Genomic DNA, 41,825 nt, shown 5'->3' on the forward strand with positions numbered 1-41,825 from the left:
AAGCTCGACGGGGTGACGGGCACGCGCTACATGTATCACGACCCGTGCCACACGCCGATCAAGACGATCGACCCGGTGAAGCTCGTCAACGAGCTGATGGGTTCGGAGAAGGACGGCTACAGGATCGAGAAGAACGATCGCTGCTGCGGTGAGTCGGGCACGCTGGCGGTCACGCGGCCGGACGTGTCGACGCAGGTGCGCTTCCGCAAGGAAGAGGAGATCCGCAAGGGGGCCGCGAAGCTGCGCGCGATTCCGGTGGTGGCGGGCGAAGCGCCGGCGCCGGCCGCGGCGGGCGCGAGCGGTCCGGACGTGAAGATCCTGACGAGCTGCCCGTCGTGCCTGCAGGGCCTGTCGCGTTACAACGAGGACGCGAACATCGAAGCCGACTACATCGTGGTCGAAATCGCACGCCAGGTGCTCGGCGAGAACTGGATGGCCGATTATGTCGCACGGGCCAACCATGGCGGGATCGAGCGCGTGATGCTGTGAGAAAAAAAAGCCGGTGCCGACCCTGCCGGCGCAAGCGTTTCCCTGTATCGAGACTAGGCGTGTGCGGCCAGCGTCGCGACGACGTGATCCTGAAGCTCGCGCTCCCGCGCATGGATGAAGAAATGATCGCCGTCGAACCGATGAAGCGAAAACGGTCCGTCGCTGTAGCGGCGCCATTCGCGCAACGCATCCATATCGACATGCGGATCGTGCAGGCCGCCAAATACGGTCAGCCCGCACCGCAACGCGAAAGGCGTATCGGTGCAATACCCTTCGGCGAGCGCCAGATCGGCTCGCAGCGCGCGCAGGAAGTGCCGAAGCCAGTCCGGTTCCGACAGCAACGCATCCGGTGTGCCGCCCATCGTCTTCAGCCAATTGATGAGGTCCGGTTCCGGCAACCGATGAATCGATAACGGACGAGGGGCGACATGCGGCGCACGGTGCGCGGCACAGAACGCGTGAATGGGCCGAGGAAGCCGGCGTCGATCGAGCTCCTTCAACCATTCGATGCCGACGACGCTGCCGAAGCTGTAGCCGAAGGTGCCGAACGGCTTGTCGAGAAGCCCGCTCGCGGCGGTGGCCAATGCATCCGTCATCGCATCCAGCGACGTGGGCGGCGCTTCCGAGAAGCGCGTCTGGCGTCCCGGCAGTTCGACTGCGACGACTTCGATCCAGCTGGGCAGATCGAGCGCCCAGCGTCGATAGAGCAGCGAGCCGGCACCGGCGTACGGGAAGCAGAACAGCCGGTGCGTGGCGGCGGGTTGCGGGCGATGCAGGATGAACCAGGGCGTTATCTTGACTGGCATGCCGATTGAGAGCGGAAGTCGTGACGCGTCGCGGCCGCGATCCGATCCGGGGCGGCGCGCCGATGACGTGCAGCGTAATCGCAAGGGCCGGCGACGTATGCCGTTCGAGGGTACAGGTTGACGATCCCTCCCGGTCGTGATTGCGCGCGAATGTGGAGCGCGACACGCGATCGCGGCATTCGGTCCGCGCCCGGATGCTGCCCCAACGAACAGGTTTTTCCCGGCAGGCAAGTTGGTATTCTGCGCTGCGCGATCGTCCTGCACCGTGCTGTCGCGGCCTGCCAACTTCGTACATCGAGACCATGAACGCCGTAATACTCGAAGCCGTTGAAAAGTCGTATCTGATGGGTTCCGTCAACGTGACCGCGCTGCACAACGTCACGCTTGACATCCGCGACGGAAAACTGACCGTCATTGCCGGTGCGTCCGGCAGCGGGAAGTCGACGTTGCTGAATCTCGTCGGATGCGTGGACCGGCCCGATCGCGGCCGCATCGTCGTGGCGGGTGAAGAAGTCGGTCGTCTGTCGGATGACGCGCTGTCCGATTTCCGTGCTCGCCGGCTCGGTTTCGTGTTCCAGAACTTCAACCTGCTGCCGGTGCTCACGGCGCACGAAAACGTCGAATATCCGCTGCTTCTCGCCGGCACGCGATTGACGGAGTCCGAGCGTGCGGCGAGGGTGCGGGACATGCTCGATGCGGTCGGCCTGGCGGACAAGATGCATCATCGTCCGGGACAGATGTCGGGCGGTCAGCGGCAACGCGTCGCGATCGCGCGCGCCCTCGTCGCGTCGCCGACCCTCGTGCTGGCGGACGAGCCGACCGCCAATCTGGACAGCAAGACGGGCCAGCAGATCATCGCGCTGATGCGGCGATTGCAACGGGAGCGGCGCGTGTCGTTCGTGATCTCGTCGCACGATCCGCAGGTCATCGCGGCGGGCGACGACGTCGTCCATATTGCCGACGGGACCGTGTCCGACGTGACACGCACGGACGACCAGGAGGCGTTCGCATGAAGACCTTTTCGCTCGCGCTGCGCAACCTGCTGCGCAACCGCCGCCGCTCGATCACGACCCTGCTTGCGATGATCGTCGGCGCGCACGCGGTGCTGCTGTTCGGCGGCTATACGCGCAACATCACGTATGGTCTGCAAACCGATTACGTGAAGTACGGCGGCCACCTGCAGATCGAACGCAAGGGGTTCTACGAGTTCGGCAGCGGCAATCCTTCCGAGTACGGGATCGACAACTACGAGGCGATCATCGATGCGGTGAAGGCCGACCCGGTTCTGGCGACGATGGTGCTCGTCGCGACGCCCACGCTGCAATTGCAGGGCATCGCGGGCAACTTCGACGCGGGATTGTCGCGTACCGCGCTCGCGCTCGGCGTGCGCGTCGACGACCAGAACCGGATGCGCGCGTGGAACGACTATCAGTTCCCCGTGACGATCCCGCCGATGGCGCTGACCGGCACGACGGGCGACGCAGCCGTGATCGGCACCGGCCTCGCGCGTGTGCTCGAACTGTGCGGGCCGCTCAAGGTACCCGACTGCAATCCTCCCAGGAAGTCGGCGGACACCACGACGGCTTCGCCGCTTCCGGGCGATATCGCGGCGCTTGCCGAGGGTACGCGCGCGGCGCCGGCCGGCGAGACGGGCGGCCGGCGGATCGAACTGCTCGCGGCGACCGCGCGCGGTGCGCCGAACGTGGCGGAACTGCAGGTCGTGAAGGCGGAACGGCAGGGCATCAAGGAATACGACGACATGTACGTCGGCCTGCATCTCGCGCAAGCGCAGCGACTGGTCTACGGCACCGAGCAGCCGAAGGCCACCGCGATCGTCGTGCAGTTGCGCCATACGTCCGATTTGCCTGCCGCGAAGGCCCGGATCGAGACGCTGCTCAAAACGAAATTCGCCGGTACGGACACGGAAGTCGTCGATTACACGGTGCTGAACCCGTTCTACGGTCAAGCGCTTGCGATGTTCGCGACGCTGTTCGGTTTCGTCGCGCTCCTGATCGCCGCGATCGTGCTGTTCACCGTCGGCAACACGATGAGCACGGCGGTGTTCGAGCGCACGGTGGAAATCGGCACGCTGCGCGCGATGGGATTGCGCCGTGCGGGCGTGCGTCGCCTGTTCCTGTGCGAAGGGTTGCTGCTCGGCGTGATCGGCGCGGTGCTCGGCGTCGCCAGCGCGGCATTGCTCGCCGGCGTCATCAACGTCAGCGGCCTGACGTGGACGCCGCCGGGCCGCTCGCCGGTGCCGCTGATCATTCGCGTGTGGGGCGAGAACGACCTGATCGTCGGTACCGCGATCGGCCTGCTCGTGGTGGCGATGCTTTCCGCGTTGCTGCCCGCGCGCCGCGCGTCGCGAATGGAGATCGTCGATGCGCTCCGTTATGCGTGATCGCACGATCGGCGCGGGCGTCAATGAAATCTCGATGAAATCGATTCGTCGGCGGATTGTCATGTTAGCCTTCGCCGGGAGTTGCGTCGTCGTGCTCGGGGCATGCGGCGCACCGGCCGAGCAGCCGGTTCCCGCGGGTCTGAATCTGTCGTTGACGCAAGCGACCGCGTCGGGCGCGTACGTCGTGACGCTCGAACCGCCGACGACACCGCCGCCGCTGAACCGGATCCATGCGTGGACCGTTACCGTGAAGCGTGCATCGGGCGAGCCCGTGCACGGTGCGCGCATCGATGTCAGCGGCGGGATGCCTCAGCACGGGCACGGTCTGCCGACGCGCCCTCGCGTGGTCGACGGCGACGCAAGCGGGACGTATCGGCTGCAAGGGATGAAGTTCAGCATGCCCGGCTGGTGGACGATCACGCTGAAGGTCCGCGGCGCGCAGCGCGACGACGACGTGACGTTCAACGTCGTGTTGCCGCCGGTGGCGGCGTCATGACGGTCGACACGGGCGCCATGCCCGATTACTGGATGAGTTCCATTCACGGAGAGGCTTCAATGCGAAAAGTCATGCTGTACTGGATGATGGCGCTGCTCGCGCCGTTTGCATCGGGTATCGCGAACATGGCCCATGCGGGGCCGGCGAGCGAAGCGTCGGCGCCGGCCGCGGCCGCGCCCGCGGCGGCCCGCGCAGACCGGCTGCCCGCCTATCAGCCGCGCTTCGGGCGCACGCGCCCGATCGTCGCCGTCGTCGGCGAAAACTACTATACCGAGCTGACCGATTACGTCGTGCCCTATGGCATCGTCGCCGAATCGGGCGCGGCGGATCTCGTCGCGCTTGCGACGAAGCCGGGCCCCATCCGGATGTTCCCGGCCCCGATGAACGTCATCCCGGACGAAACCACCGCCCAGTTCGACGAGCGCGTGCCGCAAGGGGCGGACTATGTGATCGTGCCGGCCGTGCATCGCGACAGCGATCCGGCGCTGCTTGCGTGGGTGGCCGAGCAGGCGAAGAAGGGCGCGACGATCATCGGCGTGTGCGACGGCGTGTGGGTCGTCGCGCGCGCGGGGCTGCTGGAAGGCCGCCGCGCAACGGGGCACTGGTACTCGATGAACGATCTCCGCAAGAAGTTTGCCGATACGCGCTGGGTCGACGGCAAGCGTTACGTTGCCGATGGCAAGGTCGTCACGACGACCGGCGTCACCGCGACGATTCCGGTATCGCTGGCGCTCGTCGAGGCGCTCGCCGGGCGCGAACGCGCGCTGCAGGTCGCCGAGCGACTCGGCCGCCCTGCATGGTCGTCCGAGATCGCGAGCGACCGCTTCAACCTCGGGTTGCCGGCGATGGCGACGATCGCAACCAACTACGTGTCGTTCTGGTCGCATGAGGATTTCGGTATCCCGATCGCGCCGGGTGTCGACGAAATCGCGCTCGTGCTCGAGGCCGACGCCTATTCGACGACGTTCCGCTCGACCGCCTACACGGTGGCCGCGAGCCGCGAACCGGTGCGCACCCGGCGCGGGCTGACGATCGTTCCCGATCGCGTAGCCGGCGTCGACGCGCCGACGCGGATGCTGTCCGCGCCGATCACGCGCTACCCGTTGCATGCGCTCGACGCATCGCTGAATGCGATCTCGTCCGAGTTCGGCAAGCGCACGGCCGCGTGGGTCGCACTGCAGATGCAATATCCGGGCTACTGAGCTGCGCGTCGCAGCGTCGCCTGGTTCCTCCCCAAGCCTGTCGGTTCTCCGCCCGTTTTCGGGTGGGGGCCGAACTCGTCCCTGTCATTCCGTATTTGCCCCGGAGATTCCGATGCAGACGCATTCGATGGCGCGCCTGGGCGCCGCCGCGATCCTCGCACTCGCCTGCTGTGCCGCACACGCCGCGCCCGATCCGCAGCGCATCCTCGCCGCGAGCGATGCCGTTCGCAACCCGAGCGAGCCGTTCACGCTGAATGTCACGCTGACCCAGTACACCGACGGCAAGCAAACGGATTCGAACGCACTGACCGCCTACTCGCGGATCAACCCGACGAGCGGTCAGTTTCGCAGCCTGATTCGATTCGCCGCGCCGGCGCGCGACGCGAACAAGCTGATGCTCAAGAGCGGCAACGATCTGTGGTTTTTCGATCCGGCGAGCAAGGCGACGATCCGCATTTCGCCGCAGCAACGCTTGCTCGGGCAGGCGTCGAACGGCGATGTGGTCACGGTCAATTTCGCACAGGGATATCGTGCGCAGGTCGAGGCGGAGGAGGACGTGCAGGACGGCGAGCGCCAGACGCGCCGTGCGTACCGGTTGAAGCTCGTCCAGAGCGTATCCGACATGACGTATCACTCGATCGAAATGTGGATCGATACGACGGACTCGCGCCCCGTGAAGGCCCGTTTCTTCAGCGAAAGCGGCAAGCTCCTCAAGACGGCGTTCTATCGACGCTTTCAACAGCAGCTCGGCGCGTTGCGGCCCACCGAGATCGTGATCATCGACGGGCTCAATCCGAATCTCGTGACCGTGATGCGATATGCGGACTATGTGGCGAAGGAGATCCCGGATGCCTGGTTCCAGTCCGATTTCATGGCGCGTTTCCAGCCTGAATGATGACGCGAATCGGCATCGCCTGTATCGCGTTGGCCGGCATGGCGAGCGTATGCCATGCGAACGATGCGGAAGAGGCCGGACTGGCGCTTGCCGACGCGACGCCGGTGCAGAAGGTCGACGACGGCAAGTACCAGTTCAGTCTCGAGCCGGGCTTGCGTTTCGCCACCTTGCGGCCAGGCGGCACGCGGACGGCCACGCGCCTGTCGCTCGACCTGACGGCGCGTCATGCATTCTCGAATGGCTGGGGCATCAGTTTCGCCGATCGACTCGACCTGAACGGTCCGTGGCGCTTCGACGGCGACTCGGGCGCGATCAACACGCTGAAGGAGCTGTATGTGGACGGTCGCGTGGGCAGCGGTAGCACGCTGCTGCAGGCCGGTCGCGTCAATGTGCGGCTCGGTGTCGCCACCGGCTACAACCCCACCGACTTTTTCCGCGACAACGCAGTCCGTTCCGTGACCTCGGTGGATCCCGCGAGCCTGCGCGAGAACCGGCTCGGCACGGTGATGCTGCGCGGTCAGCAATTGTGGGCCGACGGTTCCGTCAGCGCGCTCGTCGCGCCGCGGATAGCGGATCGGCCAAACGACGCGTCGTTCTCGCCGGACTTCGGCGCAACGAACCAGCGCACGCGCTGGATGCTGCAGTTCAGCCAGCGCGTCATCTCGGATCTGTCGCCGCAGATCGTGATCTACGACGACGGGAAGCCCGGCAGTTCGCCGCAATTCGGCGTCAACCTGGTCCATCTCGTCAACAACGCGTGCGTCGGATACGTCGAGTGGTCGGGCGGGCGAGGGCCGTCGACGCTGGCACGCGCGCTCGGCCAGCCGTACAGCGATGTCGCGTTCCGCTGGAAACTCGCGACCGGCGCGACCTGCACGACGTCGCGCAATCTCTCCGTCACGCTGGAGTACGACCGGGACGGCGCCGCGCTCGATCGCGCGGGTTGGCAGGCGCTGCGCAATGGCCCGCCGGCCGGCTACGCCGCGTATCGAACGCTGGCGGCCGCCCAGCAGGACCCCACGACGCGCGACGGGCTCTTCGCGATGGTCAGGTGGCAGGACGCATGGATCCAGCGTCTGGATCTCTCCGGTTTCGTCAGGTTGAACCTCGCCGATCGCAGCCGGCTCACGTGGCTCGAGGCGCGTTATCGCTTCCCCAGAACCGATGTCGCGTTGCAATGGCAGATCAATGCGGGCGCGTCGTCGACCGAATACGGCGCGCTGCCGCAGTCGAATCTCTTTCAGTTGCTCGTCAAGCACTATTTGTGACGCGGCAGCGCCACCTGCTTCAAGGAGAAGAAGCGCATGAAACACTATGTGACGTCGGGCAACGATTTGCCGCAGTGGCCGTCGCCGATCAGCCATGCCGTGGTCGCGAACGACACCTGCTATCTCAGCGGCCAGCTTTCGCTGAACGCCGAAGGCCACTACGTGCCCGGGACGCCGGCCGAAGAAGCGCGGCGCGCGTTCGCGAACCTGTTCCGTGCGCTCGAAGCGGCGGGATTCAGCCCACGGGATCTCGTGTTCGTCGACATCGCGTTCTCCGACATCGGCGCACTCGAGGAGGTGAATGGCGTTTATGCCGACCTGTTTCCGGCGGATCGCCGGCCTGCGCGAACCGTCTATCAGGCGGCTGCGTTGCCGTTCGGCGGCCAGGTCAAGGTGATGGGCGTCGCCGTTCGCGACGCGTCGCGCTGACGAACGGCGGCGCGCGCGCTCAGCGCTCGACGATGGGGCCGGAAAACGCGCCGAGCAGCGCGACGAGTTGCCGTTGCTCGTCTTCCGACAACGCGATCCGTTTCAGTTCGCTGTGGCCGATCGTGGCCGCGGGCGCATCGGCGTAGTGGCGCATCACGGCGTCGAGCGACGCGAATTGGCCCGCGTGCATGTATGGCGGCCGCAGTGCGACGTTGCGCAGGCTCGGCGTCTTGAATGCGCCGAGCATGTGCGGATCGTCGGTCGAGATGAATTGCAGCTCCTCGCACTGCTCGGGCTTCGCATCGCTGAACGGCCCCAGGCAGTTGAATTCGTCGTGCAGTACCTTGTCGATCGCCGCCGCGCGACCGGCATCGGCAGCCGTCCCGTTACGCGACGGTACGCCGATGTTGTGAAACTGACGGTCGCTCAGCATGGGCCCGGTGTGACAGGTCATGCATTGGCCTTTGCTCACGAACAGGCGGAGGCCTGCTTTTTCGGTCGGGGTCAGCGCGGCGAGCTTGGCCGGGTCGCCGGTCAGGACGCCGTCGACGTAAGTATCGAAGCGCGAAGGCCCGTACTGCAGCGTCGCTTCATACGCCGCGATCGCCTTGCCGAGATTCGCGAACACGCGCGACACGTCGGTGCGGGTGCGTTCATCGAGCCGTTGCCATACCGCTTTCTCCGTGTCCGTGCCGAGCGGGCCGCCGTCGCGCGGCAGCGCGCTCAGGTCGGGCAGCGGTCCGAACAGCGGCTCGTAAGCGCTGCGGTAGTGCTCGGCAAGCACATGGGCGGCGCGCAGCCGGGTGCCGCCGTGTTCGTTGTGATCCTCGATCGGCCCGATCGCCTGCGACCACAAGCTATCCTTGCGGCCGTCCCAGAACAGCCACGGCGCATCGGTCGTGCCGATGACGGGCATCGTGCGACGCACGCCGATGCCCAGGCCGATCGCCAGCGGTCGCCTGTCTTCGAACTGGCGGTCGGGGGTGTGGCAGCTTGCACAGGCGATCGCGCCGTTTCGGCTGAACCGCGGATCGGAGAACAGACGCTTGCCGAGCTGCGCCGCTTGTGCGGACGCGGCCACGCGATTCGACGGGTCGACTTTGACGACGACGTTCGCGGGCAGGCGCATCGATTCGAGTTGCGCACGTTCGTCGGCGCGCCAGTGGTCCGGCGCGTCGGCGGTTTCGGCCACTGCATCGGCCGCGGGATCCGGCCATGCGATCCACACGACCATGGCGCCGATCACCGCGGCAGTCGCAAGCCGATGGTGGGTACGGGACCGCCGCCGCGCGCGACGGCCGGCATCACGCGATCGCATCGATCGTGCGCGATGCCGGCAGCAGTGCGCGCGTATTGCCCGACATCAACCACTTGCGTTGCACCGGCGCGACTGCCGCGAGCGGGCCGTCGGCGGCGAGGAACTGTTCCATGACCTTGCGATGGCCGCCCGAGTTGCGAAACACCGGCCAGTCGGTGCCGAACAGAATCTTGTGATTGATGTTCATGCGGAACAGCTCCGCGAGCGCGACCGACCATCCCTGAGGATGCTGCGAGCCGAGAAATGCGCTGACGTCGAGATACACGTTGGGCCGATACGCGCACTGTCGCGCGCAGGCGTCGACGTGATGGACGGCGCCGTGCGCGAGGATGAAGTTCACATCGGGAAAATCGAACGCCGCGCGATCGAGCAGATCCGGGTGCGAGTACGCAAACTCGAGCGCCGGGCTGGTCGGCCCCACGTGCAGAAGGACCGGCAACCGGTGGGCGCGACAGATTTCATACAGCGGGTACAGGCGCTTGTCGCTCGGACTGTAACCGCACGGCGGATAGAGTTTCAATCCGGAGAAGCCGTACTCGACCACGCCTTTCTCGAACAACGCGACACCGTCCGCGCCCCAACGCGGATCCATGCCGCCGAATACGTGAAAGCGTTCGCCGTGACGCTGCAGAATCGCATGATGCTCGGCATACATCTCGGCGATCGTGAGCTCGCTCTTCATCACGTACGTGAAATCGGGCAGCAACAGCACGGCCTGCTCGATGCCGGCCGACGTCATGTCGGCCACCAGGGCATCGCCGAAGTGGTCCTGGCTTTGCGCGAGATAGGTATCGAGCAGTTCCGCGCGCGATTTCCGTACGCCATTGGCGACGAGCCGGACATGAACGTTGGCGCAGAATCCCTCGAGGAACGCAATGGGGATGAAGCGCGTCGACGCGATGTGGCAGTGCGAGTCGATGATCGGCCCGTCGTAGATGGCGTGGCTCATACCGATGCTTGGGCGGGGGCGGGGGCGATGCGGTCGGCGTCGCGACTCACGAGCATGCCGAGCGCACGTTCCTTGAGGTCCGCGACGCGCTGCATCATGAAGTGACCGGCGTGCATCTTCCCGTTCGCCCGCGCGTAGTCCGGCAACGTGCCCCACGTCTGAAAACCGTAGTGCTCCCATACCCGGTGAGCGGGCGTGCCGTCTCGCACGTCGAGCGTCAACAGTTCGACATTGTCCCGATCGCATTGCAGCGCAATCTCGACGAACGCGGCGGGCAGCACGCCACCGCCGCGACACGCGTCATGGATCATCCCTTTCGCGAGATCGGTGATATGGCGATTGTTGGGGTTCAGGTTGCGGCGCAACGTGCACAGGCCGATCAGCTGCCCGGTGTTCGCGAAGATCGTCAGCAGGCGAACCTTCTCCGCGGCGAGATTCGAGCGCAGTTCCTCGAGATAGCGGTTCGCTTCCGCGTCCGTGATCGTTTCGGCGAAGCCGATGATCGGCGCGCTTTCGCTCGTGCGCCGCATCAGTTCGACGATCTGCGCGCCCAGCGCATCGTCGACGCCGTTCGTCCAGCGATACGTGACATGCGTGACGTTGGCCTTCGGCAACGCGATCGGATACTGTGCGCCGTCGGCAAGCAAGGTACGGATGGAGTCGTTCATGAGTGTCCCTTCCCTGGATCACGTGGTTTCGAGGGCCACGGCGCTTTCGGCGCGTGGCGGGGTCGTGGAGGTGCACAGGTCGTCGAGCACGGCCTGCAGGCCATGATCGATCAGCCACTGATCGTCGTAGATCGTGTCGAGATACTTGGTGCCGCTGTCGGGCAGCACGAGCACGATGTTGGCCGGACCTTGCAGGGTGGCGACGTAGCGGCGCGCGGCCTGCGCGATCGCGCCGGACGAACCGCCGAGCAGCAGCCCTTCGTCGAGCGCGAGGCGACGGCAGCCGACGAACGCATCGCGATCGACGATGCGCATCGTGTCGTCGACGAGATGAATCAGGATGTTGCCGGGCTGAAAACTGAGCCCCGCGCCGTTCTGCAGATGCGGCCGGTAGGTGCCGCCGAACACGACCGAACCGTCGGGCTCGACACCGATCACGCGGGTGGCCGGATCGCGCTCCTTCACATAGCGTGCGATGCCGCTCAGATGGCTGCCGGTGCTCGCGGACACGATCACGGCGTCGAGCCGATCGGCGAGCTGGGCGACGATTTCGGGCCCGGTGGAGTAATAGTGGGCGTCGATCGCGGCCGGATTGTTGTACTGATCGAGGTTCACGCAGTTCGGCACGCTCGCGGCGATCGCCTTCGCGACCGCAATGCGCTTGCGCTGATAGCTGCCCGTCTCGTCGGGGTGTTCCACCATCTCGACCTCTCCGCCGAAGGCTCGCACGAGATTGGCATTCGTCTTCGGCGTCTTCGGGTCGAGCACGCAAATGAAGCGATAGCCGCGCGTCGCGCACAGCATCGCAAGGGCGTGCCCCATGTTGCCCGACGTCGATTCGACGATCGACCAGCCCGGCTTGAGGCCGTGGTCGCGCTCGGCCTGGCGCAGCAACTGCAGCGCGCTTCGGTCCTTGACGCTGTTGCCGGGGTTGTAGCACTCGAGCTTTCCATACACGCGGATTCGCCTGTGTTCATTCGACAGGCTTTTCAGATACAGCAGCGGCGTATCGCCGATCAGTTCGACAAGGCTGTTTGCGTACATTCGACATCTCCGACCAGCGGGTTGGCGTTGGCTTGTGCGTCGTTTGCGAGTTGTACGACGCGATCGGCCGCGTGTGATCCGGCTTGCTTCACAGTGCGACTTTAGTGATCGATGCCCCGGGCCTGTAACTGTCCGAACGGGCATCGGAAGGCTCGTGCGTCACAGTTCGCCCGATTCCATCTCTATCTCGCCACGGTCGGCCGCCGGGACGAAGCGCAGTCTCGGGTGCGGCAGTGCGTCGGGTGTCAGCGCCGGATCGTCGACGAACATGCGGACGAGTTGCGCGAGGAGCGCCGCATTCTGATGAACCATGTGATGACTGCCGCCTTGGAGCTCGACCTGGATCGGGCGCAGCTGGGCCGACGTAATGGCTCGCGCTCGGATCGCGCATGTCATTTCGTCGTATTCCCCGGTCACGAGCAGCGCAGGGATGCCGGCGATCGATGCGTCGCGCTCGGCCTCGATTCGATGGGCACGAAAGTTCAGCAATTGCTGGCTGTATTCGATCATGTTCTCCGCCGACACGAACGGCGCGTGCAGCCAGTGGCGCGTCGCCGAATCGGGCAGCGCGAACATCGACGCATGTCCGCCTTCGCGCGCGTCGCTTCGTGCCCGCTTGTCCAGCAGCCCGATCATCGATTTGGCCATGCTGTCCGCGGCCTTCGGCATGCGCGCGACGAGCGAGCACATCGTATTGAGATTGTTTTCGTACGCGCTGTCCGCACCGTCGTAGTCCTGTGCGCCGGCGAACGACGGCGCGATCAGGCTCATCGACGCGATGCGGCCGGGCAGTGCGCGGGCGAGCGCCAGCGCATATCGGGCGCCCCCGCACCAGCTCGCGACGTGAATCGCGTCGATGCCCTCGACGTCGAGCAATTCGGTCACGCCGCGCGCGTAGCGGTCAGGCGCGTCGGGGGCCGAATAGTACGCGCGTGTCAGTCCGGAATCGGCAGGCGCGTCGTCTGCGTCGTCCGCCAGGTAGACGGAGAAATCCGACGGCAATCCGGTTGCGAAGTCGTGCCACACGTCGTGCGGGATGCCGAATGCATTGATGAGCAACATGGCCCGCGAGCCGCGCCCCGCATTCAGATACACATGCCCGCTGCCGGTCGTGATCCGGCGCGCCGACGGCAGGTCGACAACCCGCGGTGGGCTGCGCCGTTCGTGCAGGGCAGCGTGAGCGGCGACGCGCGCAGCGATTCGAGCCTGCCAGTCGAATCCGTCGCAGTGCAGCCGGTGGGAACGGATGTCGGCCGGGGGCACGTGCGCGTCGTCCGCATATCCGAGTATCCGTTCGGCATGCTTCAGATTCGTTTCGAGTAGAGCGAGAATGGCGTCCGGGCCGGCCTGGGCGGCGTCGGTTCGAGTCGGAACCGGCACCCAGCGCGCGACGCTTTCGGCGAGTTCGCGCCACGTAATACGCCGGCCACCATGCACGACGTGAAGGCCAGGCGACGCTTCCGTCGCTAGCCACGCCAGCACCGCTTCGGCCGTCAGCAGGCAAGCCGTGCCGGCCGCTTCGGCAGGCAACGTCAGCGGTTCTTGCTCGAAGTACGTATCGACGCGGCGGCGTACCTCGAACACGGTTTCCGCGACCGCGTCGGCGAGCGTGTCGAGTGACGATCGCGATACCGTACCCGCGGCGCCGATGGCCGCCGTGCCGTCCGCAAGCGCGTCGCCGAGCACGACGATGCTGGCGTTTTCGACGGATGCTGCCGCAACGTCGAGCGCGGCGGCAAGCGTTCGGGGCAAGGACGCGAATTCGCGTGTGCGACGAATTTCAGGATCGTCGACGACGATGGCGAGCCGCCCGGAACCGGGTGCATGCAATGCCTCGCGAAGTCGAGCGATGCGCGCGTATGCATCGAGTGCCGTAGCCGCTACGCCGTCCGATGCCGCGTCGCCGGCATCGGCCGCTGCGCGCATCGCGTCGAGGTCGCCGGCATCCAGCAGGCAGACACGGTCGTAGCCGCCGGCAGACGACATGCTGCGTGCGGCGAGCGGATGATCGTTCGTCGTCATCGCGTTACGCTTTCACGGACAACAGCATTTCCACCAGATCCACCGCGTCGCCGATGGTTTCGAGGTTCGCGACCTGTTCCGTGTGCGATGCGAAGCTGACGCCGAGCCGATCCTCGGTCAATGCCATCAGCGACAGCAGCGAAATCGAATCGAGCATCAGATCCGAGGTCAGCGACGTTTCCCGCGTCAGCATGTCCGGCGCGATATCGAGCGCGGCAATCTGCGGAATCAGTTCGGTAAGCGTAGCGAACACGTTCGCGTGGTCGTCCATCGGATTCTCCAAGTGCCGTAGGGGTTCCGCTTTATAGCGTCAAGCCACCGCACTGCCTACCTGCACTGACGTACAGGGTTGGCGTACCGATGAAACACTCGCCCGAACGGACAGGTTTCAGTCTTGAAAGCCGCCATTACATTGCCGGTTACCTCACCGACAGGGAACGATCATGACCCTCACTAACGAAGCCGTGCTGATGGACAAAGCGACGTTTTCCCGCGCGCTGCGCGAAACGCTGGACGAGCAGCTCACGCTCGATCACCCGATCTTCGCGGAGTTGTTCACGCCGCAGAAAAACTGGCGCTTGCTGAAGATCATCTCGCTCGAGGGCTACCAGATCACCCGGTACTTTCTCGAGTACATCGAGAATCTGTACTTCCGCTGCCCGTTCCCCGACCACAAGCGCCGGCTGCTGTACAACCTGTTCGAAGAGGAAACCGGGCGCTTCTCCAAAACGAAGAACCATGTCGAGCTCATGGAAGACTTCATTCGCGCGCAAAACATCAGCGACGACGAGCGCGATGCGTGGACGCCGTCCGCGGCCACGCGCGAGCTGATCGAGTATCGCCTCGAGAACTGCAAGGGCGAGGGTACCTACCATATCGGCGCCGCCGCGGTGATGATCGCGAGCGAGGGGCAGAGCCTGGAAACCCGCGCGGGCGACGCGCGCCACTCCATTCTGGCGAAGTGCTACGGGCTCACCGAGGAGGACACGCGATTCTTCTCGGTTCACCAGAAAGAGGACGTCGCGCACGTGGCCGAGGGCATCTCGCTCGTGACCGACCTGTGCACGACCGTGGAGATGCAGCAGGAAGCGCTGTTCGCGGTGCGCCACACGTGCAAGCTGTTCTGGAACATGTATGAAAGCGCCGCGCAAAAGTACTACGCGTCCGCGGAAGGCGTCGCGCACGCGTGACGGGACAACGCCGATGATGACCTTCGACGATCTCGTCGCGCGTTTGCGCGACAGCAGTCATACCCTGACCTTTGTCGACGACAAGGGCGCCGAAACCGTCCGGACCTTTCACGAACTGTTCGAAGACGTGCTCGCCACGGTCGAGCGCGGCAAGGCGATCGGCCTCGTTCCGGGCGCGCGCGTCGGCATCGCGGCGCCGAACGGCTATCCGTGGATGGTGTGGGATCTCGCGTGCATCGAGCTCGGCTGCGTATCGGTCGCGTTTCCGAACGATGGCCTGGCCGACACGTGCCGCGCATTGATCGAGCGCTACCGGCTGAGCGTGCTGGCCGTGGACGCTCGATGGCTCGATGCCGGCGAGACGATCGGCGGGCGGGTCGTGGATATCGATCCCGCCAGCCGGGGAGATTCGCACGCGCGCATCGAGCCGGTGCAGGTCGAGCATGCGCCCGATACCCATTCGCTCGTGTTCAGTTCAGGCACGACGGGCCGGACCAAGGGGCTCGTGATGAGCCGGCGCGGCACCGCGCACTTGCTCGGGCTGTATGGCGACGCATTCGGCGTCGTGCCGGGCGAGCGATTCCTGACGTTCCTGCCGTTCGCGAACTATCAGCAGCGGATGACGTATTACTTCTGCCTGTATCACGGGGTCGATCTCGTGTCGGTGCCGTTCCACGGGCTTTTTCCTGGGCTCAAGCGGCATCGTCCGACGTTCGTGATCGCACCGCCGGTGCTGTACGAGACGCTGCATACGCTGGCGCGAGCGGCCGCCGGGCCCGGTAGCGACCCGTCGACGCTCGCGGAGCGGTTGAGCGCGCTGACCGGCGGCAACATCCGCTACATGGTCACCGGGATGGCGCCGATCAAGCGCGCGGCGCTCGATTTCTTCTGGGATTGCGGGATCGCACTGTACGAGGCATTCGGGATCACCGAAGCCGGCATGGTCGCGTGGAACAAGCCCGGGCACGTGCGCGTCGGGACGGTCGGCCAGCCGGCGGAGCCGGGCAGCGTCTCGCTGCTGGAAGACGGCGAAGTCGTCGTCACACGGAGCGCATTGTTGTCGCTCGGCTACTTCGATGCGCCGGAGGAGGACAGTCGCGCGACGTTCATCGCACCGAATGCGGTCGCGACGGGCGACATCGCCGAATTCGACAGCGACGGCTTTCTGCGCGTCGTCGGTCGCAAGAAGGACGCGATCATCACGAGCAACGGCGAGAAATTCCATCCGGAGCCGATCGAGGCGCTGCTGTATCGCGATCCGCGTGTCGACGTGGCCGTCGTGATGGCGGGCGCGCAAGCGGGGCTCAGTGTCGTCATCGCGACGCGCCGGCCGGACGATCCCGAAGTCACCGACGCGCTGCGCGAGCTCGTCCGTGCGATCAACGGCACGTTGCCTGCGCAACGACAACTGGTGAAGGTGATCTTCACCGACCGCGCATTCGACGTCGAAGGCGGATTGCGCACGCGGAACCTCAAGCTCAATCGCCGCGCGATCGCGGACGCATTCCTGCAACACGCATGAGATCGCCGCCGTGCGCAGGCTGCCGCCTGCGCGCGGCGGCTCGCACGGACCTCATTCTGGACCCACCATGACGACGCATCCGAATCCGAACGTGTTTCAGATGGAAGTCGAACCGACCTCCATCATCGAGACGCTCGCCCATCATACCGAGCGGGACCCCGATCGCGTCGCGCTGACCATCCTGCGCGACGGCGAAGCGATCGAAAGCCAAAGCACGTTCGGCGATCTGCATGCCGGCATGATGCGCGTGGCGCGCGGGCTCGCGCAACTGACCGAGCCGGGCGCCCGCGTGCTGCTGCTGTTGCCGACGAGCGCCGAGTTCGTCTGCACCTTCTATGGATGTCTGGCGTCGGGGCGCGTCGCCGTGCCGGCCTACCACCCGCAACAGGTACGCAAGGTCGCGCAATGGGCGAAGCTGCACGCGATTGCCGACAACTGCGGCGCGACGCTGATCGTCGCGCCGGCGACGTCGATCGATACGCTCGAAACCCTGCGCGCGTCGCAGCAGCTGTTCACCGGCTGCGAGATCGTCACGTACGAAGCGCTCGTCGAGGCCGGTGCGCAGGACACGTCGGCGTTGCCGCGCATGCCGGCGCCGGATGATCTTGCGTTCCTTCAATACACGTCCGGATCGACGGGCACGCCGAAGGGCGTGATGATCACGCACGGCAACATCATCGACAATCAACGGTCGATTGCGCTGCTGATGCAGCACGATCGCGACACGCGCATGCTGTCGTGGCTGCCGCTGTATCACGACATGGGGCTGTCGATGCCGTTGCAACTGGCGTCGATCGGGCTGTCGGTGGTGCTGATGTCGCCGGTTGCGTTCGTCCAGCAGCCGGGCCGATGGTTGCGCGCGATTTCCGCCCACCGTGCGACGACGTCCGGCGGGCCGAATTTCGCGTATGCGCTTGCCGCTGCCGCGCTCAACGGAGGCGACGACGAGGGCCGGCTCGACCTGTCCAGCTGGCGCGTTGCGTTTTGCGGCGCGGAGCCGATTCATCGTCAGACCGTCACCGATTTTATCGACGCTGCACGCGCGCACGGCTTCGAGCCCGGCTCGTTCTATCCGTGCTACGGGATGGCCGAGGCGACCCTGATCGTATCGGGCGTGCCGTGCGGCGAAGGCGCCTATTTTCTGGACGTCGATAACGTGAAGCTCGCCGCGGGCATCGTTGAGCCGGTTCAGCCCGGCCACGCGAACGTGAAGAGTCTCGTGTCGTGCGGCGGCACGGCGCCCGGTACCGAGATCCGGATCGCAGGCCCCGACGGCCGCCCGGTGGCCGACCCGAACGGCGTGGGCGAGATCTGGGTGCATGGCGGCGCGATCGGCGTCGGCTACTACGGCAACCCGGAAGCGACACGGTCGACGTTCGGCGCGCATTTCGACGCCGAACCTGGCGCAGGTCCGTTCCTGCGCACCGGCGATCTCGGCGCGGTTGTCGACGGCCGCCTGTACGTGACCGGCCGCGTGAAGGACATGCTGATCGTTCGCGGTCGCAACCTGTATCCGCAGGATATCGAGGCATGCGTGCAGGACGCCGTGCCGGCGTTGCGCCGCGGGTGCGGCGCCGCCGTATCGGTGCAGGCGGACGGCGAGGAGAAGCTCGTGATCATCCAGGAAGTCGGCCGCACCGCGCGCCGGACGCTGGACCTCGACGCCACGCTGCGCGCGATGGTGGTTGCGATCGGCGAGGATTTCGGCGTCACGCCGCACGCGATCGTGCTGGTCGAGCCGGCGACCATCGAAAAGACGTCCAGCGGCAAGATCGCGCGCGCGCTGTGTCGCCGTGCGTATCTGCAAGGCGAGCTGCGCGCCGTCGCCAGCTGGACCGATGGCGCATATGCAGCCGATGCGGGTGCTCCGCAGGGCAGTGCGGTCGCACGGACTATCTCCCCGGAGGCAACCCATTCCGAGTCGATACTGCTCGAGCGCGAGATCGCGGACCGGATCGTACGGATCGTCGCCGAGCGGCTCAAGATCGCCGAGACGCAGGTGTCGCGCACGGCCGCGTGGGTCGAGATGGGTTTCGACTCGGTGAGCGCGCTCCAGTTTTCGTTGAAGGTGCAGCACGTGATCGGGCTCACGTTCGATGCAGCCGTGCTGTGGGACTGTTCGAACGTCGAGCAGCTTGCCGCGCATCTGGCGCGGATGCAGGGCGCCGCGGATGCGTTGCGATCGAGCGATGCGCCCGCATCGGCCGGCACGCAGGCCGATTTCGCGCCGGCCGACGGCGGGGCCGACGCGCCGCATACGCCGGAGCAGCTGGCGGCCCTCTCCGACGCGGAGGCCGAAGCGCTGCTGCTGAAAGCGCTGCAGCGCTGAGCCCCTCCCCCGGCAGTCCCGTTCCGCGAACGTCTGGAGTTGTACACATGATCGAGTCCCGTCGGGCGCCCGTCGCGCCCCTTACACCCGTGAAGCAAGCGTTGCTGAAGATAGACGCGCTGCAACGCGAACTGGCCGAAGCGCGCAGCGCGATGAACGAGCCGATCGCCATCGTCGGCATGGGCTGCCGCCTGCCCGGCGGCGCGGATTCCGCCGACGCGCTGTGGTCGATGCTCGCGGACGGGACCGACGCCGTCGGCCCCGTGCCGGCCGACCGATGGACCGATGCGATCTACGATCCGCGGCCGGGCCGTCGCGACACGAGCTACAGCCGGCATGGCGGATTCATCGACGACGTCGATCGTTTCGATGCGGGATTCTTCGGCGTGTCGGAGCGCGAGGCGCCGCACATCGATCCACAGCAGCGGCTGCTGCTCGAATGCACGTGGCGTGCCCTCGAAGATGCCGGCTTTTCGCGAGAGACGATCGCGTCGTACCGAGCCGGCGTGTTCGTCGGCTCGTCGGTCGACGACTACGCGCGCGTCAGCGAGGGCGTATCGGCCGACGCGCTCAGCTATGCGCAGACGTCGCTCGGTACCGCGCGGCCCTTCGCGGCCGGACGCATTTCCTACCTGTTCGGATTTCATGGCCCGGCGTTGCATCTCGACACCGCGTGCTCGTCGTCGCTCGTCGCGGTTCATTTGGCCTGCCATAGCCTGCGCACCCGCGAGTCCGACGTCGCATTCGCGGGCGGCGTCAACCTGATGCTGTCGCCGGAGATGACGATCGCGCTGAGCGAGCTTCAGGCGCTGTCGCCGAGCGGCCGCTGCCGGACGTTCGACGCGGCCGCCGACGGTTACGTGCGCGGCGAAGGCTGCGGCGTCGTCGCGCTGATGCGGCTGTCCGATGCGCGTGCGCAGCGCAGGCCGATCCGCGCGGTGATCCGCGGCTCCGCGGTCAATCACGACGGGCGCAGCAACGGGATGACGGCGCCGAACGGCCGCGCGCAACGCGACGTGATCCGCGAGGCGCTCGAACACGCGGGCGTCTCGCCGGCCGACGTCGACTACATCGAGGCGCACGGCACCGGTACGCCGCTCGGCGATCCGATCGAACTGCGTGCGCTGGAGGATGTGTACTGCCGCGACACGAATCGCAGCGGCGAGCTGTACGTCGGCAGCATCAAGACGAATATCGGGCACCTCGAATCGGCCGCCGCGGTCGCCGGGCTGATGAAGGTCGTCTGCGCGCTGCAAAAGGGTGAACTGCCGCGGCACCTGCATTTCGATACGCCGACTACGCACGTCGACTGGCAGACCAACGGCATTCGCGTCGCGACCGAGCATGCGGCATGGCCGTCGTCGCGACCGGGCCGGCGCGTCGCCGCGATCAGCTCGTTCGGCATGAGCGGCACGAATGCGCACCTGATCGTCGAGGCGTGGGAGGAGGCGCGCGCGGCCGAATCCGCAGCCGACGCCGCGCCGGCCGCGCTCGCGCGTTACGACATCTGGCCGTTGTCCGCGCACACGGCGCCGATGTTGAAACAGACGATCGAAGACTGCGCGGCGCACGTGCGGGCGGACGCTTCGCTGGCGCCGGATGCGGTGGCCAGCGCGTTGCGCGTCGCACGCGACAGCCACCGGCATCGCGTCGCGATCGTCGCGGATTCGCGCGATACGCTGCTCGATGCGCTGTCGGATGCGGCGCGGGCCGTGACCGTTCGCCACGTGCAACCCGGCGGCGTTCGAGACCGGCTCGCATTCCTGTTTACCGGGCAGGGCGCGCAGCGCGCTGGAATGGCTCGGCAGCTCTATCGGGATTTCGCGCCGTTTCGCGACGTGTTCGACGCATGCGACGGCCATATCGAGGCGCAAGGAGAACTGTCGCTCGTGGACGTGCTGTGGGGCGACCATCAGGACCGGATAAACGAAACGCGTTACACGCAGCCTGCGATGTTCGCGCTCGAGGTCGCGCTCGCGCGCCTGTGGATGCACTGGGGCGTCGTGCCCGAGGTCGTGATGGGCCACAGCATCGGCGAGTACGCGGCTGCGTGCATCGCCGGCGTGTTCTCGCTCGAGGACGGCTGCCGTCTCGTGGCGGCGCGCGGTCGTTTGATGGACACGCTCACCGCGCCTGGCCGTGCGCTCGCGGTGTTCGCAAGCGTGCGTCACGTGGCCGATGCCGTGCGCGACTACCCCGGGCGCGTCGCCATCGCCGCGGACAACGCCCCCGAGAGCGTACTGGTGTCGGGCGACCCGGACGCAATCGAATCGATCGAGCGGCTGTTCGCGTCGCGCGGCATCGCGACGAAGGCGCTGGCGGTATCGCGCGCATTCCATTCGCCGCTGATGGAGCCGATGCTCGCCGAATTCGGCGCCGTCGCCGCGACCGTGCGGTATCGCGCGCCTGCGATTCCGATCGTGTCCAATGTGACGGGCCGGTTCGAGGTCGAACGCCTGTGCGATCCCGCGTATTGGGTCGAGCACGTCCGGGCCACGGTGGCCTTCCGGGCAGGTGTGGACACGCTGCTCGACGACAAGGTGACGACGGTCATCGAGATCGGGCCCGGCAAGACGCTTTCAACGCTCGTCACCGCATGCATGGCGGACCGGGCAAGCGATGGCAACGTGATTGCGCTGCCGTCGATGAACAGTGACGGGCGCGAAACCGAGCAGTTGTTGCGTGCATTGGGACATGTCTATATGTGCGGCCGTCGTGTCGACTGGCATGCATACGAGCGCTCCCGAACCGGTGCGCCGATGCGGCACGCCGCGCGCCGCGGCGTGCTGCCGCCGTACCCGCTCGAAGCACGGCGTTACTGGGTGAATGCGCGGGAGCCGGCGCAGCGGGCGACCGTGCTGACGAGCGCAGCCGGCACGCGTCGGACCGCCGGTCACGGCGTGCTGGGCCAGCGTCTCGCGATCCCGGCATCGGACCATCGTCGCTACGAGAGCCACGTATCCGATCGGCATCTGCCGTTTCTGGGCGGACACCGTGTGCATGGGCAACTCGTGTTTCCGGCCGCAGGCTTCGTCGAAGCCCTGCTCGATGCCGCATCGCGGCGCGATGGCGCCGAGGCGGAATCCGGCGCCGGCTCGTGGCTCGTCGCGCATGAGGTGTCGTTCGACAACGCGCTCACGCTGGAGCCGGGCAAGGCGGTGACGTTCGGCACGGTCGTGCACGCAGCAGATGGTCCGCATTCTTCCGGCGACGAAGGCACGCGGATCGACATTCACGCCTGTCACGACACGGCCGCTGCCAAACCCGAATGGACGTTGCAATGCGCTGCGCGGATCGGGACGACGCACGGCGTACCCGACGTGCCGGCACTTGACGAATGGCGTGCGCAATGCGGCGACGCGTTGCCTGTCGACGGTTTCTACGAGCGCCTGCAAGCGACCGGCCTCGAATATGGCGGCGCGTTTCGCTCGATTCGCGCGCTGTCGCGTGGCGGCGATGCGGCGCTGGCCCGAATCGAAATGGAGCCGAATGGTGCGGACGATCTCGCCCGCATCGTTCATCCGGCGCTGCTCGACAATGCGTTTCAGGCCGTCGCGGGCGCGCTATGGGATGCAGACCTGAACACCGCCTTCGTGCCGATCGGCATCGAACGGATCGCTTGCATGCCGATGCCCGGCGCGCGGGCGGTGTGGTGCGCGGTGCGGGCCCGGGTGAAGCGCAGCCTGGCTACTGCGGACCTCTGGTTATACGACGATGCGGGCTGCTGCGTCGCGGTCGTCTCCGGACTGCGGCTGATGGCCGTCGACCCGCACCGATTTCAGCGGCCCGTGGAGCCTGTCGCACTGAATACGCTCGTCTGGCGGCCGGTTGCGGCCACACAGGAAGCGGCCGACGCACGCGCGAACGTCGTGCTGATCGGCAACGGTTCCGCGCTGGACGCGATGCTGGCGCAGGCCTGTGAAGACGCCGGCGACGCGTGTGCGATCGCGGCGCTGCCCGTGGACGACATGTTCGACGACGATGCAGGTGCCCGGCGCATTCGTGCTGCGCTCGACGATGCACTCGCCGGCCCGGATGCACGACGTACCGTGCTGCTCTACGTGTGGCCGTCGGATGACGACACGGCATCGGAAGACGAACTCGCCGCGGTCGGCGCAGCCTACCGGCGCTTCGCGAACCTCTGGCGCGAAGTGCAATCGGCCCGCTGGCCGCAGGGCACACCGGCCCTGTGCATCGTGACCCAAGCGGCGCAGCGCGTGCCCGGCATCGACGTGCGCGTATCGCCGTTTCAGGCGGCCGCGTGGGGCGTCGCCCGCAGCCTGATGCACGAGAGCGGCGACATTCCTGTGTGTGTGGTCGATCTGCCGGCGCCCGACGCGACGTCTTGCGCGAGTGCGCTGACCGCGCTGGCGGGCGCCGCGGCGACCAGTGAGACGCAGTTCGTGTCGCATGGCGATAACGTGTACGTCCCGCGGCTCGTCGCACGCGACGCCGGTGCGGCACAACCGCTCGCGCGCGGCGCCTATCTGGTGACGGGTGGGCGCGGTGCAATCGGCACGCGGGTGATCGAGCAACTGATCCGGAATGGCGTGCCGAAGATCGTGTCCGCCAGCCGCCAGGTGCCGGCCGACAGCGAACGCGCGCGGCTTGCGTCGATCGCCGATGCGCACGGCACGATCGTCGAATTCGTGGCGGCCGACGTTGCCGCGGCCGCCGACATGGACGCGCTCGTCCATGCGCTCGCGGCAGATGCCGCGCATCCGCTGGTGGGTGTCCTGCACGCGGCGGGCACGCTCGACGACGGCCTGCTTGCGACCCAGCCGATGACTGACGTATTGAAGGTGCTCGCGCCGAAAGTCGCGGGTACGTTGAATCTGCATCGTGCGACCGCGCATCTGCCGCTGCGGCACTTCGTGTCGTTTTCGTCGATCGTGGCCTGCATCGGCTCCCCGGGGCAATGTGCGTACGCCGCTGCGAACGCCTATGTGGACGCGCTGACGGCCTCGCGTAACCAGGATGGCTTGCCCGGGCACACGATGAACTGGGGCCTGTGGGGCGGCAACGGGATGGTCGATCAGCTCGACGCGCTGCAATTGCGCCGCATCGCATCGTTCGGTCTCAAGCCGATCGAGCCGGACGTCGCGCTGCGCCTGTTCGACACGCTGGTCGCCGAACCCGACGGGCAGACGCAGATCTGGAGCGTGGAAGTCGATACGCTGATCAAGCGTAGCCCGAGTCGTGCGATGGGGGCGCTGTTGTCGGAGCTCGTGCCGCCAACGCCCGCGGCGAATCGCCCGGCCAGCACCGGGGCCGGCTTGCGCGAACGCATGGCGGCGTTGCCGGACGACGAGCGCATGCAGTTGCTGCGCGGGCACCTGACCGATGCAATCGCCACGACCCTGCATACGTCGAACGAACGGATCGCGCCGGATATCCCGCTGATCGAGCTTGGGCTCGATTCGCTGATGGCCGCGGAATTCCGCAATGCATTGCGCAGCGAGCTGGGCGTCGATGTTCCGTTCGGGCGATTGCTCGAAGGCGCGACCGTCGACGACGTCGTGCGCACCATCATGGCGACGCTCGAGCGCAGCGAGTCGCGGGCTATCGACGGAACCCCGCCGTCGCGCGTCGCGGACCGGATCGACGTGGTGTCCGCAGAAGCGACGTTCGGCGTGGAAATGGAAGGAGGGGAGCTGTGAGCTCGATCGAATTCATCAACGAACTGGCCGGGCGGGGCATCGAGCTCTGGACCCAGGACGGCAAGCTGCAATACAAGGCGCCGAAGGGCGCCGTGACACCTTCGCTCGTCGACGAGCTGAAGACCCACAAGGCGACGCTCATCGCGCTGCTCGAGCAATTTGCGGGAACGGCGGGCACCTACCCGCTTTCGTTCGCGCAGAAATCGCTGTGGTCGCTGCATCAGCTCAATCCCGACAGCGCGGCGTACAACGTGACGTACGCGACGCGCGTCGACGACGATGTCGACCTATCCACGCTGCGCCGCTGCGTCGACTATCTGATCGCACGCCACCCGATCCTGCGCACCGCGTACCGCGTGATCGATGGGGAGCCGCATCAGCAGGTAGGGTCGCAAGCGCGCGCGCAGTTCTCGGTCGATCGCGTGTTTGCGGCCGACGAAGCCGCGATCCGCCGGTGGATCGACGAGGAGTCGAATCGCCCGTTCGACCTGACGCAATCGCCGATCCGGCTCAAGCTGCTGCTGAACGAGCGGGATGATGCCGACGCGATTCGCGTGGTGCTGCTGTTGAACGTTCACCACATCGCCGCCGATTTCTGGTCGCTCGAGATCCTGCTCAACGAGCTTCGCACGCTCTACCGGCTCGCATGCGCGGGGGAGCCGCTGAAGTTGCCGCCTCTGCCGGTGCAGTACAAGGATTGCGTCGAACACGAGCGCGCACGGCTCGACGGCGCGGAAGGCGAGCATCTCGCGGCGTTCTGGCGGCGCGAGCTGGCGCACGGATTTCCGGCGCTGAGCCTGGCGACCGACCGGTTGCGCCCGCCGCGCAAAACCGAGCATGGCCGCGTATACGACCGGTCGCTCGGCGCGACGCTATCGCATCAGGTGCGCGCTGCCGCGAAGCAACTGCGCGTGACGCCGTACATGTTGCTGCTCGCGGTCTATCAGTTGCATCTTTACCTCCATACCGGGCAGGCGCGGTGGATGATCGGCGCGCCGACTTCCGGGCGCAACGCGCCGGGCAGCGAGAGCGTGGTCGGTCATTTCGTGAACACGGTCGTGCTCGCGTGTGAAGTCCGGCCGGACGATTCGTTCGACGACCTGCTGCGACGCACGCGCGAAATGATGCTGCGTGTGCTCGATCACCAGGATTATCCGTTTCCGTTGCTGGTCGATGCACTGCGTCCGGCGCGCGATCCGAGCCGATCGCCGATCTACCAGGTGATGTACAACTGGAACCAGGCCCGCGGCGATTTCGCCGCCGAAGCAGGGAGCGGCGTGCCGTTCTATCGTGAGCGTCTCGCCGCATCGAGCACCGGTACGCGCGGCGCGACGCACGACCTGACGCTCAACGTGCAGGATCTCGGCGACGAATATCTGACGGCCTGGACGTTCAATACGGATCTGTTCGAGATCGCGACCATCGAGCGATTCGCGAGCCAGTATGCGCATCTCGTCGAGCAGGTGGTGGCCGACACCACCCGTTCCCTGCACCAATACGCACTCGCGACCGAGTCGATCGACGATGCGCGGAACCGCATTGCCGAAGCCGACGCATTCGTGGGCCGCGCGGCCCGAGCCGAATCCGATGTGCAGCACGATGCCTCGCGCGTGGTCTGGCAATTCGACGATCGCGCGATCCGCCACGGTGATGTCGAGGATGCGGTTCGCGCCGTCCGTGCGCAACTGGACGCCATCGGGATCGGTGTCGGCAAACGTGTCGAACTCCGGTTGCGAAGTGTCGCCGAGCGCGCGGTCGCGTTGCTCGCCATCCGCGCCGTCGGCGCGTGCTATACCGTGTCGGCCGATACGGCCGACGCAGTGTGCCGCAGTCGCAGCGATAGCTGGTCCGGCTGGGATATCGACGCGGTCGAAGTAGTGCATGCGCGCGGCGACGGCGTTGCCGCTGGCGAGGCGTCGGCGGTCGAACCGCTGCTCGACTATGTCGGTCAATTGCTCCATCTCGACGCCGACGCAACGGCGCTCGTTCCGCACGGCGCGCATGACTGGCTCTCGGCAGCGACACTTGCCCAGGCCGTGCTTGTCGGCGGCGCGGCTCGGCTGTCCGGGCGGGCCGCGATCGATGCGCTCGCTTCCGGCGATCCTTCGATCGCGGACCTCGCGTACGCCGAACTCGACCGGTTGCTCGCGGACGGCCCATCGCTCATCCTGCCGTCGCTTTTGTTGCAACGTGCCGATGTCGCCGGCATGGGTCGGGCACGCACACTTGTCGCTTATGGCGAGCATCCGCATACGTTGACGTCGTTCGTTGCCGCCAACCGGATACCCGCAGCGGCGTACTTCGTCCCGGTGCAGTATGCGGACACCGGCTCGACGCTGTGCGCGTTCGCTGCGGGGCCGGACGGCTGGCAATTGCTGGCGCCGTCGTATCCGGGACGCATTGCGTTCGCGCTCGGAGCGTCCCGAAGCTTCGCGGACGATCGCCAGGCCGGAAAACTGCATTTCTTCGACGGCTCGTCGACCCGCGCGTCGGTTGACGTGATTCCGCTCGAAACCGCATCCCCGGATAGCCGGTTGATATCCACCGGCGTTTCGGTCGTACGCCGTGGCGGCGACCTGCTGTGCGCGGATCCGTCGTTACGCGTGGCGCGTCACCGGCCCGTGCCGATCGAGATCGGCACGGTCGAGCGGGCGATCTCCGCGATCCCCGGCGTGGCTGCCGTCGCCTGTGCGTGCGTCGTCCGGGACACGCAGGAAATGCTGGTCGCCTATCTCGTCGCGGATGACGGCCACGTGGATGCGCATGCACTCGAAAATGCGGTTCGCGCCGCATTGAAGCATGCGTTGCCGGACGCAATGCATCCTGACGCGATCATGGTGCTCGACCGGCTGCCGCTCGACGCGGGCGGCGCACTCGATGCGGGCGGCCTCCCGTTGCCTCGCGCAAACGAGCGCGTCGACCGTAGCGCGTCGACCGACATCGAACGCAAACTCGCCGCGATCTGGGCCGACGTCCTCGGCCAGCCGTCGGTCGGCGTCGATCACGATTTCTTCGAACTGGGCGGCGATTCGATTCTCGCCGCGGTCATCGTATCCCGCGCCGCGCTCGACGGCATGTATTTGAAACCGCAGGACATCTTCCTGCATACGACGGTGGCGAGTCTGTCGACGGTGGTGCGCGAGACGCCGGGCCTCGAGGTCGATCAGGGGCCGGTGCACGGCGAGACGGTGCTCGGCCCGGCGGCACAATGGTTCATCGAGCGCGTCGACGTCGATCGCTCGCACTTCAACCAGGCGTTGCTCGTTCCGCTCGGCGAGACGCCCGACGCGAACATCATGGCCGAGGCGATCCGCGTCGTGATGCGCCATCACGACGTGCTGCGCTCGCGTTTCGTCGCGCACGGCGACGGAATGCGGCACGTGTTTGCGGGCGACAGTGGAACCGAAGCCGCCGATTTTGCGATCGTCCGGTGTATCGACTCGGCTGGCCGGCATTGCGAACGCATGTGGCGCGACGCGATCGACGCCGCACAGAGCAGCCTCGACCTCGACGGCGGCCGGCTCATGGCGGTCAGGTGGCTCGAGAGCACCAGCGTGTCGAGCAGCCGGCTGTTGATCGTTGTCCATCACCTGGCGATCGACGGTGTGTCCTGGAGCATCCTGCTGCAGGATCTGGCGGACTGCTATCTGCGCTTGCGTGACCGCACGGCGGCGGCGTTGCCGCTGAAGACGAGCTCCGTGAAGGCGTGGGTCGACCAGTGGCTCGCGCTGACGCAGGGCGATGCGCTCGACGACGATCGCCGCTACTGGAGCAGGGTGAACGCCCAGGTGTGCGACGTGCTGGGCGGGCCGAAGCGGGTGGCACTGATGCGTCACGGGCTGACCTCGATCGTTCAGCACGCGTATCAGGAGTCGTCGCTCAGTTGCGCGATCACGCTCGATGCGGAATTGACGCACGCGTTTCGAACCACGGCGCCGCGTGCCTACGGCACCGACGCAAACGATCTGCTCATCGCCGCGCTGCACGCGGGTTTTCATGCATGGAGCGGCAGCGATGCGTTGCTGGTGGACGTCGAGGGGCATGGCCGGGACGGGCTCGGCGACTCGATCGACCTGAGCCGCACGGTCGGCTGGTTCACGTCCATCTATCCGGTGTTGATCGACGCGCCGGCTAACGCCGCGGATCCGTCGGCGCTCATCAAGTCGGTCAAGGCGCGACTGCGCGAGGTGCCGCGCAAGGGTGCGAGCTATGGCGTCCTGCGCTATCTCGACGCGAAGCAGCAGGCCGGCGATGACGCGCTGGCGTCGTTTCCGCGCGCACCGATCCTGTTTACCTATCTCGGTCAACTGGAGCAGTTGTCGGGGCCGTCGTCGCCGTTGTACGGCGGGCCGCCCGAACCGGCGCCGGGCATCCGCAGCCCGCGCCAGCGGCGCACGCACCTGCTGGACATCGTCGCGTACGTGTCGCGCGGCAGGCTGACGGTGGAGTCCAGCTTCTTCGGGGTGCCGGGCGTCGACGAAAGCGTCGGCTGCCTGATGTGCCGCGTCGAAGAGGCGCTGACGATGCTGATTCGTCATTGCAGCGCCGACGGGGTGGGCAGTCTGACACCCGACGACGTTCCCCAACTCGATGTCGACCAGGACGCGCTTGATGCGCTGCTGGAAGAAATCGACGCACTCGAGCGCTGAACGCGGCGGCGCGCGATACCGCGCGTTCGTCGAGCATGATCGCACCAGGAATACAGGATGACCCGAAACGTCGATACGATTTACCCGCTCACGCCTCTGCAGCGAGGCATGCTCCACCATTCGCGACTCGATCCGGCCTCCGGCATCTACGTCGAGCAATTTTCCTGCGTATTGCACGGCGCGCTGGACCTCGACCGATTCCGCGGCGCGTGGGAAGCGGTCGTGCATCGCCACGACGCACTCAAGACGCTGTTCATTCGTCTGCACGAAGAGAATCCGTTGCAGGTCGTCCGGCATACGGTCGGGTTGCCGTTCGAGGTGATCGACTGGCGCGATCAGGCGGCCGACGAGCAAGCCGGTCGATTCGATCGATTGCTCGCGAGCGATCGTGCACGCGGCTTCGATTTCAGCGTCGCGCCGCTGATGCGCGTCACGCTGATCCAGCTCGGTCACGAGCGGCATCGGTTCCTCTGGACCTATCACCACGCGATCCTCGACGGCTGGTCGATGCCGTTGCTGCTCGGCGAGGTCTTTCAGCGCTATTCGCGCCCGGATGCGCCGCTTCCTGCAATCGCGCGGGACTATCGCGACTACGTTGCGTGGCTGCGCACCCGCAATGGCGACAGTTCGCTCGACTATTGGCGCGATCTGTTGCGCGGCTATCGCAGGCCGGCAGGATTCGCGCCGTCGGTCTTCCCTTCGCCGGCGAACGGCGCCGCAGTCGGCGCCGACACGCGCCGCACGCTGTCGACCCGGGCCGACACGATGCCGGCCGGATGGATGGAGACGGCCGGCCGCGCATGCCGCGTCGCGCGGGTGACGCTCAATACGCTTTGCCAGGGGGCGTGGGCGATGCTGCTTGCGCGCTACGGCGGTTGCAACGACGTCGTCGGCGGCATCGTCGTATCGGGGCGTGCCGCGGAGGTGGACGGCATCGAACGCATGGCCGGCCTGTTCATCAACACGCTTCCGTGGCGTGCGACGCTCGACGGCGAGCTCGATACGGCCGACTGGCTGCGACGCGTGCAAGCCGACACGCAACGGCTGGAACAGCATGCGCACAGCGCGCTCACGGACGTATTGAAATGCAGCGAAGTGCCGCGCCAGCAATCGCTCTTCGATACGCTTTACGTATTCGAGAACTATCCAGGCCGGGACGCGTTCGATCGGCTCGCGGCGAGTTGCGGGTGGCGGATCGACGACCCGCGCGCGGTCGAGGAAACGAGTTATGCATTGGCGCTCGTCGTATTGCCGACGGATACGCTGACTTTTCAGTTGACCTACGACACCGCTCGCTTCGACGCGGCGTTTATTGAACGCCTGGCTTCGCAATACCGCAGGCTCCTTGAAATCCTGGTCGACGCGACCCCGCGAAAAGTGTGCGATCTCGTGCTCGATGCGCGACCCTCGACGGGTACCGGCGGGGCGTTCGACGCATCCGCACGGGCACCGATTGGCGACGCGACGTTGTCGGCGCATATCGCCGCGCATGCCGCTCGCACGCCGAATCGAATCGCTTTTTCCCGACGCGACGGTCGCCAGTCGTCGGTCGGTGCGCACGACGTCACCTATGGAACGATTGCCGATCGCGTGCAGCGTGCCGTTCGGCAATGGCGGCGTTTCGGCTATCGGCCGGGCGAGCGCGTGCTGGTTGCATGCGATGACGCCGTCTCCGGGCTGGTGTTGCTGCTGTCCGGGCTGACGTATGGCGTCGATTGCGTGATGACCGACCCGAACCTGCCGTCGTCCGCGTTCGATGCGATCGTCGATGGCGGCTGGTCGCCGGAACCGCTGCGAAGCTGCGTGACGACCGCGCAGCATACGCCGCTGGCAGGCGTCATGTGTTACGTCTTCGACGAGCAGGACCCGATGTACGGGCAAATCGACGGTATGCTCGACGATCACTCGGATCCGGTGCAGGGCGCCTGTTCGTTGCTGCGGCGCGATATCGATGGCGATTGGCGTGTCATGCGTTATACGCATGCTCAGCTCGTCGAAGCCGCGCGCGCGTTCGGCGCGACGTTGCCGGCCGGGGCGTCGCGAGAGGTTGCGTTGGGCGAGGGGCCGCTGTCGCATACGGCGTTGTGGACGGTACTGGGCGCACTGAGCGCCGGGCTGTCGCTGCATCAGATCGCGAACGCTGGCGATCCCGCGTTTCTGCTGCAAGCGGCGTCTCCGGATGCGCACTGGCACGGTGTCGTCCTGAGTCCGGAAGCGACGCGTCGTATCATCCGCGCCTCCTCGACGCTGTCGGCCGGCGCGCTTCGCGCCGACTGGATCATGACCGACGCACGCTCGTTGACGCGCGAGGACGCCGCGAGGCTCGCCGAGCTCGCACCATCCGCGCAACGCTTCCGGCAATTGTGCTGGCCTGCGTGGTCGCTCCCGCATGCGGTTTCACTTGCCGATGGATTCGATCGCCTCGAAGCGGGCGTGGTATCGGCATCGGCAGATCGATCCGTGTTCGTCGCCGACACCCATCTGAACCCGGCGGCTGGCGACGCGCTCGGTACGCTCGTCGTGTCGGGGTATTCGGTGCCCGAGCTGATGTGGCGCAACGGCAGGCCGGACCGCGATAACCTGACCGTCACGCGCAACGGTACGTGGTTGCGCACGGCGCTGGACGCGTGGCAGACGGAGCGTGGCTGTCATACGTGGCTGCCTGATCGACGCGCGTGTTCCGAAGCGATGACGGCGGACTGGCTCGATGTCGAAGCCGACGTTGCCCGGCAGGCGGGGGTCGACGAGGTCGCGCTCGTCGAGCGAATCGCCGAAAGCGGCAAATGGGAATATGCGCTGTTCCATCAGCACGCGACGGCCGACGCCGCGGACATCGTGCGCCGTCTCGCCGGGGAGCGCGGCATGCCGGCACTGTCCGCCGGCGCGATCGTCGCGCTCGCGGCTCTGCCGCGTTCCGCGAACGGGCGGATCGACCGGCTCCGGCTACTGTCCGGTGACGTCGAGGTGCGCCAGCCTGATCGGCATGCGGCGCCTCGCGACATGGTGGAAATGGCGATTCACGACATCTGGAGCGTGTTGCTCAAGCAGCAACGAATCGGCATTCACGACAATTACTTCGATCTCGGCGGGGATTCGCTGCAAGCCACCGTGATGCTGTATCAGGTCGGCGAGCGGCTTCAGCAGCCGATCGACATGGAAACGCTGCTGGCCGCGCCGACGATCGCCGGCCTGGCTGCCAGCATCGCGAACGGCAATGTGCGTCGCGATACGCCGGCCGTCGATTTGCCGGGCGAAGCGCGGCTCGACCCGGCAATCGAGACGCGGCAACCGTATGCGTTGCGCCCGTATCGCACGGTGTTGCTCACCGGCGCGACGGGGTTCCTCGGCGTGCACCTGCTTCATACGCTGCTCGCGACGACCGACGCACGCGTGATGTGCGTGGTCCGCGCCGACGATCCGGCTGCCGGCGTACGACGCATCGAGGCCGCGATGCAGTCGCACGGCTTGTGGGATGCGCAGCACCGCGATCGGATCGTGGCCGTGCCGGGCGATCTTGGCGAACCGAACCTGGGCTTGTCGGCGGCGGCATTCGACGCGCTCGCAAGCGAGATCGATGCGATCTACCACAACGGCGCGCTGGTCAATTTCGTTTATCCGTACGCGACGCTGAAGCAGGTCAACGTGCTGGCGACCCAGGACATCGTCAGACTGGCGAGCCTGCATCGCGTGACGCCGATTCACTACGTGTCCACGGTCGGCACGCTCGACCGTTATTCGGATGCGTTGCCGGAAACGCTCGCGGTGCCGTTCCACGAACACCTGACGAGCGGCTATGAACAGAGCAAATGGGTCGCCGAACAGTTGCTCGCGCAGGCGCAGGCGCGCGGCGTTCCCGTCACGGTCTATCGCCCGGCGCGGATCGTCGGGCATGCGGTGAGCGGGCGGATGAACCTGGACGATCTGTTCTGCCGATTGATCAAGGGCATCATATTGTTCGGAAAGGCGCCGCGCGACGTCGGGTTCGACAACATCCTGCCGGTCGACGTCGTCAGCCGGATCATCGTCCGCGCGTCGCTCGACCCGACTGCCGCGGGGCATGGCGTGCATGTGATCAACCCGCGCTGGAACTCGCTGGACGCGCTGGTCGATTTCATCGAAGACGAAGGCTTCCCGATCGAACGGATGAGCTACGACGCGTGGCTCGCGGCATTGGCGGAACATGTCCGGCAGGACCCGGCGCATCCGCTTTCGATGCTGATTCCGGTACTCAAGAAATTGAATCCCGCCGCGGATCCGACGGTCGGGCGCATTCTTCCGATCGAGGTCACCCAACTGAAGCGGCTCGCGGGTGACGTGCTCGCATCGGGGCTACGTCCGGCCAACGACTGGTTGCGCACGTTCTTCGACTACTTCTACGAAGACGGTTTTCTCGAGCAGCCGCATGAAAAGCTGGTCACCGCATGAGGGGCGGTTCGCCGGTCCGACCGAGCGCAAAACGATGATCTGACGTCGGCGCCGTCGGGTCGCGGCGACCGATCCTCATCGAATCGCCGATGCCGGGGAAGGCGGACCCGCCTTCGTCCCGGTTTCCGCATTGCCCGAAAGCGATGCGTTGGCTCCTGGCAGGTCGAGCGGTTCGAGTCGGCATCGAAACGATATCTGCCGACCGTGTTCGATGGCGCACATGCGCAAGGCCGCCAGGCAGCCGCGCTTTCGTCGGTGAGAGGATGCCGTTCGCGAACATCACCGAAGTGTTGCGCTCGATCGGCCCTGGATCGACGAGACGACCCCTGCCCATTGCCCGCGCGCCATGCATGAATAGCAGGGCTCCCGACCGCTGGCCGACACGGGCAGCATGTCCGATCGACACCTAGACGACAGACGATACAAAAGTGCCGTTCCGGCCCGCCCGGCCCGCTCCGATAACATTCTCCGGAACGCAATCAACCACCATATCCGACGATCGCGTGGCCATCGTTTCGTGCGCTGCCCGTCCTTCGTGAGGCGATTCCGCCGTCGCGCGCTCGTGCTGCGGCACAATGTCGGTTCGCATCGGTATCGCGTGCTTCCCCGCGATCCGCACCGACGGAGAACCCATGTCGCTATCCGCTTTCAGGTACCATCCCGACCCGCTCGCACCGGGCGGCGCGATCCGGTCCGGCGCGTGTCGCGCATGCGGCGGCAAGCCCGGCGGCTACCGGGACGACGCTTGACGGCCCGGCCCGTGCGAGCGGCATCGCTCCTTCGCCATGAAACAGAGGAACCTTCGTGAAGTTCATCCACGCGGCAGACATTCACCTTGACAGCCCGTTGCACGGCCTGAGCGCATACCCCGATGCGCCGGCCGCGCAGTTGCGCAACGCGTCGCGCGAGGCGCTTCGGCAACTCGTGGATCGTGCGATCGAGGAGGAAGTCGCGTTCCTCGTGATCGCGGGCGACCTGTACGACGGCGACTGGAAGGATCACAACACCGGCATCTTCTTCGGCCAGCAGATGGGGCGCCTGCGCAAGGCGGGCATCCGCGCGTTCGTCCTCGGCGGCAACCACGACGCCGAGAGCGAGATGACGAAGAAGCTGACGCTGCCCGACAACGTCACCGTGTTCGGCCACCGCAAGCCGGAAACCGTCAGGCTGCCGGAATTCGACGTCGCGCTGCACGGGCAGAGCTTCAAGGACAAGGCCGTCGTCGACAATCTCGCGATCGGCTATCCGGACCCGGTGCCCGGGTACTACAACATCGGCGTGCTGCACACGGCGCTCGAAGGCTACGCGGCGCACGCGAACTACGCGCCGTGCACGCTGGCCGAACTGCACGCGAAAGGCTACGACTACTGGGCGCTCGGCCACGTGCACGAATTCCAGCAATGGACGGGCGCGTCCACCGTCGTGTTTCCCGGCAACCTGCAGGGGCGCCATATCCGCGAGACGGGCCGGCGCGGCGCGGTGCTCGTGACGGTCGAGCAAGGCCGCACGCAGGTCGAGCGCCTGTATCTCGACGTGCTGCGCTGGGAAGCCGTGTCGGTCGATGCGTCCGATTGCCTGTCGGTGGCCGACCTGTCGAGAAAGATCGGCCAGTCGCTGGAGGCGCTGTTGAGCGTCGACGGGCACGTGCCGCGCGCGGTGCGCGTCACCGTCACCGGGCGCACGCCCGCGCACGGCCTCTTTTTCGGCCGCGCGCCGCAGTTGCGTGCGGAAGTGCTGAACCAGATCGGCATCATCGGCAACGAGCGGCTGTGGCTCGAGAAGGTTCGGCTCGCGACGTCCTCGGCCGACCGGCAGCCGGGCGAAAGCGAGCCGCTCGAAGCGCTGGAGGACCTGAAGCAGATCCTGGCCGACGCCGCGCACGATCCGGATTTTCTCGCGCTGCTCGACCGCGACCTGAAGCCGTTCATCGGCAAGGTCCGCAGCGACGTGAAGGAGGATGTGCCGTTGCTGACGATGGCGCGCGCGGGCGAGCTGACCGCGCTGGTCGAGCAGGTCGGGCCCGCGTTGCTCGCGCGGCTGGCGAGGGGGGAATAAGCGATGCGCATCAGCCAGCTCGATCTGATCAAGTACGGCAAGTTCACCGACGAGACGCTGCGGTTCCCGTCGGCCGGTGAGGATTTTCACGTGATCGTCGGGCCGAACGAGGCCGGCAAGTCGACGATCCGCACGGCCGTGTCCGAGTTGCTGTTCGGGATGAAGCTGCAGACGCCGCTCGATTTCCTGCACAGCACGCCCGAGTTGCGGATCGGCGGCGTGCTGCAGAGCGGCACGGGCGAACTCGCGTTTCACCGTGCGCGCGGGCGCAGTCCGTTGCGCACGCCCGCCGACGACAAGCTGCCCGACGACTATCTCGCGGCCGTCCTGGATGGCGCGACGCGCGAATTCTTCGAGCAGATGTTCGGGCTCGATCACGGGCGGCTGGTCGATGGCGGCCGCAGCATTCTCGATGCGTCGGACAAGCTCGGCCAGGTGCTGTTCGAATCGGCTGCCGGGGTCGGCAGCCTCGGGCCGGTGCGCGAGGAACTCGACGCGCGCGCGCTCGAATTGTGGGCGCCGCGTCGCAGCGGCAGCGCGTTCGCGCTGGCCGAAACCGCATTCAACGAAGCCGTGACCGAGCTGAAGGCCGTCCAGGTGCGCACGCGCGACTGGGTCGATCGCAAGGACGCGCGCGAAGCGGTCGAGCAGCAGATCGAGCAGGCGCGCGCGGAACAGCGCCGGCTCGAAGCGCTGCGCTCGAAGCTCGAACGCGTGCGGCGGCTCGCGCCGTACCTGAAGGAGCTGACGGTCAAGGACGCGGCGCTGGCCGAACTGGGCGCGGTCGTCGAGTTGCCGCCGACCGCGTATGCGGATCTGCTGAAGGCGCAGGGCGATCTCGCGGCCGAGCAGAAGGTGCTCGAAGAGCGGCGCGCCGATCTGCTCGCGAAGCGGCAGACGCGCGATGCGATCGCCGCGGACGCCGACACGTTGGCGCTCGAAGCCGATATCGAAGCGCTCGATCGGCTGCGCGGCGCATGCATGAATCACGCGCAGGATCTGCTGCTGCTCGGCGCGGACGTCGAGCGGCACCTGTTAGCCGCGTCGTCGGCGGCCGCGCAGCTCGGCTGGCCGACGGACGAAGCGTCGCTGCGCGCCGCGCTGCCGACGGCGCTGTCGCTGAAGACGGTCACGAACCTGCTGCGCGAACACGGCGCGCTGCACCAGGCGCTCGCCGGCGCGCGCGAATCGCTCGACGAACGCACGCGCGAACTGACGCAGGTCCGCGAACAACAGGCGCGCCTGTCGACCGTCGACGTGCCGGAAGCGTTGCGCGCGGCGCTGGCCGATGCGCAGGGCTTTCGCAACAGCGGCCCCCGCGAGCAGGCGCTGGCCCATGAAATCGCGGCTGCCGAACGCACGCTGTCCGGCGCGCTCGATGCGCTCGGCCAGTGGCGCATGCCGGTCGATGCGCTGCGCGCGCTCGACGTGCCGTCGGCGGCGCGGCTCGGCGCGCTGCTCAAGGAAGACAGCGAACGCGCGAGCGCGGCCGCTGCCGCGCGCGACGCGCGGGACGGTGCGCTCGAAGAGCTCGAACGGCTCGAACTGCAGGAGAAGCATTTCGCGGAGAACCACAAGGTCGTCACGACCGCCGACGTGCTGGCGGCGCGTGCGCGTCGCGACGGTGCGTGGGGCGATATCCGCAGCGGCGCCGTCGATCTCGCGACGGGCGCACCGGCGGTAGACGACGCGATTCGCCTCGCCGACGAACTCGTCGATGCACAGCTCGGCGCGACCCAGGCCGCGGCGACGCTGCAGTCCTTGCGTCAGCAGGTCGAATCCGCGCGTGCGGGCGTGGCGCGCCGGCAGGCCGCGCTGGACGAACGCGAGCGCGAGCTCGCCGCACATCGTGACGCCTGGGCGGCGCTCGCGACAGCCGCCGCGGTGTCCGGCATGCCGCTGGCAGCGATGGGCGACTGGCTCGCGAAGCGCGACGCGGTGTTCGCCGCGCAGGCCGATCTCGATCGCCAGCGCCGCGAATTCGATACGATGCGTGCTGCCCGCGCCGATGCCGAAGCCGCGCTGCGGGCGGCGCTGCTGACGGTATCGCGAGGCGGCGAGTCGGACGGGCTGGCCGCGCTCGTCGCCGTCGCCGAGACGTTCGTGCAATCGGCCGAGAAGGCGGCCGCACAGAAGGACAGCCTCGACGATCGCGCGCGGGAAGCCGAACGCGGATGCGCGACCGCGCAGTCGCGGGCCGATCATGCACAAGCGGCTTACGACGCGTGGCAAGCGCAATGGCGCGATGCGCTGGCCGACGCGAAACTGTCCGCGAGCGCGACGACGCTGGCCGCGGCGGAAGGTGTGCTCGGGCTCGCGAATACGGTGACGGCCGAACTGGCCGATGCCGATGCGCCGCGCAACCGGATCGCCGCGATCCGCGCGGAGCTGGCTGCGCTCGAGGCCGGCGCGCGGCGGCTCGCCGAAGCGCTCGCGCCGGAATGGCTGGCAAGCGGCGACTGGCTGGACGTGGCGCGCCGGCTGACGATGCGCCTCGCGGCCGCCCGGGAAGTCGCGCGTGCAATCGAGCGTGCCGACGGGGCCGTGCGGCAGGCCGACGCGAAGCTCGCGGACGCGGCTGCCGCGGTGGCCGGCGCCGATGCGCGCATCCAGCCGCTGCTGCAACTGGCCGGCGTCGCGTCGATCGACGCGGCGCTGCCGCTGGCCGAGCGCTCGGATCGCCGGCGCCAGCTTCGGCAGGCGGTCGATGCCGCGCACGAGGCGCTGGTGCGTGATGGCGACGGGCTGTCCCGGTCCGCCGTCGAGGCCGAGGTGGCGGAACAGGACATTGCCGACGTGCCGGCGCATCTCGAAGCGGTGAAGCAGTCGCTCGGTGATATCGGCAAGCGGCTGAACGAACTGGCGCAGCAGCAGGTCGTGGCCAACCAGGCGTTCGGCGCGATCGACGGCCAGGCGAACGCGGCCGTCGCCGAGTCGAAACGGCAGGAGGCGCTCGCGGCGATGGGCGACGCGGCCGAACAGTATCTGGAGGCGGCCACGGCGAGCCGCTTGCTGAAGTGGGCGACGGATCGCTACCGCGACCAGAAGCAGGGGCCGATGCTGCGGCGCGCGGGCGAGATCTTCGCCGGGCTCACGCTGGGCGAATTCGCGAAGCTGACCGTCGATACCGAACGGACGCCGCCCGCGCTGTATGCGCGGCGCACGAGGGGAACGTCGGTCGAGGTCGCCGGGCTGAGTGAGGGGACCCGCGATCAGTTGTTCCTCGCGCTGCGGATCGCGGCGCTGGAGTTGCAGCTCGGCAGCCGCACGGCGCTGCCGTTCGTCGCCGACGACCTGTTCATCAATTTCGACGATGCGCGCGCAAAGGCGGGGCTCGATGCGCTGCGCGATCTGTCGACGCGCACCCAGGTGCTGTTCCTGACGCACCATGACCACCTGCTGCCGCTCGTGAGGGACGTATTCGGCGCGCGGGTGAACGTGGTCGAGTTGCAGCGCGCGCCGGCCGGCGCGTGACGCGGGGTACGCCAGGATGCCCGCGCGCGGGAACGGTCATCGCGTACAGGTAGTATGAGCGGTTCCGAAACGCACGCGGCCGGTTCAACCGGTCGCGGCTCTGGCCACACGAGGGGGGAATATGAAGAAGCTGGTAGCCGCCATTGCGTTCGCGGCGGACAAGCATCGCAATCAGCGGCGCAAGGATGAAGAGGCGTCGCCGTACATCAATCATCCGATCGCGCTCGCCGACGTGCTGGCCAACGAGGCCGGCGTCGAGGACGAACGCGTGATCGTCGCGGCCGTGTTGCACGACACGGTCGAGGATACCGAGACGACCGAGCAGGAATTGCTGCGGCTGTTCGGCAAGGATGTGGCCGACATCGTGATGGAAGTCACCGACGACAAGTCGTTGCCGAAGGAGGAGCGCAAGCGTCTGCAGGTCGAGCACGCGGCCACCATCAGCCGGCGCGCGAAGCTCGTGAAGCTGGCCGACAAGATCTGCAACCTGCGCGACATCGCCCGCCATCCGCCCGCGGACTGGCCGCTGGAGCGCCAGCAGGCGTACTTCGACTGGGCGAAGTCGGTCGTCGATCCGATGCGCGGCGTCCATCCCGGTCTCGAGGCGACCTTCGATACCGCGTACGCCGCACGCCCGGCGGACTGAGGCGCGCACATGCGATCGGCCCGATCCGCCGCGCGACAACCGGCTGCCGTGGCGGGTGTCGATGTCGGCGGAGACAGGAAGCTGTGCGATCTCGTGATCCTGCGTGGCTCGACGGTCGTCTGCCGGGAAGCGCGGGTCGCGCCCGAGTCGCTGCCCGCACTGTGCCTCGCGCATGATGTCGTCGCCGTCGGCGTCGATGCACCGAGCCTGTGGTGGACAGGGAGCGGCCGTCGCTTGGCCGAACAGGCGCTCGCGCGCGAACGGATCTCGTGCTTTCCGACGCCGTCGCGGGAGCAGGCCGTCGCGAGCACGTCGGGCTTCTTCGACTGGATGTTCATGGGGGAGCGCGTCTACCGCGCGCTCGCAGACGCCTATCCTTTGCTGACCGACGCGCGCTACACGGGCGGGTGCGCGAGCTTCGAAACCTATCCGTATGCGATCACCTGCGCGATGCTGGGCAAGGCCGTGGCGTCGGCGAAGCAGAAGCGCAATCAGCGTCGGCAATTATTGGAGCGGTTGGGCATCGACGTGTCGACGCTGCGCTCCGTCGATGCGCGAGACGCGACGCTGTGTGCGTTGACCGCGCAATACGTGATCGACGGGAACGCGCATGCGTATGGCGATGCGGCGGGCGGATACATCCGCGTGCCGATGATGAGCGAGACGATCGTGCTGGATTCGCCGTAGGAGCGACGCGCGCGATGACGGTCGCAGGGTGGTCGCTTCGTGCGGGAGGATGCGGCAGGCCCGGCGACGAAGGGAGGCGGCTAGCGACTGTCGGCGGGCACGACGTGAGGCGGGTGCACCGCGCGATTGCGGGCGAGCCTGTTCAATCCTCGAGGATGGATTTCGGCACGCTGGACAGGTCGCAGGCTTGTGCGTGCTCGAAGTAGCTGTCCGCATCGTCGATCATCACGACCGCGACGTCGATCAGCTCGTCCAGCCGTTGGAGCAGCGATTCGCGCCACTCGATGTCTTCGTCGCGCTCCGGCGCCTTGTCCAGCTGCTCGATGATCGAGTCGGCCGTCTGCAGGAACGGAATGGCCTGCTGATAGTTTTCGATCGAGACCAGCGCCGCATTGCGCGCGCCGACGAGCCGCTCGCGATGCGTGTCCGCCAGTTCGGATTCACCGCTGATGCGCGGCAGCATGTCCGAGATGCGTTGCAGAAGCGGCGGGACCTGTTCTTCCAGCAGGATCGCGCGCTCGCGCAGTGCTGCATATTCGTCGCGAAGGTCGGTGTCGCCGGGTTGAGTCGTGCTGTCCATCATGAATATGAGTGCGTGGTTCGGTCGCGGCATGATACTCGACCGCGCCAGATTCCTTGCCCGTTTCGCGTCCTCCTATATAGGTGGAAAGACGCGTGTTCGTCATATCTTTGGAGGGCGTCGCGCGTTGCGCTTCACGACCGATTGAGCCCGAAGCCTCCGTGCGCGTCAGCGCACGGAGGCTTTTTCAAACTTTCTTCACAAAGGGCTTGCACGGATGGGGGCGGGTGCTTAGAATCACGCCTCTTTCGCGCTAACGGAAACGCGGCGCGGGAGAGAGGGAAGCGGTGCTGTTGGGGTTCGGTCGTAGCGAGCCTTGGCGGTACGGAAGTTGAGCCCCGCAGTCGCAACGAAGTGGTTCAGAAAGTTGTTGACGAACTGCGAAACACGGTTCATAATCTCGCTTCTCTGCTGCTGAAAACGCAGCGCTGCTGGGAAACACGGAGTTTCTCGCAGAAACGCTCTTTAAAAATTAACAGCCGATAAGTGTGGGCGCTTGATGAAAGCGAGCTGATCCTCGGATCAGATGGCAAAAGTATCAAGAGTCTCACACTAAAGTAAGTCAGGTTTATGAAGTGATTCATATTCCTGTCAGCTTTGAGTGAGCGACCGGTTCTTAAC

General features: G+C 66.7%; 26 protein-coding genes. 18 read left to right on the forward strand and 8 right to left on the reverse strand.

Going from position 1 to position 41,825, the window contains the following annotated elements; genetic code table 11:
• A partial coding sequence (locus HWX14_RS35685; protein WP_175886728.1) for a DUF3400 domain-containing protein occupies window positions 1-489 on the forward strand: 489 nt, incomplete at its 5' end.
• A 53-nt stretch (window positions 490-542) separates the two neighbouring features.
• On the opposite strand, the gene HWX14_RS35690 is transcribed toward HWX14_RS35685, so the two are convergent.
• Window positions 543-1,379 carry a thioesterase gene (locus HWX14_RS35690; RefSeq protein ID WP_175886729.1) on the reverse strand — a complete coding sequence of 279 codons (837 nt, stop codon included), beginning with the start codon at window positions 1,377-1,379 and terminating at the stop codon, window positions 543-545.
• A gap of 218 nt (window positions 1,380-1,597) precedes the next feature.
• On the opposite strand from HWX14_RS35690, the gene HWX14_RS35695 reads away from it, so the two are divergent.
• From HWX14_RS35695 to HWX14_RS35725, 7 genes are all read left to right on the forward strand, one after another.
• Complete coding sequence (locus HWX14_RS35695; protein WP_175886750.1) at window positions 1,598-2,308, forward strand: ABC transporter ATP-binding protein; 711 nt, start codon at window positions 1,598-1,600, stop codon at window positions 2,306-2,308.
• The gene (locus HWX14_RS35700; protein ID WP_175886730.1) at window positions 2,305-3,696 is read left to right on the forward strand and encodes an FtsX-like permease family protein; all 1,392 of its coding nucleotides are present in this window, start codon (window positions 2,305-2,307) and stop codon (window positions 3,694-3,696) included. Before HWX14_RS35695 ends, HWX14_RS35700 begins: the two co-directional genes overlap by 4 nt.
• 61 nt (window positions 3,697-3,757) lie before the next feature.
• Complete coding sequence (locus tag HWX14_RS35705; RefSeq protein WP_244130406.1) at window positions 3,758-4,192, forward strand: FixH family protein; 435 nt, start codon at window positions 3,758-3,760, stop codon at window positions 4,190-4,192.
• 59 nt (window positions 4,193-4,251) lie between these two features.
• Window positions 4,252-5,394 carry a DJ-1/PfpI family protein gene (locus tag HWX14_RS35710; protein WP_175886732.1) on the forward strand — a complete coding sequence of 381 codons (1,143 nt, stop codon included), beginning with the start codon at window positions 4,252-4,254 and terminating at the stop codon, window positions 5,392-5,394.
• 112 nt (window positions 5,395-5,506) lie between these two features.
• Window positions 5,507-6,289: an outer membrane lipoprotein-sorting protein gene (locus tag HWX14_RS35715; protein ID WP_175886733.1), complete on the forward strand. Its 783-nt coding sequence runs from the start codon at window positions 5,507-5,509 to the stop codon at window positions 6,287-6,289.
• Entirely contained in the window at window positions 6,286-7,557 is a 1,272-nt protein-coding gene (locus HWX14_RS35720; RefSeq protein WP_244130407.1) for a hypothetical protein, read from the forward strand. The genes HWX14_RS35715 and HWX14_RS35720 overlap by 4 nt, the downstream gene beginning before the upstream one ends.
• A gap of 36 nt (window positions 7,558-7,593) precedes the next feature.
• A complete protein-coding gene (locus HWX14_RS35725) occupies window positions 7,594-7,986 on the forward strand; it encodes a RidA family protein (protein ID WP_175886734.1) in 393 nt (130 codons plus the stop codon).
• A 19-nt stretch (window positions 7,987-8,005) separates the two neighbouring features.
• Here HWX14_RS35725 and HWX14_RS35730 read toward each other — a convergent pair whose 3' ends face one another.
• The 6 genes from HWX14_RS35730 to HWX14_RS35755 all read right to left on the reverse strand — a co-directional run bounded on the left by HWX14_RS35730 (window position 8,006) and on the right by HWX14_RS35755 (window position 14,258).
• Complete coding sequence (locus HWX14_RS35730; protein ID WP_244130408.1) at window positions 8,006-9,220, reverse strand: cytochrome c peroxidase; 1,215 nt, start codon at window positions 9,218-9,220, stop codon at window positions 8,006-8,008.
• A 70-nt stretch (window positions 9,221-9,290) separates the two neighbouring features.
• Window positions 9,291-10,253 carry an amidohydrolase family protein gene (locus HWX14_RS35735; RefSeq protein ID WP_175886736.1) on the reverse strand — a complete coding sequence of 321 codons (963 nt, stop codon included), beginning with the start codon at window positions 10,251-10,253 and terminating at the stop codon, window positions 9,291-9,293.
• Complete coding sequence (locus HWX14_RS35740) at window positions 10,250-10,921, reverse strand: GNAT family N-acetyltransferase (protein WP_175886737.1); 672 nt, start codon at window positions 10,919-10,921, stop codon at window positions 10,250-10,252. The genes HWX14_RS35735 and HWX14_RS35740 overlap by 4 nt, the downstream gene beginning before the upstream one ends.
• An 18-nt stretch (window positions 10,922-10,939) precedes the next feature.
• Entirely contained in the window at window positions 10,940-11,965 is a 1,026-nt protein-coding gene (locus HWX14_RS35745) for a cysteine synthase family protein (protein ID WP_244130409.1), read from the reverse strand.
• Between the two features lie 159 nt (window positions 11,966-12,124).
• Window positions 12,125-13,987, reverse strand: a complete 1,863-nt coding sequence (locus HWX14_RS35750; RefSeq protein ID WP_175886738.1) for an alpha/beta hydrolase — start codon at window positions 13,985-13,987, stop codon at window positions 12,125-12,127.
• A 4-nt stretch (window positions 13,988-13,991) separates the two neighbouring features.
• Entirely contained in the window at window positions 13,992-14,258 is a 267-nt protein-coding gene (locus tag HWX14_RS35755; RefSeq protein WP_047903999.1) for a phosphopantetheine-binding protein, read from the reverse strand.
• A 172-nt stretch (window positions 14,259-14,430) separates the two neighbouring features.
• Here HWX14_RS35755 and HWX14_RS35760 point away from each other — a divergent pair, with 172 nt between their 5' ends.
• From HWX14_RS35760 to HWX14_RS35805, 10 genes are all read left to right on the forward strand, one after another.
• Window positions 14,431-15,177: an iron-containing redox enzyme family protein gene (locus HWX14_RS35760; RefSeq protein ID WP_175886739.1), complete on the forward strand. Its 747-nt coding sequence runs from the start codon at window positions 14,431-14,433 to the stop codon at window positions 15,175-15,177.
• Between the two features lie 13 nt (window positions 15,178-15,190).
• Window positions 15,191-16,699, forward strand: coding sequence for an AMP-binding protein (locus HWX14_RS35765; protein WP_175886740.1), 1,509 nt, complete (start codon window positions 15,191-15,193; stop codon window positions 16,697-16,699).
• 67 nt (window positions 16,700-16,766) lie between these two features.
• Window positions 16,767-19,028, forward strand: a complete 2,262-nt coding sequence (locus HWX14_RS35770) for an AMP-binding protein (RefSeq protein ID WP_175886741.1) — start codon at window positions 16,767-16,769, stop codon at window positions 19,026-19,028.
• A 47-nt stretch (window positions 19,029-19,075) separates the two neighbouring features.
• Window positions 19,076-24,688 carry a type I polyketide synthase gene (locus tag HWX14_RS35775; protein ID WP_175886742.1) on the forward strand — a complete coding sequence of 1,871 codons (5,613 nt, stop codon included), beginning with the start codon at window positions 19,076-19,078 and terminating at the stop codon, window positions 24,686-24,688.
• Window positions 24,685-29,337 (forward strand): condensation domain-containing protein, encoded by a 4,653-nt coding sequence (locus HWX14_RS35780; protein ID WP_175886743.1) that lies wholly within the window; start codon window positions 24,685-24,687, stop codon window positions 29,335-29,337. Before HWX14_RS35775 ends, HWX14_RS35780 begins: the two co-directional genes overlap by 4 nt.
• A gap of 57 nt (window positions 29,338-29,394) precedes the next feature.
• The gene (locus tag HWX14_RS35785) at window positions 29,395-33,762 is read left to right on the forward strand and encodes a thioester reductase domain-containing protein (RefSeq protein ID WP_279611862.1); all 4,368 of its coding nucleotides are present in this window, start codon (window positions 29,395-29,397) and stop codon (window positions 33,760-33,762) included.
• A gap of 804 nt (window positions 33,763-34,566) precedes the next feature.
• Complete coding sequence (locus HWX14_RS35790; protein ID WP_175886745.1) at window positions 34,567-35,817, forward strand: DNA repair exonuclease; 1,251 nt, start codon at window positions 34,567-34,569, stop codon at window positions 35,815-35,817.
• Window positions 35,818-35,820: 3 nt separating this feature from the next.
• Window positions 35,821-39,291 carry a YhaN family protein gene (locus HWX14_RS35795; RefSeq protein ID WP_175886746.1) on the forward strand — a complete coding sequence of 1,157 codons (3,471 nt, stop codon included), beginning with the start codon at window positions 35,821-35,823 and terminating at the stop codon, window positions 39,289-39,291.
• Window positions 39,292-39,412: 121 nt separating this feature from the next.
• Entirely contained in the window at window positions 39,413-39,937 is a 525-nt protein-coding gene (locus tag HWX14_RS35800) for an HD domain-containing protein (RefSeq protein WP_175886747.1), read from the forward strand.
• A 9-nt stretch (window positions 39,938-39,946) separates the two neighbouring features.
• Window positions 39,947-40,624: a DUF429 domain-containing protein gene (locus tag HWX14_RS35805; protein WP_175886748.1), complete on the forward strand. Its 678-nt coding sequence runs from the start codon at window positions 39,947-39,949 to the stop codon at window positions 40,622-40,624.
• 142 nt (window positions 40,625-40,766) lie between these two features.
• Here HWX14_RS35805 and HWX14_RS35810 read toward each other — a convergent pair whose 3' ends face one another.
• Window positions 40,767-41,237 (reverse strand): ATPase, encoded by a 471-nt coding sequence (locus HWX14_RS35810; protein WP_175886749.1) that lies wholly within the window; start codon window positions 41,235-41,237, stop codon window positions 40,767-40,769.
• Window positions 41,238-41,825: the final 588 nt, after the last annotated feature.

It is taken from the genome of Burkholderia sp. BCC0044 (genome assembly GCF_902832955.1).
GTDB lineage: Bacteria > Pseudomonadota > Gammaproteobacteria > Burkholderiales > Burkholderiaceae > Burkholderia.

Coding starts and splice junctions, on each gene's coding strand:
- HWX14_RS35695 (WP_175886750.1), top strand. CDS start 1,598: ATGAACGCCGTAATACTCGAAGCCGTTGAAAAGTCGTATCTGATGGGT.
- HWX14_RS35700 (WP_175886730.1), top strand. CDS start 2,305: ATGAAGACCTTTTCGCTCGCGCTGCGCAACCTGCTGCGCAACCGCCGC.
- HWX14_RS35705 (WP_244130406.1), top strand. CDS start 3,758: ATGTTAGCCTTCGCCGGGAGTTGCGTCGTCGTGCTCGGGGCATGCGGC.
- HWX14_RS35710 (WP_175886732.1), top strand. CDS start 4,252: ATGCGAAAAGTCATGCTGTACTGGATGATGGCGCTGCTCGCGCCGTTT.
- HWX14_RS35715 (WP_175886733.1), top strand. CDS start 5,507: ATGCAGACGCATTCGATGGCGCGCCTGGGCGCCGCCGCGATCCTCGCA.
- HWX14_RS35720 (WP_244130407.1), top strand. CDS start 6,286: ATGATGACGCGAATCGGCATCGCCTGTATCGCGTTGGCCGGCATGGCG.
- HWX14_RS35725 (WP_175886734.1), top strand. CDS start 7,594: ATGAAACACTATGTGACGTCGGGCAACGATTTGCCGCAGTGGCCGTCG.
- HWX14_RS35730 (WP_244130408.1), bottom strand. CDS start 9,220: ATGGTCGTGTGGATCGCATGGCCGGATCCCGCGGCCGATGCAGTGGCC.
- HWX14_RS35735 (WP_175886736.1), bottom strand. CDS start 10,253: ATGAGCCACGCCATCTACGACGGGCCGATCATCGACTCGCACTGCCAC.
- HWX14_RS35740 (WP_175886737.1), bottom strand. CDS start 10,921: ATGAACGACTCCATCCGTACCTTGCTTGCCGACGGCGCACAGTATCCG.
- HWX14_RS35745 (WP_244130409.1), bottom strand. CDS start 11,965: ATGTACGCAAACAGCCTTGTCGAACTGATCGGCGATACGCCGCTGCTG.
- HWX14_RS35750 (WP_175886738.1), bottom strand. CDS start 13,987: ATGACGACGAACGATCATCCGCTCGCCGCACGCAGCATGTCGTCTGCC.
- HWX14_RS35755 (WP_047903999.1), bottom strand. CDS start 14,258: ATGGACGACCACGCGAACGTGTTCGCTACGCTTACCGAACTGATTCCG.
- HWX14_RS35760 (WP_175886739.1), top strand. CDS start 14,431: ATGACCCTCACTAACGAAGCCGTGCTGATGGACAAAGCGACGTTTTCC.
- HWX14_RS35765 (WP_175886740.1), top strand. CDS start 15,191: ATGATGACCTTCGACGATCTCGTCGCGCGTTTGCGCGACAGCAGTCAT.
- HWX14_RS35770 (WP_175886741.1), top strand. CDS start 16,767: ATGACGACGCATCCGAATCCGAACGTGTTTCAGATGGAAGTCGAACCG.
- HWX14_RS35775 (WP_175886742.1), top strand. CDS start 19,076: ATGATCGAGTCCCGTCGGGCGCCCGTCGCGCCCCTTACACCCGTGAAG.
- HWX14_RS35785 (WP_279611862.1), top strand. CDS start 29,395: ATGACCCGAAACGTCGATACGATTTACCCGCTCACGCCTCTGCAGCGA.
- HWX14_RS35795 (WP_175886746.1), top strand. CDS start 35,821: ATGCGCATCAGCCAGCTCGATCTGATCAAGTACGGCAAGTTCACCGAC.
- HWX14_RS35800 (WP_175886747.1), top strand. CDS start 39,413: ATGAAGAAGCTGGTAGCCGCCATTGCGTTCGCGGCGGACAAGCATCGC.
- HWX14_RS35805 (WP_175886748.1), top strand. CDS start 39,947: ATGCGATCGGCCCGATCCGCCGCGCGACAACCGGCTGCCGTGGCGGGT.
- HWX14_RS35810 (WP_175886749.1), bottom strand. CDS start 41,237: ATGCCGCGACCGAACCACGCACTCATATTCATGATGGACAGCACGACT.